The 56,969-nt window shown below is 58.4% G+C and carries 47 protein-coding genes, 1 other RNA gene and 1 pseudogene (1 of these 49 only partly in view); 16 read left to right on the forward strand and 33 right to left on the reverse strand.

Annotated features, from left to right (window positions below; genetic code table 11):
* Positions 1 to 34 precede the first annotated feature (34 nt).
* Positions 35 to 226: pseudogene (locus AC1MDT_RS01555) on the reverse strand (IS30 family transposase); the annotation flags it as partial.
* Positions 227 to 511: 285 nt separating this feature from the next.
* On the opposite strand from AC1MDT_RS01555, the gene AC1MDT_RS01560 reads away from it, so the two are divergent.
* From AC1MDT_RS01560 to fabF, 3 genes are all read left to right on the forward strand, one after another.
* Positions 512 to 847, forward strand: coding sequence for a ComEA family DNA-binding protein (locus AC1MDT_RS01560; protein ID WP_480420380.1), 336 nt, complete (start codon positions 512 to 514; stop codon positions 845 to 847).
* A 206-nt stretch (positions 848 to 1,053) separates the two neighbouring features.
* Positions 1,054 to 1,848 (forward strand): SDR family NAD(P)-dependent oxidoreductase, encoded by a 795-nt coding sequence (locus AC1MDT_RS01565; RefSeq protein WP_480420381.1) that lies wholly within the window; start codon positions 1,054 to 1,056, stop codon positions 1,846 to 1,848.
* A 32-nt stretch (positions 1,849 to 1,880) separates the two neighbouring features.
* Positions 1,881 to 3,155 (forward strand): beta-ketoacyl-ACP synthase II, encoded by a 1,275-nt coding sequence (gene fabF, locus AC1MDT_RS01570; protein ID WP_480420382.1) that lies wholly within the window; start codon positions 1,881 to 1,883, stop codon positions 3,153 to 3,155.
* On the opposite strand, the gene AC1MDT_RS01575 is transcribed toward fabF, so the two are convergent.
* The gene (locus AC1MDT_RS01575) at positions 3,152 to 3,709 is read right to left on the reverse strand and encodes a TetR/AcrR family transcriptional regulator (protein ID WP_480420383.1); all 558 of its coding nucleotides are present in this window, start codon (positions 3,707 to 3,709) and stop codon (positions 3,152 to 3,154) included. The genes fabF and AC1MDT_RS01575 overlap by 4 nt on opposite strands.
* A gap of 175 nt (positions 3,710 to 3,884) precedes the next feature.
* On the opposite strand from AC1MDT_RS01575, the gene AC1MDT_RS01580 reads away from it, so the two are divergent.
* From AC1MDT_RS01580 to ffs, 3 genes are all read left to right on the forward strand, one after another.
* The gene (locus AC1MDT_RS01580; protein ID WP_480420384.1) at positions 3,885 to 4,538 is read left to right on the forward strand and encodes a GntR family transcriptional regulator; all 654 of its coding nucleotides are present in this window, start codon (positions 3,885 to 3,887) and stop codon (positions 4,536 to 4,538) included.
* 15 nt (positions 4,539 to 4,553) lie between these two features.
* A complete protein-coding gene (locus AC1MDT_RS01585; protein ID WP_480420385.1) occupies positions 4,554 to 5,405 on the forward strand; it encodes an urea carboxylase-associated family protein in 852 nt (283 codons plus the stop codon).
* Positions 5,406 to 5,605: 200 nt separating this feature from the next.
* An RNA gene (gene ffs, locus AC1MDT_RS01590) (signal recognition particle sRNA small type) lies at positions 5,606 to 5,702 on the forward strand.
* Between the two features lie 302 nt (positions 5,703 to 6,004).
* Here ffs and AC1MDT_RS01595 read toward each other — a convergent pair.
* Positions 6,005 to 6,760 (reverse strand): substrate-binding periplasmic protein, encoded by a 756-nt coding sequence (locus AC1MDT_RS01595; RefSeq protein ID WP_480420386.1) that lies wholly within the window; start codon positions 6,758 to 6,760, stop codon positions 6,005 to 6,007.
* 145 nt (positions 6,761 to 6,905) lie between these two features.
* Between AC1MDT_RS01595 and dnaX the strand changes: the two genes are divergently transcribed.
* The 5 genes from dnaX to AC1MDT_RS01620 all read left to right on the forward strand — a co-directional run bounded on the left by dnaX (position 6,906) and on the right by AC1MDT_RS01620 (position 12,730).
* Positions 6,906 to 9,008, forward strand: a complete 2,103-nt coding sequence (gene dnaX, locus AC1MDT_RS01600; protein ID WP_480420387.1) for a DNA polymerase III subunit gamma/tau — start codon at positions 6,906 to 6,908, stop codon at positions 9,006 to 9,008.
* Between the two features lie 67 nt (positions 9,009 to 9,075).
* A complete protein-coding gene (locus AC1MDT_RS01605; protein WP_007905413.1) occupies positions 9,076 to 9,414 on the forward strand; it encodes a YbaB/EbfC family nucleoid-associated protein in 339 nt (112 codons plus the stop codon).
* A 274-nt stretch (positions 9,415 to 9,688) separates the two neighbouring features.
* Positions 9,689 to 10,723 (forward strand): NADP-dependent oxidoreductase, encoded by a 1,035-nt coding sequence (locus AC1MDT_RS01610; protein WP_480420388.1) that lies wholly within the window; start codon positions 9,689 to 9,691, stop codon positions 10,721 to 10,723.
* Between the two features lie 66 nt (positions 10,724 to 10,789).
* A complete protein-coding gene (gene recR, locus AC1MDT_RS01615; RefSeq protein WP_414908670.1) occupies positions 10,790 to 11,392 on the forward strand; it encodes a recombination mediator RecR in 603 nt (200 codons plus the stop codon).
* Positions 11,393 to 11,581: 189 nt separating this feature from the next.
* A complete protein-coding gene (locus tag AC1MDT_RS01620) occupies positions 11,582 to 12,730 on the forward strand; it encodes an acyl-CoA dehydrogenase family protein (RefSeq protein WP_480420389.1) in 1,149 nt (382 codons plus the stop codon).
* A gap of 120 nt (positions 12,731 to 12,850) precedes the next feature.
* Here the strand turns inward: AC1MDT_RS01620 and AC1MDT_RS01625 are convergent, their stop codons facing one another.
* From AC1MDT_RS01625 to ccoN (AC1MDT_RS01710), 18 genes are all read right to left on the reverse strand, one after another.
* On the reverse strand, positions 12,851 to 13,408 hold the full coding sequence (locus AC1MDT_RS01625; protein WP_480420390.1) for an adenine phosphoribosyltransferase: 558 nt from the start codon (positions 13,406 to 13,408) through the stop codon (positions 12,851 to 12,853).
* An 80-nt stretch (positions 13,409 to 13,488) separates the two neighbouring features.
* Positions 13,489 to 14,223: a fumarate/nitrate reduction transcriptional regulator Fnr gene (gene fnr, locus AC1MDT_RS01630; RefSeq protein WP_414908673.1), complete on the reverse strand. Its 735-nt coding sequence runs from the start codon at positions 14,221 to 14,223 to the stop codon at positions 13,489 to 13,491.
* A 92-nt stretch (positions 14,224 to 14,315) separates the two neighbouring features.
* The gene (gene hemN / locus AC1MDT_RS01635) at positions 14,316 to 15,698 is read right to left on the reverse strand and encodes an oxygen-independent coproporphyrinogen III oxidase (protein ID WP_480422679.1); all 1,383 of its coding nucleotides are present in this window, start codon (positions 15,696 to 15,698) and stop codon (positions 14,316 to 14,318) included.
* 267 nt (positions 15,699 to 15,965) lie between these two features.
* Positions 15,966 to 16,649 (reverse strand): sulfite exporter TauE/SafE family protein, encoded by a 684-nt coding sequence (locus AC1MDT_RS01640; protein ID WP_414906446.1) that lies wholly within the window; start codon positions 16,647 to 16,649, stop codon positions 15,966 to 15,968.
* A complete protein-coding gene (ccoS, locus tag AC1MDT_RS01645) occupies positions 16,642 to 16,860 on the reverse strand; it encodes a cbb3-type cytochrome oxidase assembly protein CcoS (RefSeq protein ID WP_201118352.1) in 219 nt (72 codons plus the stop codon). Before ccoS ends, AC1MDT_RS01640 begins: the two co-directional genes overlap by 8 nt.
* Before the next feature lie 22 nt (positions 16,861 to 16,882).
* The gene (locus AC1MDT_RS01650) at positions 16,883 to 19,333 is read right to left on the reverse strand and encodes a heavy metal translocating P-type ATPase (protein WP_480420391.1); all 2,451 of its coding nucleotides are present in this window, start codon (positions 19,331 to 19,333) and stop codon (positions 16,883 to 16,885) included.
* 140 nt (positions 19,334 to 19,473) lie between these two features.
* A complete protein-coding gene (locus AC1MDT_RS01655) occupies positions 19,474 to 20,013 on the reverse strand; it encodes a FixH family protein (protein ID WP_480420392.1) in 540 nt (179 codons plus the stop codon).
* A gap of 11 nt (positions 20,014 to 20,024) precedes the next feature.
* Complete coding sequence (gene ccoG / locus AC1MDT_RS01660) at positions 20,025 to 21,440, reverse strand: cytochrome c oxidase accessory protein CcoG (protein WP_480420393.1); 1,416 nt, start codon at positions 21,438 to 21,440, stop codon at positions 20,025 to 20,027.
* 207 nt (positions 21,441 to 21,647) lie between these two features.
* On the reverse strand, positions 21,648 to 22,058 hold the full coding sequence (locus AC1MDT_RS01665; protein ID WP_480420394.1) for a PIN domain-containing protein: 411 nt from the start codon (positions 22,056 to 22,058) through the stop codon (positions 21,648 to 21,650).
* The gene (locus AC1MDT_RS01670) at positions 22,058 to 22,312 is read right to left on the reverse strand and encodes a type II toxin-antitoxin system Phd/YefM family antitoxin (RefSeq protein ID WP_480422680.1); all 255 of its coding nucleotides are present in this window, start codon (positions 22,310 to 22,312) and stop codon (positions 22,058 to 22,060) included. Before AC1MDT_RS01670 ends, AC1MDT_RS01665 begins: the two co-directional genes overlap by 1 nt.
* 182 nt (positions 22,313 to 22,494) lie before the next feature.
* Entirely contained in the window at positions 22,495 to 23,478 is a 984-nt protein-coding gene (gene ccoP, locus AC1MDT_RS01675) for a cytochrome-c oxidase, cbb3-type subunit III (protein ID WP_480420395.1), read from the reverse strand.
* Positions 23,475 to 23,660, reverse strand: coding sequence for a CcoQ/FixQ family Cbb3-type cytochrome c oxidase assembly chaperone (locus AC1MDT_RS01680; RefSeq protein WP_003175465.1), 186 nt, complete (start codon positions 23,658 to 23,660; stop codon positions 23,475 to 23,477). Before AC1MDT_RS01680 ends, ccoP (AC1MDT_RS01675) begins: the two co-directional genes overlap by 4 nt.
* Positions 23,661 to 23,665: 5 nt before the next feature.
* Positions 23,666 to 24,274, reverse strand: a complete 609-nt coding sequence (ccoO, locus tag AC1MDT_RS01685) for a cytochrome-c oxidase, cbb3-type subunit II (protein ID WP_480420396.1) — start codon at positions 24,272 to 24,274, stop codon at positions 23,666 to 23,668.
* Positions 24,274 to 25,716: a cytochrome-c oxidase, cbb3-type subunit I gene (gene ccoN / locus AC1MDT_RS01690; protein WP_480420397.1), complete on the reverse strand. Its 1,443-nt coding sequence runs from the start codon at positions 25,714 to 25,716 to the stop codon at positions 24,274 to 24,276. Before ccoN (AC1MDT_RS01690) ends, ccoO (AC1MDT_RS01685) begins: the two co-directional genes overlap by 1 nt.
* Positions 25,717 to 26,200: 484 nt before the next feature.
* Positions 26,201 to 27,154, reverse strand: a complete 954-nt coding sequence (ccoP, locus tag AC1MDT_RS01695) for a cytochrome-c oxidase, cbb3-type subunit III (protein ID WP_480420398.1) — start codon at positions 27,152 to 27,154, stop codon at positions 26,201 to 26,203.
* On the reverse strand, positions 27,151 to 27,351 hold the full coding sequence (locus tag AC1MDT_RS01700; protein ID WP_480420399.1) for a cbb3-type cytochrome oxidase subunit 3: 201 nt from the start codon (positions 27,349 to 27,351) through the stop codon (positions 27,151 to 27,153). Before AC1MDT_RS01700 ends, ccoP (AC1MDT_RS01695) begins: the two co-directional genes overlap by 4 nt.
* Positions 27,352 to 27,354: 3 nt before the next feature.
* Positions 27,355 to 27,963, reverse strand: a complete 609-nt coding sequence (gene ccoO, locus AC1MDT_RS01705; RefSeq protein WP_480420400.1) for a cytochrome-c oxidase, cbb3-type subunit II — start codon at positions 27,961 to 27,963, stop codon at positions 27,355 to 27,357.
* A gap of 10 nt (positions 27,964 to 27,973) precedes the next feature.
* Positions 27,974 to 29,398 (reverse strand): cytochrome-c oxidase, cbb3-type subunit I, encoded by a 1,425-nt coding sequence (gene ccoN / locus AC1MDT_RS01710; protein WP_480420401.1) that lies wholly within the window; start codon positions 29,396 to 29,398, stop codon positions 27,974 to 27,976.
* 111 nt (positions 29,399 to 29,509) lie between these two features.
* Here ccoN (AC1MDT_RS01710) and AC1MDT_RS01715 point away from each other — a divergent pair, with 111 nt between their 5' ends.
* A complete protein-coding gene (locus AC1MDT_RS01715; RefSeq protein ID WP_480420402.1) occupies positions 29,510 to 30,187 on the forward strand; it encodes an alpha/beta family hydrolase in 678 nt (225 codons plus the stop codon).
* A 186-nt stretch (positions 30,188 to 30,373) separates the two neighbouring features.
* Here AC1MDT_RS01715 and AC1MDT_RS01720 read toward each other — a convergent pair whose 3' ends face one another.
* A complete protein-coding gene (locus AC1MDT_RS01720; RefSeq protein WP_480420403.1) occupies positions 30,374 to 31,939 on the reverse strand; it encodes a methyl-accepting chemotaxis protein in 1,566 nt (521 codons plus the stop codon).
* 329 nt (positions 31,940 to 32,268) lie between these two features.
* On the opposite strand from AC1MDT_RS01720, the gene AC1MDT_RS01725 reads away from it, so the two are divergent.
* Positions 32,269 to 39,846 (forward strand): SDR family NAD(P)-dependent oxidoreductase, encoded by a 7,578-nt coding sequence (locus tag AC1MDT_RS01725; protein WP_480420404.1) that lies wholly within the window; start codon positions 32,269 to 32,271, stop codon positions 39,844 to 39,846.
* An 8-nt stretch (positions 39,847 to 39,854) separates the two neighbouring features.
* Positions 39,855 to 41,204, forward strand: a complete 1,350-nt coding sequence (locus tag AC1MDT_RS01730) for an aminotransferase class I/II-fold pyridoxal phosphate-dependent enzyme (RefSeq protein ID WP_480420405.1) — start codon at positions 39,855 to 39,857, stop codon at positions 41,202 to 41,204.
* Here AC1MDT_RS01730 and AC1MDT_RS01735 read toward each other — a convergent pair.
* From AC1MDT_RS01735 to AC1MDT_RS01760, 6 genes are read right to left on the reverse strand one after another with little or no spacing between them, the layout of a single operon-like run.
* On the reverse strand, positions 41,199 to 42,698 hold the full coding sequence (locus AC1MDT_RS01735) for a capsular polysaccharide export protein, LipB/KpsS family (RefSeq protein ID WP_480420406.1): 1,500 nt from the start codon (positions 42,696 to 42,698) through the stop codon (positions 41,199 to 41,201). The genes AC1MDT_RS01730 and AC1MDT_RS01735 overlap by 6 nt on opposite strands.
* Positions 42,695 to 43,306, reverse strand: a complete 612-nt coding sequence (locus AC1MDT_RS01740; RefSeq protein WP_480420407.1) for a GNAT family N-acetyltransferase — start codon at positions 43,304 to 43,306, stop codon at positions 42,695 to 42,697. The genes AC1MDT_RS01735 and AC1MDT_RS01740 overlap by 4 nt, the downstream gene beginning before the upstream one ends.
* Entirely contained in the window at positions 43,299 to 44,849 is a 1,551-nt protein-coding gene (locus tag AC1MDT_RS01745) for an LTA synthase family protein (RefSeq protein WP_480420408.1), read from the reverse strand. The genes AC1MDT_RS01740 and AC1MDT_RS01745 overlap by 8 nt, the downstream gene beginning before the upstream one ends.
* A 4-nt stretch (positions 44,850 to 44,853) precedes the next feature.
* Positions 44,854 to 45,630: an SDR family NAD(P)-dependent oxidoreductase gene (locus AC1MDT_RS01750; protein ID WP_480420409.1), complete on the reverse strand. Its 777-nt coding sequence runs from the start codon at positions 45,628 to 45,630 to the stop codon at positions 44,854 to 44,856.
* On the reverse strand, positions 45,627 to 46,949 hold the full coding sequence (locus AC1MDT_RS01755; protein WP_480420410.1) for a capsule biosynthesis protein: 1,323 nt from the start codon (positions 46,947 to 46,949) through the stop codon (positions 45,627 to 45,629). Before AC1MDT_RS01755 ends, AC1MDT_RS01750 begins: the two co-directional genes overlap by 4 nt.
* The gene (locus AC1MDT_RS01760; protein ID WP_480420411.1) at positions 46,886 to 48,916 is read right to left on the reverse strand and encodes a capsular polysaccharide biosynthesis protein; all 2,031 of its coding nucleotides are present in this window, start codon (positions 48,914 to 48,916) and stop codon (positions 46,886 to 46,888) included. Before AC1MDT_RS01760 ends, AC1MDT_RS01755 begins: the two co-directional genes overlap by 64 nt.
* Positions 48,917 to 49,268: 352 nt before the next feature.
* On the opposite strand from AC1MDT_RS01760, the gene AC1MDT_RS01765 reads away from it, so the two are divergent.
* Complete coding sequence (locus AC1MDT_RS01765; RefSeq protein ID WP_480420412.1) at positions 49,269 to 50,204, forward strand: KpsF/GutQ family sugar-phosphate isomerase; 936 nt, start codon at positions 49,269 to 49,271, stop codon at positions 50,202 to 50,204.
* A 189-nt stretch (positions 50,205 to 50,393) separates the two neighbouring features.
* Positions 50,394 to 51,416, forward strand: coding sequence for a CgeB family protein (locus AC1MDT_RS01770; RefSeq protein ID WP_480420413.1), 1,023 nt, complete (start codon positions 50,394 to 50,396; stop codon positions 51,414 to 51,416).
* Between the two features lie 151 nt (positions 51,417 to 51,567).
* Here the strand turns inward: AC1MDT_RS01770 and AC1MDT_RS01775 are convergent, their stop codons facing one another.
* The 5 genes in view from AC1MDT_RS01775 to AC1MDT_RS01795 are tightly spaced (at most 57 nt apart) and all read right to left on the reverse strand, a layout consistent with a single transcriptional unit that may run on beyond the window.
* Complete coding sequence (locus AC1MDT_RS01775) at positions 51,568 to 52,227, reverse strand: 6-hydroxymethylpterin diphosphokinase MptE-like protein (protein ID WP_480420414.1); 660 nt, start codon at positions 52,225 to 52,227, stop codon at positions 51,568 to 51,570.
* A complete protein-coding gene (locus AC1MDT_RS01780; RefSeq protein ID WP_480420415.1) occupies positions 52,214 to 53,179 on the reverse strand; it encodes a hypothetical protein in 966 nt (321 codons plus the stop codon). Before AC1MDT_RS01780 ends, AC1MDT_RS01775 begins: the two co-directional genes overlap by 14 nt.
* Complete coding sequence (locus AC1MDT_RS01785; protein ID WP_480420416.1) at positions 53,163 to 55,304, reverse strand: glycosyltransferase; 2,142 nt, start codon at positions 55,302 to 55,304, stop codon at positions 53,163 to 53,165. Before AC1MDT_RS01785 ends, AC1MDT_RS01780 begins: the two co-directional genes overlap by 17 nt.
* A 57-nt stretch (positions 55,305 to 55,361) precedes the next feature.
* The gene (locus tag AC1MDT_RS01790) at positions 55,362 to 56,486 is read right to left on the reverse strand and encodes a polysaccharide biosynthesis/export family protein (protein ID WP_480420417.1); all 1,125 of its coding nucleotides are present in this window, start codon (positions 56,484 to 56,486) and stop codon (positions 55,362 to 55,364) included.
* Positions 56,479 to 56,969, reverse strand: the end of a protein-coding gene (locus AC1MDT_RS01795; RefSeq protein WP_480420418.1) for a KpsE/RkpR family capsule polysaccharide export protein. The gene runs 616 nt beyond the window's last position; 491 of the gene's 1,107 nt are visible here — the last part of the coding sequence; the start codon falls outside the window, past its right edge — the gene reads right to left on this strand; its stop codon occupies positions 56,479 to 56,481. The genes AC1MDT_RS01790 and AC1MDT_RS01795 overlap by 8 nt, the downstream gene beginning before the upstream one ends.

Here is a 56,969-nt window from a genome sequence, read left to right on the forward strand (position 1 = left end):
AACTGAGTGCAACACGGTCATTGAATGGATGTAGGGGGGCATTATGCTGCATGGCAATAACAACGTCTTGCATCACCTCACCCATGACGTTGAGCGGGCATTTGAAATCGAAGCGTTTTGGCGGGTGCCGGTTGATTGCAAAGCAATGGCGTTCAGTGTCTCCCGGCTGAGAACCGATAAGTCCGTTGCGTTTGGGCAGGTACCGGCGGATCAGACCGTTGATATTACCATCTGCTTTCTCAATACAACGATTGTTCAGGTTATTTCGTCATGGCAAGCCTGGTGGAAGTCTGCCCACTTTTGCGCCATATGATCTTTCAACCTTCAGTCGCCCATTACACAAGCGAATCCGGCGAAATCGTTGACTGAATCTATCAATAGAGCCGTCTAGAGCCCTGATTGTTTCATATTCTGTAACGAACACATTTTTGACAGGCTCCAGGCATCGCCTAAGTTTGGGAGGCAGCTTCGGAAAAGCTGCTTTCTCAATCGATGTCATGGAGCGTCACTTATGCGTACTGGCTATTTCTACTCCCTGGTTTTTGCACTGCTCACCAGCGTCTCAATTACCGCCACTGCTGCACCGGCGAGCAAGCCGGAGGCCGGCAATGCACCCGTGGTGATGGAGATTTCTCCTGCAGCACAGTCTGGCAAGGTCGATCTGAATACGGCTGATGCTGCGACGTTGCAGCGCGAATTGTCCGGTGTAGGGGAGGCCAAGGCCAAATCGATTGTTGCTTATCGTGAGAGCAATGGACCGTTTGCGTCAGTCGACGAATTGCTCGAAGTAAAAGGGATCGGCAAAGCCATTCTGGATAAGAATCGCGAGAAGCTCGAGGTGAACTAAGCTTGTAGGTGAGCGCCAGGGGCCGGTCATTGACCGGCCTTTTTGCATTCTGGCGATCACTGCAGTGTTGTGCCTTCCGTCGGTACGATAAAAATTACGGATATCATATTCGGCTCGGATTATGCCTATAATAAATCAGTTTCTAGCCGAAGCGATCTGATCCTCAGGCGCTTGCACTTCCTCAAGCCTCTCCCAGGAGTACAGTCATGACTTCCATCCAGTCACAAGGTACGGCCCTCGTCACCGGCGCTTCTTCCGGTATCGGTGCGATTTACGCTGAGCGGTTGGCGGCGCGTGGTTTCGATTTGTTGTTGGTCGCTCGCGATGAACAACGGTTGGAAGCGGCGGCGAGCAAGTTGCGCGCCGAGCATGGCGTTCAGGTCGAGGTGCTCAAGGCCGATCTCACGCAAAAGGATGATGTGCTGAAGCTGGAGCAGCGTCTTCGCAGCGATTCGAGCATCAGCTTGTTGCTGAACAACGCCGGGGTTGCAGCCGATGGTTTGTTGGCCAATGCCGATATGGATCAGCTGGAACGCTTGATTCAACTGAATGTCATGACGGTCACGCGATTGGCGTCGGCGGCGGCTGCCAGTTTCACCAGGGCCGGTCGTGGTTCGATCATCAATATCGCTTCGGTGGTGGCATTGTTTCCCGAGCGTTTCAACGCGACTTACAGCGCCAGCAAGGCCTATGTGTTAAGTCTGACGCAGTCGTTGAATGCTGAGCTGGAAGGCACTGGAGTCAGGGTCCAGGCAGTGTTGCCAGGGGTAACACGTACTGAAATCTGGGAGCGCTCCGGTATCGACGCTTCCCAGATTCCGGCGGACATGGTCATGGAAGCGGGGGAGATGGTCGATGCGGCGTTGGCGGGTCTGGATCAGGGCGAGTTGATCACCATTCCGTCGTTGCCGGAGGCAAGCGAGTGGGAGGCCTTCGTTGCGGCGCGTCATGTGATGGCGCCAAATTTGTCCAAAAGTTCTGCCGCCGCGCGTTATAAGTGAGATGTCATGAACCGGCCTGAGGGATTTGCGGTATGAGCGATCGTCGAGTGGTTGTAACAGGCATGGGCCTGGTGTCTCCGTTGGGTAGCGGTGTCGAAGCGGTCTGGAGGCGTCTGTTGGCCGGGCGTTCCGGATTGCGGGACTTGCCGGACGAGGTGGTGGCCGATCTGTCGACGAAGGTCGGTGGCACGGTGCCGACGCTGGCAGAAGATGCCGAGGCGGGTTTTGACCCGGACCGCGCGACGCCGCCCAAAGAGCAGAAGAAGATGGATCGCTTCATTCTGTTTGCAATGGAAGCGGCGCGTCAGGCCTTGGAACAAGCCGGTTGGCAGGCGCAGGACGCCAATGCTCAGGAGCGAACTGCGACCATTATAGGTTCCGGTGTCGGTGGTTTCGGCGCGATTGCCGATGCGGTGCGCACCACGGACAACCGTGGCCCGCGACGTTTGTCGCCGTTTACCATCCCTTCGTTTCTGGTCAACCTCGCCGCGGGCCATGTATCGATCCAGCATGGTTTCAAAGGCCCCTTGGGTGCTCCAGTAACGGCGTGCGCCGCCGGTGTTCAGGCGATTGGCGATGCGGCGCGGCTGATTCGTTGTGGTGAGGCGGATATTGCCGTGTGCGGCGGTGCGGAAGCGGCGATCGATCGCGTCAGTCTTGCCGGGTTTGCTGCGGCTCGTGCCTTGTCCAGTGGTTACAACGAAACCCCCGAGCGGGCTTCGCGCCCCTTCGACAGTGGCCGCGATGGCTTTGTTATGGGGGAGGGCGCGGGCCTTCTGGTGATCGAATCTCTGGAGCATGCGTTGGCACGCGGTGCTACACCGTTGGCTGAACTGGTCGGTTATGGCACCAGCGCCGATGCCTTTCATCTGACGGCGGGTCCTGAGGATGGCAGCGGTGCGCGGCGGGCGATGTCGCTGGCATTGGCCCAGGCAGGCATTTCTCCTGCACAGGTTCAGCATCTGAATGCGCATGCGACGTCGACCCCGATTGGGGATCTGGGCGAGCTGGCGGCCATCAAGGCGTTGTTCGGGGCGGATAACAAGATTGCGGTGACATCGACAAAGTCGGCGACCGGGCATTTGCTGGGCGCGGCAGGCGGAATCGAGGCGATCTTCACCCTGTTGGCGATTCGCGATCAGGTCGTGCCGGCCACCCTCAACTTTGATAACCCGGATCCCGCCGCCCAAGGCGTCGACATCGTTCACGGGCAAGCGCGGCCGATGGCTATCGAGTACGCACTGTCCAACGGCTTCGGGTTTGGTGGGGTGAATGCCAGCGTGTTGTTCAAACGCTGGAACGATTAGATCCGGGCTTGATTGAGGAAGGCGCGCGTGACGTCGAGAATCTGCCGGGCCAGCTCGGGATTTTCGACGCTGCGCGAAAGCAGCAGCGCCCCGACCAGTGCGGACATAAAGACGATGCTGCGGTCCTCTGTGTTCTCGCCTTCAAGCGTGTCCTGGATTTGTCGAAGACGTGCCTTGAGCACCACATCAGAGGTCGGACTCGGCTGACCGCGCATGCCGAGTTCCGACGACATGGTGGGCAGTGGGCAGCCTTTATGGGGCGAAGTCTGGTGCCACTCGGACAAATAGGCGTTGATGAAGGCCTCGAGCGGGCGCTCCTGGGCGAACAGTTGGGCGCAAACGACATCGACTTCATCGCCAGCGGCCTGCAAGGCCTTTTCCACCAACTCGTCCTTGGACTTGAAATGCGAGTAAAAGCCACCGTGAGTCAAGCCCAGCGCTTTCATCAGCGGTTGCAGGCCGGTCGCGCCGATGCCGTCACGGCGAAAGCGTACTGAAGCTTCCTTGATGATACGTTGGTGGGTCTGGGCTTTATGGTCCTGCGAGTAACGCATCTCGAATCTCCGCAACAATGCGCCATATTAACCAATGAAAATTGGATGGTGACTGTACTTTCACTTCTAAAAAGCATGCAGATGCGTCGAACTTGGTCGAAGTGCGTGTATTTGATGGCACGAATAGTGATTACCCATTAGCTGACGATTGTTGAACAATCATGAGGCGATGAGCATGAGCAGCGGACTGTCCCTGGCCGACCACATCACATTGGAATTGCGCGCCGACATTATTGGCGGTCGTTTGCTGCCTGGCATGGCGCTGGTGGAGAGCGATCTGGTGTCTGCCTACAACGCTTCTCGCAACACTATCCGCGAAGCGTTGCATCGGCTGGGACAGGAAGGCCTGACCCGCTATATACGCAACAAGGGCGTGATGGTGCGCAGGCTCGGCGTCGAGGACGTGCGGGATCTGTTCAACGTCCGCCGGACCCTGGAATTGCAAGCCATCAGCGCCAGCCAACCGCTACGCGAGTATCAGTCCGACCGGATGCTCGAAGCCCTGGAAGCTAGCGAGCTGGCCCGCCAGCGCGAGGACTGGCGCGCCGTTGGTACCCACAGCCTGGCGTTTCATCAACATATCGTCGGGTTGCTGCGCAGCCCATTGTTCGATGAGTTCTTCACTAATGTCGTCGCGCAATTGCGCCTGGTGTTCTGCAATGCTCCCGATGAATCACGTTTTCAGGCGCCCTGGCTGGCGCGTGACTGGCAGATTCATGAATGGCTGGCCGAGGGCAACAAGCGCGCGGCCGAGGATGCCATGAGCCTTTATCTCGACGATTCAGAACACCTTCTGGTGCAACTGCTTGCGCCTTCTTCCCATCACTGATCGAGGATTCGTGCCATGTACAAAGACTATCCGGCGGCCTATCAAGTCAGCAAAGGCTCGGCGTTGCAGGTGGACAAGCCCTTTTATGAGCGCATTCGCGACACGAAGGAGGGGCGCACACTGATCGAGTCGTTCGAGGTGCCGATCCGCACGGGGCGCGCCTGGAAGGTACCGGCCGGGCATGTGTTTCGCGTGACCACGCCGGTCGGGCCGCAGGTCGGGGACTTCAATGTCTGGAATGCCAACGATCCGCGCGAACGTTTATGGGCCGCGCGGACCCGGCAGTTGCAGGGCGCCCACGTCAGCACCCATGACCGGCTCTGGTCGAACCTGCCCTTTTTGCGGCCACTGGTGACCATCACCGACGATAGCCTGGCGGGTTACGGCATCGACGAACATGGCGGTCGTCTGCACGATTTGCTCGGCACTCGCTGCGATCCCTATGTGAACAAAATGCTCACCGGCGAAGATTTCCATCATCACTGCCACTCGAACCTGACCCGCGCGGTGTTGCCTCACGGCCTGACCGAGTTCGACGTGCACGATGTGCTGAACATTTTCCAGTGCACCGGCCTGAACCACGACGACATGTACTTCATGAAGGCTTGTCCGGCGCAGAAAGGCGACTACCTGGAGTTCTTTGCCGAAATCGATTTGCTGTGCGCGCTATCGACCTGCCCGGGAGGTGATTTGTCGCTGGCCATGTGGGGGCCGGATGCGCAAGATCCGCTGAGTGTGTGTCGCCCGCTGGGGGTGGAGATTTATCGTCTGGAAGATTCATTGCTTGAGGGCTGGAGTCAGCCTGAGCGCGCCGCCTACAAAGGGCTGCACGGGTTGCACATTGCCAAGGCCGCGTGGGAAAAGTAGGCGCAAAAAGATCGCGGCCTTCGACGGCTCCTGCACCGGTGGTGATTCTCGCCTGCCGTTGTAGGAGCCGGCGCTTTTCAAGGCTGCTGCATGTCCTTGACGCTGCTCATATTTTTTAATCCGCCTGAACGGTTGTAACTTCGTCTCAGATAGGTACAATGGCGCGGCTCGCCGTCAGGTGAGCGTCGTTATGGTGACCCCATCGGTCCCCCCGCAACGATCAGCCGTGAACCCGGTCAGGCCTGGAAGGGAGCAGCCGCAGCGGTGACATTGTGTGCCGGGGTGTGGCTGGTGGGGTTGCCTCCATAACGCACCGCGAGTTCTCTCTCGCGTTATCTGATTAATAAAATACTTGTTATTGCACTGCCAAGGACTCTGTCCAGGGCGGTTTTTTGTCGTCCCCGATTTTTAAGCCGGCCCCCTTTCAAACGGCAATACAACTTGTAGCAGCTGGCGAAGCCTGCGTTCGGCGGCGCAGCCGTCGTAAAACCAGCCGACGCGGTGCATCAGAATCACCTCGTGCACAGGTTTCACGACGGCTGCGCCGCCGAACGCAGGCTTCGCCAGCTGCTACAAGGTGTGAGTTAGTAACGAGCTGATCAATTACGCTCGCTGGAGGGGGCGTCACCGATATAAAGCCGGATAATGTCATCGATCTCCCCGGACATTTTCATGCTCAGTAACGTGCGCATAATGCGCTGCACGGGTAGCTTCGGGTCGTTGCGTATGTAGCACCCGACACTCTGTTTCTGCAGCACCGCAACGGCTTGTAGTTGTCGACCCGGCATGAGGCGTTGATTGAACCAGTCCAGCGTCCATTGGTTGCTCACGGCGTAGCGATAGCGGCCGGCCTGGAGTTTTTCCAGCACTTGTTCCTGATTACGGGCGTCGTCGCGGTGCAACCGGCCGGTGTCGAACATCGGTTGCAGGGTCGGGTAGCTGTAACTCAGTACGGTACCGATGGATTGTCGAGGCAAGTCTGCCGCCGTTACCGAGATCAGTGGGTCTTGCCGACTGATCAACAAGTCGGGCTGAGTCCAGAGCGGAATGCTCCAGATAAAGTCTGCGGCCTGATTCGGCAGCCAGGATTGTGCGGCATAGCAGCGCATATCGACCTCGCCGTGCTCCATGGCGTTTTGCACGCGCGCCCGAGATACCACGTGAAATTCGGCCGGCATGCCGACCTGCGTCGCGAGGCTCAGCATCACGTCATACAGGATGCCCTGTGTCGGGCGTCCACGTTCCAGTTGCACCATCGGCATCGCCCAACTGTCGGGCACAACGAAGCGCAACGGCGCGCCAGCGGCCTCGACGTCCAGGCTAATCAACAGCAGTGCCCCCAAGGCCAGCCGCATAAACGCTCCGGTACCGATAAACTCCCGAGCCGGTAACAGCCCCCCTAAATGCATCTTAGCCAGATTAGGCGAGCGCGCCGGATGCAATTTTGGGCTTGCTCCGCTAGCATTAGCCGCTTCTGTTCCTTCGTTGCGACGGTTTTCGATGAGTTATCAGGTTCTTGCACGTAAATGGCGTCCGCGCTCGTTCCGCGAAATGGTCGGCCAGACCCATGTGCTCAAGGCTCTGATCAACGCCTTGGACAGCCAGCGGCTGCACCACGCCTATCTGTTTACCGGTACCCGCGGGGTGGGCAAGACCACCATCGCGCGGATTATTGCCAAATGTCTGAACTGTGAAACAGGTATCACTTCGACGCCGTGCGGCGAGTGCTCGGTGTGCCGCGAGATCGATGAAGGCCGCTTCGTCGACCTGATCGAGATCGACGCCGCGAGCCGGACCAAGGTCGAGGACACCCGCGAGCTGCTCGACAACGTGCAGTACGCCCCGAGTCGCGGGCGCTTCAAGGTCTACCTGATCGACGAAGTGCACATGCTTTCCAGCCATTCCTTCAATGCGCTGTTGAAAACCCTCGAAGAGCCGCCGCCCTACGTCAAGTTCATCCTGGCCACCACCGACCCGCAGAAGCTTCCTGCAACGATTCTGTCGCGGTGCCTGCAGTTCTCACTGAAAAACATGACGCCTGAACGGGTGGTCGAGCATCTGACCCACGTGCTGGGGGTCGAGAACGTGCCGTTCGAAGACGACGCCCTGTGGTTGCTCGGTCGCGCGGCCGACGGTTCGATGCGTGACGCCATGAGCCTGACCGACCAGGCCATCGCCTTCGGTGAAGGTAAAGTCATGGCCGCCGATGTGCGGGCAATGCTCGGCACGCTCGATCATGGCCAGGTTTATGACGTTCTGCATGCGTTGATCGAAGGTGACGCCAAGGCGTTGTTGGAAGCTGTCCGTCATCTGGCCGAACAAGGCCCGGACTGGAACGGCGTGCTCTCGGAAATTCTCAACGTGCTGCACCGTGTCGCCATCGCACAGGCCTTGCCTGAAGGCGTCGACAACGGCCACGGCGACCGTGATCGGGTGCTGGCACTGGCCCAGGCACTGCCGGCCGAAGACGTGCAGTTCTACTATCAAATGGGCCTGATTGGCCGCCGCGATTTGCCGTTGGCGCCAGACCCGCGTGGTGGGTTCGAAATGGTCCTGCTGCGAATGCTCGCGTTCCGACCGGCAGACACCGCGGACGCCCCGAGGCAACCGCTAAAGCCAGTGGGGATCAGCCAGGCCACAGTTGATTCCGCCCAATCAGTGGCTGCCGCGCCCCGTGTTGCGCCGGTGGTCGTTGCGCCAGCTGCGCCGGCCGTAGCGCCCGTTACGCCTGCGCCGGTCGCGGCAGTGGTTGCACCAGTACCAGCACCCGAGCCTGAGCCTGAGCCGGTCGCACCGGTCGTCGCGCCTGAGTCAGTCGCTGAGCCCGTAGCAGTCGAAGCCGTTGTCGACCTGCCGTGGAATGATCCGGTTGAGCCCGAAGTCGTCCAGCAACCTGCCATCGAGCCGGTGCTGGAAACCGCCGGTGAACAACCCGATTTGCCGCCCATGCCGTTGCCGACGCCAGACAGCGTGGTGCCGGACGCACCGGAGTGGGCCGCAGCGCCCATCCCGGAACCGTCCGTGGCCGACGTCGATGCCGCCACGCCGGGCGTGGACATGGACGATGAGCCGCCGCTGGACGAGGACTACATCGAGCCGGACATGGACTCGGCCTACAGCTACCTCGACGAACTGGCCCACGAGCACACGGCAGAGCCTGTGCCGGAGCCCGAGCCGGAGCCCGCCGCGATGCCTGCCACGGGGCTGGCGCTGCAATGGCTGGAATTGTTCCCGAAATTGCCGATCTCCGGCATGACTGGCAGTATCGCCGCCAACTGCACGCTGATCGCGGTCGATGGCGACAGCTGGCTATTGCACCTGGACCCGGCTCACAGCGCCTTGTTCAACGCGACCCAGCAGCGTCGCCTCAACGATGCGTTGAACCAGTATCATGGGCGTACGCTGACCCTGAACATGGAACTGATCAAGCCTGAGCAGGAGACCCCGGCCCAGGCAGCGTCCCGCCGTCGCGTCGACCGTCAGCGCGAGGCCGAGGCTTCCATTCACGGTGATCCGTTCATCCAGCAAATGATGCAGCAGTTCGGTGCGGTGATCCGTAACGATACTATTGAACCTGTCGAAGCTCTGGTCAGTCAGGGCTAATAACTGAAGGCGTTCGGCCGAAAGGGCCGGGCGCTGTTTTTATCCAAGTACGTTTGAGGTGATTCCCATGATGAAAGGTGGCATGGCCGGCCTGATGAAGCAGGCGCAGCAGATGCAGGAAAAAATGGCCAAGATGCAGGAAGAGCTGGCCAACGCCGAAGTCACCGGTAAAGCCGGCGGCGATATGGTCACCGTGGTGATGACCGGTCGTCACGATGTCAAGCGTGTGACCATCGACCCAAGCCTGGTTGAAGGCCTGAGCGAAGACGACAAAGAGATGCTGGAGGCTGTATTCGCCGCCGCCGTCAACGATGCCGTGCGCAAGATCGAAGCCAACAGCCAGGACAAAATGTCTGGCGTGACCGCTGGCATGCAACTGCCACCGGGCATGAAACTGCCATTCTGATTCGCTAAAGCGCGTCGAATGAGCTACAAAAAAATGCCAGGCATCGCGCCTGGCATTTTTGTTTCCGGCTGTGGGATATGTGGTGGATGTGAGGCCGCCTTCGCGAGCAAGCTCGCTCCCACATAGGATTTATGTACACCACCGATCCCCTGTGGGAGCGAGCCTGCTCGCGAAGAAGTCGACCCGGTCCCACTGAAGAAACATCGAACGCGACACCCGCTCAACGGTCTGCTCCCCTATACCGCCGAATTCACCGATCAAAGGAGAAGCCAAAATGCCACAAGCATTGACCCTCAACCAACGTATCGTCCTGGCGTCGCGCCCGGTAGGCGCGCCGACACCGGAGAATTTTCGCCTGGAGCGCGAAGCACTGCCGGAGCTGGCTGACGGTCAGGTGCTGCTCAAGACCCTGTATCTGTCGCTGGACCCTTACATGCGCGGGCGCATGAGTGACGCGCCGTCCTACGCCGCACCGGTGCAAATCGGCGAGGTGATGACCGGTGGGGCTGTCAGTCGTGTCGAGCGTTCGCAGCATCCGAAGTTCCAGGAAGGTGATCTGGTGGTCGGCTCTACGGGGTGGCAAAGCCACAGCATCAGCGACGGGCGCAACATCATTCCGGTGCCGTCGGGGTTGTCGAGTCCGTCGATGGCGCTGGGTGTGCTCGGCATGCCAGGGATGACGGCCTACATGGGGTTGATGGACATCGGTCAGCCGAAGGCGGGCGAAACCCTGGTGGTCGCGGCGGCCTCCGGCGCGGTGGGTTCGGTGGTCGGGCAGGTGGCGAAGCTCAAAGGCCTGCGCGTCGTCGGCGTGGCCGGTGGTGCGGATAAATGCCGTTATGTGGTGGAAACGCTAGGCTTCGATGCCTGTATCGACCACAAGAGCCCGAACTTCGCCGATGAACTGGCGCAGGCGTGCGGCAAAGGCATCGATATCTATTTTGAGAACGTCGGCGGCAAGGTGTTCGACGCCGTACTGCCGCTGCTCAATCCCAAGGCGCGGATTCCTCTGTGCGGCCTCATTGCGAGCTATAACGCTCATGAAGCACCGACCGGCCCCGATCGCCTGCCGCAATTGCAGCGCACCTTGCTGACCAAGCGCGTGCGAATCCAGGGCTTTATCGTGTTCGACGACTACGGTGACCGTCAGCCGGAGTTCGTCAGTGCGATGGCGCCGTGGGTGCGTGACGGCAAGGTGAAGTTTCGCGAAGACGTGGTCGATGGCCTGGAACAGGCGCCCGAGGCGTTCATTGGGCTGCTGGAGGGCCGCAACTTCGGCAAACTGGTGGTGCGGGTCGCGCAAGACTGAGTATTTGACGCTAAAGAGAGGCGCGGGTATAAACCGCGTCTCGTTGATTTGTCGGAAGTTTCCCCCATGAGCTTCAGCCCTTTGATTCGCCAACTGATCGATGCCCTGCGTACGTTGCCGGGTGTGGGTCAGAAAACTGCCCAGCGCATGGCGTTGCAGTTGCTCGAACGTGATCGCAGCGGCGGCTCGCGCCTGGCCCTGGCGTTGAGCCAGGCCATGGAAGGGGTGGGCCATTGCCGGTTATGCCGCACGCTGACCGAAGATGACCTTTGCCCGCAATGCGCCGATACCCGTCGCGACGACACCTTGCTCTGTGTGGTGGAGGGGCCGATGGATGTCTACGCGGTAGAGCAGACCGGTTTTCGGGGGCGCTACTTTGTGCTCAAGGGGCACCTGTCACCGCTCGATGGGCTAGGCCCGGAAGCCATCGGTATTCCGCAATTGATGGCGCGGATCGAAGAGGCCGGTACCTTTACTGAAGTCATTCTGGCGACCAACCCGACAGTGGAAGGTGAAGCCACGGCGCACTACATCGCCCAACTGCTCAGCAATAAAGGCCTGATCGCCTCGCGTATCGCACACGGCGTACCGTTGGGCGGGGAGCTGGAGCTGGTGGATGGCGGGACGTTGGCGCATTCGTTTGCCGGGCGTAAACCGATCGTTTTGTAATTGTGGTGTTTGAACTGACGCCATCGCGAGCAAGCTCGCTCCCACATTGGATTTGCGGCGCATACAAATCCCCTGTGGGAGCGAGCTTGCTCGCGATGCAGGCGCCGCGGTTTACCTGACTCACACAATCCTGTTGAAAACCAAGCAAGCGCTCGGTTAACGTCACTGAACCTTCAGTGGAGTTCGCCGATGCCTGCCTTTCAGGAATACTTCGATCCCAGCCACCAATGGGTCCGCGACAGCGTCAGGCGTTTCGTCGAGCGTGAGATTCTCCCGGACATCGACCAGTGGGAAGAAGCGGAAGGCTTTCCCCGTGAGCTCTACCTCAAGGCCGGTGCGGCGGGGATTCTGGGGATTGGTTACCCCGAGGCGCTGGGTGGCAGTCATGAAGGTGATCTGTTCGCCAAAATAGCCGCCAGCGAAGAGCTGATGCGTTGCGGCTCCGGCGGTCTGGTGGCGGGCCTCGGTTCACTGGACATCGGCCTGCCGCCGATCCTCAAGTGGGCCAGGCCTGAAGTGCGCGACCGGGTAGTGCCTCAGGTGCTGGCCGGCGAAAAGATCAGCGCCCTGGCGATCACCGAGCCCAGCGGCGGTTCCGATGTGGCCAATCTGCAAACCCGTGCCGTGCGTGACGGTGATGTCTACCGCGTGAGTGGCAGCAAAACCTTTATCACCAGTGGCATCCGTGCGGATTTCTACACCGTTGCGGTGCGCACTGGCGAGCCTGGTTTTGGCGGCATCAGCCTGCTGTTGATCGAGAAGGGCACACCCGGTTTCACCGTCGGCCGTCCGTTGAAGAAAATGGGCTGGTGGGCGTCGGACACGGCCGAATTGTTCTTCGACGATTGTCGGGTGCCTGTAGGTCATTTGATCGGCGCCGAGAACATGGGCTTCGCCTGCATCATGGGCAACTTCCAGAGCGAACGCCTGGCGCTGGCGTTGATGGCCAACATGACCGCGCAACTGGCCTTGGAAGAAAGCCTGAAATGGGCGCATCAGCGTGAAGCGTTCGGCAAACCGATCGGCAAGTTTCAGGTGCTCAAACACCGCCTCGCCGAAATGGCCACGGCCTTGGAGGTGTCACGGGAATTCACCTACCGCCAGGCGGCGAAAATGGCGGCGGGGCAGAGTGTGGTCAAGGAGATCTCCATGGCGAAGAATTTTGCGACGGACACGGCTGATCGCATCACCACTGACGCAGTGCAGATGCTTGGCGGTTTGGGTTACATGCGTGAAAGTCTGGTGGAGCGGTTGTATCGGGATAACCGGATTCTGTCGATCGGCGGCGGCACGCGGGAAGTGATGAACGAAATCATCAGCAAGCAGATGGGGTTGTGAGTTTTGTGGAGTTGCGGCTGACGTCATCGCGAGCAAGCTCGCTCCTACAGGGGTTTTGTGAACGGCACAAATCCAATGTGGGAGCGAGCTTGCTCGCGATGGCGTCCTTACAAACGCCGCCTACTGATCGCTCAACGCAAACTGCGTCAGGCAGAAAGTCGCAATCCCCATGTCTTCCAGGCGCTGCGAACCCCCCAGCTCTGGCAAATCAATAATCGCCGCCGCTTCATGCACCCGCGCGCCCATCCGCCGAATCAGGTTCGCCGCCGCAATCAGCGTGCCGCCCGTTGCGATCAAGTCATCGAACATCACCACCGAATCGCCCTCGCACAGGCTGTCGGCGTGCACCTCGAGGAAGGCTTCGCCGTATTCGGTTGCATAGCCTTCGCAGAGTACGTCGGCCGGCAGTTTGCCTTGCTTGCGGAACAGCACCAGCGGTTTGTTCAGCTGATAGGCCAGTATCGAGCCGATCAGGAAGCCGCGGGCGTCCATCGCGCCGATATGAGTGAAATCAGCCTCGACGTAACGGTGGGCGAAGCTGTCCATCACCAGGCGCAGGGCCTTGGGCGACTGGAACAACGGGGTGATGTCGCGAAAGATCACGCCCGGCTTGGGGAAATCGATCACTGGGCGGATCAGGGATTTGATGTCGAAGGAGTCGAAGGAGTCGAAGGCCATAGTCGAAGAGTCCTGGCAGGCTGCAAACGTCGCAGTATAACGGCGGCTGAACCGTTTCGCTCAGCCGCACTCGTCGGGAATCAGCCTTCGATAGAACCGCCGGCAAGGGCGCAAAGCTGAATCGGGTCGAGGATATGGATTTCCTTGCCTTCGGCGGCGATCAGTTCGTTCTGCTGGAAACGGGTGAACACCCGGGACACGGTTTCCACCGCCAGGCCCAGGTAATTGCCGATTTCGTTGCGCGACATGCTCAGGCGGAACTGGTTGGCCGAGAAGCCCCGAGCACGGAAACGGGCTGACAGGTTGACCAGGAACGTGGCGATGCGCTCGTCGGCGGTTTTCTTCGACAGCAGCAACATCATTTGTTGATCGTCACGAATTTCCCGGCTCATCACGCGCATCAGCTGACGGCGCAGTTGTGGCAGCTGCAGGGCGAGTTCGTCGAGGCGTTCGAAAGGAATCTCACACACCGAGGTGGTTTCCAGGGCTTGCGCCGACACCGGGTGTTTTTCAGTGTCCATGCCCGACAAGCCAACCAGTTCACTCGGCAGGTGGAAACCGGTGAGCTGTTCTTCGCCGCCATCGCTCAGGCCGAAAGTCTTGAGGGCGCCGGAGCGAACGGCGTAGACGGAGTCAAAGGTGTCGCCCTGGCGGAACAGGAATTCGCCTTTTTTCAATGGGCGGCCACGTTTGACGATATCGTCCAGCGCATCCATGTCTTCCAGATTCAGAGAAAGTGGCAAGCAGAGGGGTGCCAGGCTGCAATCCTTGCAATGGGCCTGGTTATGAGCGCGGAGCTTTACTGGCTCGGACATTTCTTCAATCCTTGTGGGAAAACACACATAAGACGTAAGGGTAACCCACGGGAGGACATTCAGGCCAGTGCGCGCCGAATTAGCCATTGGTCCTAGATCACACGTGAAAACCGCTGGCGATTTTGCTGTTCCAGGTAGGCATCGAACACCATGCATACCGAGCGCACCAACAATCGTCCGGCGGGCAATACATTGATTTTTTCACTATCGAGTTCAATCAACCCGTCCTCGGCCATGCCCTGCAATTGTGGCCAGAGCTTGCCGAAGTAGCCCTGAAAATCGATATTGAAGGCGTGTTCGATCTGAGCGAAATCCAGGCTGAAAGTGCAAATCAGTTGCGCAATGACGGCGCGCCGCAGACGGTCATCGGCGTTGCACAGCAGGCCACGGCTGGTGGCGAGTTGGGCCGAGGCCAGGCTGTTCTGATACTGATTCAAATCGCTGTAGTTCTGGCAGTACAGGTCGCCTATCTGGCTGATGGCTGAGACGCCCAGACCGATCAAGTCGCAATGACCGTGGGTGGTGTAGCCCTGGAAATTGCGTTGCAGGGTCGACTCTTCCTGAGCAATCGCCAGCTCATCGTCGGGCAGGGCGAAGTGGTCCATGCCGATGTAGCGGTAGCCGGCGGCGGTCAGTTGTTCGATGGTGCGCTGGAGCATTTCCAGTTTCTGCGCCGGCGTCGGCAGCTCGTTGCTGTTGATTCGCCGCTGCGGCATGAAGCGCTCCGGCAAGTGCGCGTAGTTGAACACCGAGAGACGGTCGGGTTGCAGGTTGATGACTTCATCGACGGTGCGGGCGAAGTTTTCGGGTGTCTGTCTTGGCAAACCGTAGATCAGGTCAATGTTGATCGAGCGGAATTGCAGGGTCCTGGCCGCGTCGATCACCGCGCGGGTTTCTTCCAGGCTTTGCAGGCGATTGACCGCCCGCTGTACCGCCGGGTCGAGGTCTTGCAGACCGATACTGACCCGATTGAAGCCCAACTCACGGAGCAGGCCCATGGTCGACCAATCGGCTTCGCGAGGGTCGATCTCGATGCTGTAGTCGCCGGAGTCGTCGTCCAGCAAATTGAAGTGTTTACGTAACTGGGCCATTAACTGGCGCAGCTCGTCGTGGCTGAGAAAGGTCGGCGTGCCGCCACCGAAATGCAGTTGCTCGACTTTTTGCGCCGGGTCGAGGTGGCAGGCGATCAACTGGATTTCCTGTTCAAGGCGCTGCAAGTAGGGCAATGCCCGGCCGCGGTCCTTGGTGATGACTTTGTTGCAGGCGCAGTAGTAGCAAATGTTCGCGCAGAACGGCACATGCACATACAGCGATAACGGGCGCACCGCCTTGCGGCTTTCGCGTAGCGCATGGAACAGGTCGAAAGTGCCGACATGACCGTCGAACTGCACGGCAGTCGGATACGAGGTGTAGCGCGGTCCCGCCAGGTCATAGCGGCGGATCAGATCGGTGTCCCAACGAATGGCGTCGAGCAACATGCGGGCATTCCCCCGGATAGGCTGGCAGTGTCAGCGAGTCTAGGGGGTGTGGCGTTGGGGCATCTTGATGTGCGTCAACGATGTCATTGCCAAACATCGCCTGTAGCAGCTGCCGAGCCTGCGAGGCTGCGTTCGGCGGCGAAGCCGTCGTGAAGTTAGGCAGTGCGGTGTTTCAGGGGGATCTGGTACTCAGGGTTTACGACGGCTTCGCCGCCGAACGCAGCCTCGCAGGCTCGGCAGCTGCTACAAGACCGCGCCGCCGATTTAATGCCCCATCAACCAATGCTGATGCGGCCCCGGCAAGGTCCAGAGGCCAAACAGCATCACCAGCAAGCCACCGGTCATGCGCACGCTGCGTTTGCGCAACAGGGCCGTGACCCGTTCGGCCGCCAGTCCCGTGGCGAGCAACACCGGCCAGGTACCCAGCCCGAACGCGAGCATCAACAATGCACTGTCCAGCGCATTGCCCTGGCTCGCCGACCACAGCAGCGTGCTGTACACCAATCCGCAGGGCAGCCAGCCCCAGAGCGCGCCCAGCAGTAACGCGCGAGGCAGGCTCGACACGGGCAGCAGTGTGTTGGCCAGCGGCTGGATATGCCGCCACAGGCCGCGACCGAGGCTTTCAATGCGGGTCAGGCCGCTCCACCAGCCGGCCAGGTACAGGCCCATGGTAATCAACAGCAACCCGGCAATGACCCGCATGAACATCGCCGCCGGGCTGTTCGCCACGGCCCAACCGGCCAGCCCGATCAGCAGGCCCGCCGTTGCATAGCTGAGAATTCGCCCGAGGTTGTAGGCCAGCAGCAGTCGAAAGCGTCGGCTGCGTTGCTCCTTGGGAATCGCCAAAGTCAGCGCGCCCATCAATCCGCCGCACATGCCCAGGCAATGACCGCCACCGAGCAGGCCAAGGATCACCGCAGACACCAGCAGTGGCGCCAACTCAAGCATGGGGTGGGGCCTTGTCGTCCGGTTTGACCGGATGGCCGCTGGCTTCGTCGACGGCGGCGGTGTGGTTCGGGTCCTGGTCGTCGAACAGGATGCTGTGGGCCGGGCCGTCGAGGTCGTCGTACTGGCCGCTGTCGACTGCCCAGAAGAAGATGTAGACGGCGATGGCCACGATCAGCAGCGCAGCGGGGATCATCACGTAGAGAGCTGGCATCTGGACTCCATGCCCGCGCGGCTCAAGCCGGCAGCGGACGGGTTACGGGCGTGGTGCGGGCGGCAGGCGTGCTCGGCAGACGAGTCAGGCGCAAGGCGTTGAGCACCACGGTCAACGAACTGATGGACATGCCGACCGCGGCCCATACCGGGGTGATCCAGCCGAGGGCGGCGAACGGCAGCATGAGGCCATTGTACAGCCCGGCCCACAGCAGGTTCTCGATGATTACCCGACGGGTGCGCCGCGCCAGGCTGAAGGCTTGCACCAGCGCGTCGAGACGGTTCGACAGCAGCACCGCATCGGCACTGGTTTTCGCCAGATCGGTGGCCGAGCCCATGGCGACGCTGATGTCGGCGGCGGCCAGTACCGGCACGTCGTTGACCCCGTCACCCAGCATCAACACTTTGCGGCCTTCCTTGTGCAGCTGTTGCAGGACCTGCAATTTATCATCCGGACGCAAGCCGCCCCGGGCCTCGTCGATGCCCAGCTCCGCGGCGACACTGGCGACCATCGGCGAGCTGTCGCCCGACAGCAGCAACGTGCGCCAGCCGCGAGCCTTGCAGGCCTCCAACAGCGCGGAGGCGTCAGCGCGCAAGCGGTCGTCAAGGACAAACCACGCTAATGGCCCCTGGCTGTCGCCGAGCAGCAGCCATTGGCCGGCTTCGTCCGGCACGGATGGCATCGCCGCGCCACTGAGTTCGCAGACAAACCCCGGTTGGCCGATGCGCAGGCGTTGCTCGCCGACCAACCCTTCGAGGCCCAGGCCCGGCGTGCTGTGGACTTCTTCAGCGGCCAGCGGCGCACGACCAAAGGCACGGGCGATCGGGTGTTCGGAACGGTTTTCAAGCGCGGCGGCGAGACTCAGGCATTGATCGCTATCGAAGGCGCCGAGCGGACGAATCGAACGCAGCGCCAGGCGACCTTCGGTCAGGGTGCCGGTCTTGTCGAAAATCACCGTGTCGATCTGGTTCAAGCCCTCCAGCACATGACCGCGCGTCAACAACAGCCCCAGTTTGTGCAGCGTGCCGGTGGCGGCGGTGAGGGCGGTTGGCGTGGCGAGGGACAAGGCACAGGGGCAGGTCGCAACCAACATCGCCAGGACAACCCAAAAGGCGCGCGATGAATCCAGTTCCCACCAGACTAGGCCAATGATCGCCGCGGCGATCAGCGACAGCAGCAGAAACCACTGCGCGGCACGGTCGGCGATTTCTGCCAGTCGCGGCTTCTCGGCCTGGGCACGCTCCAGCAGGCGGACGATGGCGGACAGTCGGGTGTCCTGGCCCAGCGCCAGGACTTCCACAGTCAATGCGCCTTCGACGTTGAGTGTGCCGGCCGTCACCGCGTCGCCCCGGGTCCGTGGTTGCGGCAAGTATTCGCCCGTCAGCAGGGACTCGTCGACACTCGACTGACCGTCGAGGATCTTGCCGTCAGCCGGGAGGATCGCACCGGGATGCACCAGCACTTGATCGCCCACGCGCAGTTCGCTCAGCAGGATCCGCTCGCTCTGGCCCTCATTGCTCAGGCGCAGGCATGAGGCGGGCAATAAATTTACAAGCTGGGCAGTGGCCGCCGCGGTGCGCTCCCGGGCGCGGCGTTCCAGATAACGCCCGGCCAGCAGGAACAGCGCGAACATGCCGACAGCATCGAAATACAGTTCGCCTGCGCCGGTGATCGACGTCCAGATCCCGCCGAGGTAGGCACTGCCGATGGCCAGCGACACCGAAACGTCCATGGTCAGGTGTCGGGTGCGCAGGTCGCGCATGGCGCCCTTGAAGAATGGCGCGCAGCTGTAGAACACGATCGGCGTGGTCAGGAACATCGCGACCCAGCGCAGGATGGTATGCAGCTCGGGGCTGAGGTCAATGTTGAATTCCGGCCAGGTGGCCATGGTTGCCATCATCGCCTGGAACCACAGCAGCCCGGCCACGCCGAGTTGGCGCAGGGCCAGGCGGTTTTCGCTGGCCAGTTGTTCACTGGCACGATCAGCCTGGTAGGGGTGGGCGGCATAACCAATGTGGCGCAATTCGCTGAGGACGTGGCTCAATGGCAATTGCGCGTCAGCCCAGCGCACGTGCAGGCGATGGTTCGACAGGTTCAGTCGCGCTTCGGCCACGGCGGGCAGGCTGCGAAGGTGCTTTTCAATCAGCCAGCCGCAGGCGGCGCAACTGATGCCTTCCATGAGCAGGGTGGTTTCGGCGAGATCGCCGTCGTGACGCACAAACGGGGCTTGCACATCGGCGCGATCGTAGAGCGCCAGTTCATCCACCAACTGCACGGGCAAGGCTTGGGGGTTGGCGGATGACTCGCTGCGATGCTGGTAATAGCTCTCCAGTCCACCGACGACGATTGCCTCAGCCACTGCCTGGCAACCCGGGCAGCAGAACTCGCGGTTTTCCCCAAGGACAACCGCGGTGAAACGGCTGCCGGCCGGGACGGGCAGGGCGCAGTGGTAGCAGGGGGTTGGCGTGGTCATGAGGTGGAGTCTATATCGTCCGGGAGGGCCTCATCGCGAGCAGGCTCGCTCCCACATTTGATCTGTGTCATGCACAAGATGTGTGTGCACCAAAAATCCACTGTGGGAGCGAGCTTGCTCGCGATGCGCGAAGCGCGGTTTTAATTCTTCAGGTCTTCCGCGCCTTGCAGCGGCTCATCACCCAGCCGCAGATCCTTGTCATGGCCGACTTGTTCTTCTTCAAACAGGCGCCAGGTTTTATCATCCTGCACACCCAACAGCTCCACAAAACGACGGCCTTCGACCTTGTCGTTCAACTGGCCGATGTAGCGGCCTGCTTCAGTTTCGCTGCGAGCCAGGATGATCTTGCGATCCTTTTCCGGTTGGGTCGGCGAGATCAGGTTCAGTTCCACGGATTTCGGTTGGCTGTTGCCGGTCAGGCGCAGGTCAACCTCGCCGGTCACATCATCCAGGTGAACGCTGGCGTGCACGAGCAGCGCCTGTGCCAGCAATTCACGATCGAGCGAGCGGTTGATGCCCTTGCCGGCCTCGTAGTAGTTGTCGTTGACCAGGTTGTCCGGGTTTTTCACCGCAATGGTCACCATGGACAGGGTCAGGGTCACCGAGCAGGTCAGAATCCCAATGATGATCCACGGCCAAAGGTGCTTATACCAAGGGCTTGCGGCGTTTGCTGCGGTCATGATCACTTCTCTCAACGAACTTGTGGGCCGATGAATCGGCTTTTGGCTTCAACGTGGACGCTCGCGTCATCGGCATCCCTGAGGATGAATTTCACCTCGTTGGTGCTCGATGGCAATTTTTCCGGAGCGATGGACAACTCGACCGGCTGGCTGAAAATTTCCCCGGCGGCAACTTTGATTTCGCGCTGCCCTTGCAGCTTGAGGTCCGGCAGGCCGGCGGCTTCCAGCACGTAGGTATGATCGCGCTGGTCTTTGTTCATGATCTTCAGGCTGTAGACGTTTTCAATCCGGCCTTCGGCGTTCTCACGGTACAGCACGCGGTCTTTGCTGACATCGAAACCGACCAGCGCGCGCATGAAGAAGGCGGTTGCCAGCAGCGCCATCATCGCCAGCAGCACCACGGCATAACCGATCAGGCGCGGACGCAGTTTATGAGTTTTTTGCCCGGACAGGTTGTGCTCGGTGGTATAGCTGATCAGGCCGCGCGGGTAGTCCATCTTGTCCATGATGCTGTCGCAGGCATCGATACACGCGGCGCAACCGATGCACTCGATTTGCAGACCATCGCGGATGTCGATGCCGGTCGGGCAGACCTGGACGCACATGGTGCAATCGATGCAATCGCCCAGGCCCTGGGCCTTGTAGTCGATACCTTTCTTGCGCGGGCCACGGCTTTCACCACGACGCGGGTCATAGGAGACAATCAGCGTGTCCTTGTCGAACATCACGCTCTGGAAGCGCGCATACGGACACATGTAAATGCACACTTGCTCGCGCAACCAACCTGCGTTGCCGTAGGTGGCGAGGGTGAAGAAGCCCACCCAGAAATACGACCAGCCATCGGCTTCACCCGTGAAGAAGTCGATGGTCAGCTCGCGGATCGGTGAGAAGTAACCGACAAAGGTCATGCCGGTGATGAAGCCGATTAACAGCCACATCGAGTGTTTGCTGAGTTTTCTCAGTAATTTGTTGGCGCTCATCGGCGCCTTGTCGAGCTTGATGCGCTGATTACGGTCACCTTCGGTGACCTTCTCACACCACATGAAAATCCACGTCCAGACGCTCTGCGGGCAGGTGTAGCCGCACCAGACGCGACCGGCATAAACGGTGATGAAGAACAGGCCGAAGGCGCTGACGATCAAAATCCCCGAGAGCAGGATGAAATCCTGAGGCCAGAAGGTCGCGCCAAAAATGAAAAATTTACGCTCGGGCAGGTTCCACCAGACGGCTTGATGGCCACCCCAATTCAGCCACACCGTGCCGAAATACAACAGAAACAAAAAGGCGCCGCCCATCATCCGCAGGTTGCGGAACAGGCCGGTGAAGGCGCGGGTGTAAATTTTTTCCCGAGAGGCGTAGAGATCGACGCTGTTGTTCGTGTTTTTGGCAGGCGGGGTAACGTCGTGTACCGGAATCTGGTTGCTCATCTGGTGCATCCCACGGCAGTGGAAAAATGCCTCGGTCAGTGCATGCCGACCGCGGTCAAAAAGAGGTAGTGCAGTGGCGCAATGATACGCCTGTCGCTCTGGCTCAAGGGTGCGACCTTTGGTCACGTTGGAGGAAATCAACTGACGGTGTAATGACTTGTATCAATTGACTGGTGAAATTATGGACGGTTTTACGTGTGTCTGCGATCAATCGGCCCATGGATTAATCAGTGCAACGCCGCTGGATTGAAAATCGCTAATGTTACGCGTGACCACCGTAAGGCCATGAACCAGCGCGGTCGCTGCGATCAGGGAGTCGGCTTCGTTGACTCGGTCCGGAACATGCAAACCGGCACAGCGCAGCGCCACGCCGGCATCGATCGGAAGAATTCTGCCATCGAAAGCCGGCATGACGTGGCGCTTCAGCCAGGTACGCAAGACCTTTCCCTGCGCTGGGTCGCGACGCTCTATGCGCAGGACACCTGTTTCCAGTTCCTTCAGGGTAATGGCCGAAATAAACAGGCGTGTAGCGATGATACTTTTGGCCCAGGCGACGACGTTTGCATCAGCCTGGGGTTTGCGCAGTTCAGAAATCACGTTGGTGTCGAGTAGAAACATCAGGACAGGTCCACGGGTCGATGGGAGATCACGGCGCGCTCGGTTTCGAACTCGATATCTGCCGCTTCCGGCATCACCAGCAGCTCGACGATGCTGGCATTTACACCGGTCAGTTTTTCGTAGTCCTCAATGCTTAGCAGCACATGGGCCGGTTTGCCACGATCGGTGATGATAACCGGCCCCTGGCGCGTGGCTTTTTTGGCACTACTTGTGTCCTGATTGAATTCACGGCTGGAAATGGTGGTGATGGCCATCATGTCTACCCATCCTGAAAGTACTTTGTAGCAACGTTACTACTCGACGGGTTGTATCGCAACTTCAAAGCGGCGCGTGTCGTTACCACTGATCGCTCCCTGTGGTCATGAGTGGTTTAAACCAAAACGGCCCCGCCAATTCTCATTGGCGGGGCCGTTTAGTGTTGCGTCAGGCGTTTGCCTTACTGGGCGTCTGCCGCTGGAGCATTGTCACCGTGAGACAGGCTGTAGACGTAAGCGGCCAGCAGGTGAACCTTGTCGTTGCCTTGCAGCTGTTCTTGCGCAGGCATCTGGCCCTGACGGCCGTAACGGATGGTCTGCTGCAATTGAGCGAAGCTCGAACCGTAGATGAACGCTGCCGGGTGAGTCAGGTTAGGTGCGCCCATGGCTGGGGTGCCTTTGCCTTCCGGACCGTGGCAGGCCACGCAGTTGGCAGCGAACAGTTTCCCGCCGGCAACCGGGTCAGCCTTGGTGTCTTCCGGCAACTTGCGGCCATCGAGCCTGGTCAGCACGAACGCGGCAACGTTCGCAACGCCTTGCTCGCCGATCACTTCAGCCCAGGCCGGCATCACTGCGTGGCGACCGCCCATGATGGTGGTCTTGATGGTTTCCGGTTCGCCGCCCCAGCGCCAGTCGGCGTCGGTCAGGTTAGGGAAGCCATACGCGCCTTTGGCGTCGGAACCGTGGCAGACCGAGCAGTTGGAGGCGAACAGGCGGCCACCCATCTTCAGGGCTTGCGGGTCCTTGGCGACGTCTTCGATCGGCATGGAAGCGAACTTGGCGAAGATCGGGCCGAACCTGGCGTCCGACTTGGCCATTTCCTTTTCCCACTCGTGAACGCCGGTCCAACCAGTCTGGCCGTTGGCGAACGCAGTCTGCTTGTCGTTATCGAGGTAGTTGTAACCTGGCAGCAGGCCTTTCCAGTTGCCCAGGCCCGGGTACAGGACCAGGTAGCCCAGCGCGAAGATGATGGTGCCCACGAACAGCATGAACCACCATTTCGGCAGCGGGTTGTCGTACTCCTCGATCCCGTCAAAGGAGTGGCCAACCGTTTCTTCGGTGGCTTCGCTGCGCTGGCCCTTGCGGGTGGACAGCAGCAGCCAGGTCAGGGCGAAGATGGTGCCGAGACTGAGGACTGTGACGTACAGACTCCAGAACGTAGTCATTCTTTGTTACTCCTAGAAGCTTGCTCGACGTGCTTGATGGCTTCGGGATCATCCGCGAAAGGCAGCAAGGTTGCGTCTTCAAACTCCGACTTGCGCTTGGGGCTGAACACCCACAGTGCCAGTCCGATGAAGGCCACCATTACAACAACGGTGCCCAGGCCACGAATCATCCCGATATCCATCTAAATCACCGTTTGCTTTTGATGATGGTGCCCAGGCCTTGCAGATAGGCCACCAGCGCGTCCATTTCGGTTTTGCCCTTCACAGCATCCTTGGCGCCGGCGATGTCTTCGTCGGTGTAAGGGACGCCGAGCGTGCGCAAGACTTCCATTTTCTTGGCGGTGTCTTTGCCGTCGAGCTTGTTTTCCACGAGGAACGGGTAGGCCGGCATTTTCGACTCAGGCACAACGTTGCGCGGGTTGTACAAATGCGCACGATGCCAGTCATCGGAGTAACGACCGCCGACACGGGCCAGGTCCGGACCGGTACGCTTGGAACCCCACAGGAACGGGTGGTCCCAGACGCTTTCACCGGCGACCGAATAGTGGCCGTAACGTTCGGTTTCAGCACGGAACGGGCGGATCATCTGCGAGTGGCAGCCGACACAACCGTTAGCGATAAAGATGTCGCGACCTTCCAGTTCAAGGGCAGGGCGAGGCTTCATGCCTTCGACCGGCTTGTTGGTGACGTCCTGGAAAAACAGCGGAACGATCTGGGTCAGGCCGCCGATGCTGACGGCGATAACCATGAAGAAGGCCAGCAGGCCAATATTCTTCTCGACTGTTTCATGCTTCATCAGTGAGCTCCAACTACAGCAATCTGAGCGGCGGCTTCGGCTTCAGCCGGGTTCGAGGCGCGAACGGTACGGAACACGTTGTAGGCCATGAACAGCATGCCGCTGGCAAAGAACGCACCGCCCAGGGCGCGAACAATGTAACCAGGGTGGCTGGCTTGCAGCGCTTCGACGAACGAGTAGGTGAGGGTGCCGTCATCGTTGATTGCACGCCACATCAGACCCTGGGTAATGCCGTTGACCCACATCGAGGCGATGTACAGAACGGTACCGATGGTTGCGAGCCAGAAGTGCGCGTTGATCAGGCCGGTGCTGTGCATGGCCGGGCGACCGAAGATTTTCGGGATCATGTGGTAGATGGCGCCGATCGAGATCATCGCAACCCAGCCCAAAGCACCGGCGTGTACGTGGCCGATGGTCCAGTCAGTGTAGTGAGACAGCGAGTTGACGGTCTTGATGGCCATCATCGGGCCTTCGAAGGTCGACATGCCGTAGAAGGCCAGCGATACAACGAGGAAGCGCAGGATCGGGTCGGTGCGCAATTTATGCCAGGCGCCCGACAGGGTCATCATGCCGTTGATCATGCCGCCCCAGCTTGGTGCCAGCAGGATGATCGACATCGCCATGCCCAGGGACTGAGCCCAGTCCGGCAGTGCGGTGTAGTGCAGGTGGTGCGGACCGGCCCAGATGTACAGGGTGATCAGCGCCCAGAAGTGCACGATGGACAGGCGATAGGAGTAGATCGGACGCTCGGCCTGCTTCGGCACGAAGTAGTACATCATCCCCAGGAAGCCGGTGGTCAGGAAGAAACCGACCGCGTTGTGGCCGTACCACCACTGGATCATTGCGTCAGTCGCACCCGCGTAGGCCGAGTAGGACTTGAACAGGCTGACCGGCAGCGACATGTGGTTGACGATGTGGAGCATCGCAGTCACGAGGATGAAAGCACCGTAGAACCAGTTACCGACATAGATGTGCTTGGTCTTGCGCTTCATGATGGTGCCGAAGAACACCAGTGCATAAACGACCCAGACAATGCCCAGTAGAATAGCGAGTGGCCATTCCAGCTCCGCATATTCCTTGCTGGTGGTGTAACCCAGTGGCAACGTTATGCCGGCACCGACGATCACCGCTTGCCATCCCCAGAAGTGGAAGGCGGCCATGCTGTCGGAAATCAGTCGCGTTTGGCAGGTTCGCTGCACGACGTAATAAGAAGTGGCAAACAGAGCACAACCACCGAAGGCGAAAATCACCAGGTTGGTGTGCAACGGGCGTAAGCGTCCAAAAGTCGTCCACGGCAGACCGAAATTCAATTCCGGCCATACGAGCTGTGAGGCGATGAAGACACCGAGCCCCATGCCAAGGATCCCCCAGACCACCGTCATGATGGCGAACTGGCGGACTACCTTATAGTTATAAGCAGTCGGACTGATTGCTGTGCTCATTCTAAGGTTCCACGGTTTGGGTGTTTTATTAGGAGTAAAAATCGGTCGCAAGTATGGAGAAAGCAGGGGGTCATTGCAACGCGCCATGACCTCTATCAATGCTTTCTAAAGCTGATTCTGCGGCCTTTCCATGCGCCGCGTAAGGACAAATTTGCCCGCGGGCAAAATGTCTCCGCGGACAAAAAAGGTGAGGGGTTCAGGTCGGTTGTAACAGGGTGTGTTCAAACGCAACGATCGAGTGACAGACGGCAATTGGCGCGACAGCCGGTATCTACCAGCCTTTGCGGTCCGTGACTGAACAGATTCGTCGAACACATCGGGTCAGGTCGACCTGGAACCGGCTCATTGCCAGTCCGCATCGGGGGAAGCTTAGACCCGAATCTGGTGAACCGAAAGGAGGACCAACGGAGGGTGCGACAATGGGTCGCAAAAGGGGCAGGGAACTGCCGCAATCCGCAGAATGCGGCAGCAGAGCGGTCAAGAATTATTCGCTTTTGTCTCCAGCCTGCAAACGTTCGGTATTCAATCCGTGAGACAGGCTGTAAACGTAGGCGGCCAGCAGTTGGACCTTGTCGTTGCCGAGCAGTTCGTTCTGCGCCGGCATATGGCCCTGGCGGCCATGACGGATGGTTTGTTGCAGCTGCGCCAGACTCGTACCGTAAATAAAACCGGCCGGGTGCGTCAGATTCGGCGCACCCATGGCTTCAGTGCCGTGGCCGTTTGCCCCATGACAGGCTATGCAGGTGGTGCTGAACACTTGCTGTCCAGCGACCAGGTCGGCGCTGCTGTCCGCAGGCAACGGTAGGCCGGCCAGGTCATGACGCACATAGGCCGCGACATTCTTCACGCCAGCGTCACCGAGGATTTCACCCCAGGCCGGCATCGCCGCCATGCGACCGCCCATGATGGTGGTTTTGATCATCTGGGCGTCACCGCCCCAACGCCAATCGCTGTCCGTCAGGTTCGGGAAGCCGAAAGCGCCTTTGGCATCCGAGCCGTGGCAGGCCGAGCAGTTGGAGGCAAACAGGCGACCGCCCATTTTCAGCGCCTGCGGATCTTTGGCCACTTCTTCCAGTGGCATCGCGGCAAATTTAGCGAAGATCGGCCCGAACTTCGCGTCCGCCTTGTTCATCTCCTTTTCCCATTCATGGACGCCGGTCCAGCCGTCCTCATAGCCCGGCAGGATGCCTTTCCAGTTGCCCAGGCCCGGATAAAGAATCAGATAACCCACGGCAAACACCAACGTACCGGCGAACAGCATGAACCACCACTGCGGCAACGGATTGTCGTACTCCTCGATGCCGTCGAAGCTGTGGCCCATGGTCTGGTCGACGCTGCCCTTGGTTTCGCCCTTGCGAGTGCCGATCAGCAACCAGGTCAGGCCGATCAGGCTGCCAAGGGTCAGTACGCAGATCCACGTACTCCAGAATGTGGTCATGGCCGGGTACTCCGTGTGGTTGCAGGTTCTTGAGTGCTGTCGGGTTGTGGCTCATCGGCGAACGGCAGCAGGCGCGCTTCGGCGAATTCCGAACTACGCTTGCCGCTAAACACCCACAGCGCGAGGCCGACGAAGGCCACGAACACCACGACCGTGCCCAGGCCGCGGATCATTCCACTGCTCATTTCAGCGACCATGGCTCACCTCTTGCTCTTGATGGCAGTGCCGAGCACTTGCAGGTAGGCGACCAGTGCATCCATTTCGGTCTTGCCCTTGAGCGATTCCGTTGCACCGGCGATATCGTCGTCGGTGTACGGCACGCCGAGGGTTCGCATGACGCGGATCTTGGTTTCGATGTGGCTGCTGTCGAGTTGATTGGCCACCAACCAGGGGTAAGCGGGCATCTTCGATTCCGGCACCACGTTGCGTGGGTTGTACAAGTGCGCGCGGTGCCAGTCTTCGGAGTAACGACCGCCGACCCGGGCCAGGTCCGGACCCGTACGTTTCGAGCCCCACAGGAACGGGTGATCCCAAACGCTTTCACCGGCCACCGAGTAGTGCCCGTAACGTTCGGTCTCGGCGCGGAAAGGCCGGATCATCTGCGAATGACAGCCGACGCAGCCTTCGCGGATGTAAATGTCGCGGCCTTCCAGTTGCAGTGCGGTGTAGGGCTTCATGCCTTCCACCGGTTTATTGGTCACGTCCTGGAAGAACAGCGGGACGATCTGGGTCAGGCCGCCGATGCTCACGGCAAAGACCATCAGCAACAGCAGCAGGCCGACGTTTTTCTCGATTGTTTCGTGTTTCATGGCGGACTCCTCAGGCCATCTGCGCGGCAGCGGTGGCTTCGGCAGGCTGCGAGGCCCGCACGGTACACCAGGTGTTGTAGGCCATCAGCAACATGCCGCTGAGGAAGATCGCACCGCCCACCAGTCGCACGACGTAGCCCGGGTGGCTGGCCACCAGGGTTTCGACGAAGGAGTAGGTCAGCGTGCCGTCTTCGTTCACCGCGCGCCACATGAGGCCCTGGGCGATGCCGTTGACCCACATCGAAGCGATGTAGAGCACGGTGCCGATGGTGGCGAGCCAGAAGTGCGCGTTGATCAGGCCGATGCTGTGCATCTGTGGGCGGCCGAAGATTTTCGGAATCATGTGGTACAGCGCACCGATGGAGATCATCGCCACCCAGCCGAGGGCGCCGGCGTGTACGTGGCCGATGGTCCAGTCGGTGTAGTGGGAAAGGGCGTTGACGGTTTTAATCGCCATCATCGGCCCCTCGAAGGTCGACATGCCGTAGAACGCCAGGGACACCACGAGGAAGCGCAGGATCGGGTCGCTGCGCAACTTATGCCAGGCGCCCGAGAGCGTCATCATCCCGTTGATCATCCCGCCCCAGCTCGGCGCCAGCAGGATCAGCGACATCACCATGCCCAGCGACTGTGCCCAGTCCGGCAGTGCGGTGTAGTGCAAGTGGTGCGGACCGGCCCAGATGTACAAGGTAATCAGGGCCCAGAAGTGCACGATCGACAGGCGATACGAGTACACCGGGCGTTCGGCCTGTTTCGGCACGAAGTAGTACATCATCCCGAGGAAGCCTGCGGTCAGGAAGAAGCCCACCGCGTTGTGGCCGTACCACCACTGAACCATGGCGTCAGTCGCGCCGCCGTACAGCGAGTAGGACTTGGTCAGGCTGACCGGAATTTCCAGGTTGTTGACGATGTGCAGAATCGCCACGGTGATGATGAACGCACCGAAAAACCAGTTGCCGACGTAGATGTGCTTGGTCTTGCGCTTGGCCAGTGTGCCGAAGAACACGATGGCGTAGGCGACCCAGACGATGGTGATCAAGATGTCGATCGGCCATTCAAGCTCGGCGTATTCCTTGGAGCTGGTGTAGCCCAGTGGCAGGCTGATGGCCGCCAGCACGATCACCAACTGCCATCCCCAGAAACAGAACTGGGCGATTTTCGGCGCGAATAGTTGAGTCTGGCAGGTGCGTTGCACCGAATAGAACGAACTGGCGAACAGGGCGCAACCGCCGAAGGCGAAAATCACCGCGTTGGTGTGCAGCGGGCGCAGACGCCCGAAACTGGTCCACGGCAAATTGAAGTTGAGTTCGGGCCAGACCAACTGGGCCGCGAGAAAAACCCCGAGCCCCATGCCGACGATGCCCCACACCACCGTCATAATGGCGAATTGGCGGACCACCTTGTAGTTGTAGGCGGTACTGATAGAAGTGTTCATGGTTCCCCATCCACGGTTCAGCCGAAGTGAAAGCCCGTCTTTGCGAGTAAGCCGCGCAAGGCAGAGGCTCCCTTCGCCTGGAGTTATAGGCAGACTAAAAGCGAGGCAAGCATGGACAAACAGCACAAGGCCAGTATTGACGGGGATCAATGGGCGCAGTGCCTGCAAGATCATGGATGGTTGTGGAATGCCGCTGTGGTGCCCGCATCGACGACGTTGATCCTCGCTCATGGTGCAGGTGCGCCCATGGACAGCGGCTGGATGAACGACATGGCTGCACGCCTTGCCGATCAAGGCGTCAACGTACTGCGCTTCGAGTTTCCCTACATGGCGCAACGACGTGTCGATGGCGGTAAACGGCCACCGAATCCGGCACCGAAACTGTTGGAATGCTGGCGTGAGGTCTATGTCGTGGTGCGACGCCATGTCACTGGGCGTCTGGCCATCGGCGGCAAGTCCATGGGCGGGCGGATGGCCAGTTTGCTGGCGGATGAATTGGGCGCGGATGCGCTGGTCTGTCTGGGGTATCCGTTCTATGCCGTTGGCAAACCGGAGAAACCGCGGGTGGCGCATTTGGCTGCGCTTAAGACGCCGGCACTGATTGTTCAGGGTGAGCGGGATGCGTTGGGTAATCGTGAGGCGGTCGAGGGGTATGCGTTATCGCCGAGTATCGAGGTGTTTTGGCTGGCAGCGGGGGATCATGATTTGAAGCCGTTGAAGGCGTCCGGATTTACCCATGAGCAGCATCTGGCGGCTGCGGCGGGCAAGGTGGCCAACTTTCTCCAGTGAGGTTTGCGGCGTCACTCATGGCCTCTTCGCGAGCAGGCTCGCTCCCACATGGGAATGTGCATCACCACAAATCCACTGTGGGAGCGAGCCTGCTCGCGAAGAGGCCTGACTGGCAGCGCGACTTTCAGGTTGGCAATAAAAAACCCGAAAGTTTTACCCTCCGGGCTTTTGCCTTCCCAGTAACTGTCAGCGGTTAAACCGCTCCACCAACGAATACTGGGTATTCGCGGTTTTGGTCAGTTCTTCACTCAACAGCGCCGAGTGTTGTGCCTGCTCCGAGGTCTGGTCCGCCAGTTGCGAGATGTTGCTGATGTTGCGGCTGATTTCTTCGGCCACGGCGCTTTGCTCTTCGGTCGCTGCAGCGATCTGGGTGGTCATGTCGGTAATGTTGGCCACCGCTTCACTGATCCCCACCAGCGCCTGATCCGCTTCCAATACCCGCGCCACTCCTTCTTCAGCCTGGCGATGCCCGGCTTCCATGGTTTGCACCGCCGTGCTGGCGGTTTGCTGGAGTTTGGCGATCAGGGCGTGAATCTGCCCGGTGGATTCACTGGTGCGTTGCGCCAGTTGACGGACTTCGTCGGCGACCACCGCAAAACCACGACCCATCTCGCCGGCACGCGCGGCTTCGATGGCCGCGTTCAACGCCAGCAGGTTGGTCTGGTCGGCGATGCCTTTGATCACATCGACCACACCGCCGATTTCGTCGCTGTCCTTGGCCAGTTGCGTCACGGTCAGACCGGTTTCACCGACCACCACCGACAGGCGCTGGATCGCTTCACGGGTTTCACCGGCGATGTCGCGGCCGCGACCGGTCAGGCGATTGGCTTCCTGAGTCGCGTCGGCGGTGCGCTGCACATGGCTGGCGACTTCCTGTGTGGTGGCAGCCATCTGATTGACGGCGGTGGCCACTTGCTCGGTTTCGACGCGCTGGCGTTCCAGTCCGGTGGAGCTGTTGTGCGCCAGGGAGTCGGACTGTTTCGCTTGGGCGGTCAGGTGCTCGGCGGTGTCCTGCAGACGGGTCAGGCACGTTCTCAGGCGTGCTTCCTGGCTGAGGATCGACATTTCCAGGCGTGCCTGAGCACCGCGGCTGTCGGTGTACATCTGCGCGATCAAAGGGTCGGACGTGGTCTGCTCGGCCAGGAGCAGCAAACGCTTGAGGCCACGCTGCTGCCAGCTCAGACCCATCAAGCCCAGCGGCACCGAAAGACCGGCGGCCAGGGCGAAGCCCCATTGGGAGTTGAGGGTTGCGCCGATCATGAAGCTCAACTGGCTGACCAGAATGAACGGCAGCCAGTCCTGAAGCACCGGCAGCCATTTATCGGTTGCGGGAACCGCTGACTTGCCCTGGTTGATGCGTTGGTAGAGCGCTTCGGCACGCTGGATCTGTTCGGAGGTGGGTTTGATCCGCACCGACTCATAACCAACGACCTGTTTGCCATCGAACACCGGCGTCACATAGGCATTCACCCAATAGTGGTCACCGCTCTTGCAGCGATTCTTCACAATGCCCATCCATGGCAAGCCTTGCTTAAGCGTGCCCCACATGTGCGCGAACACCGCGGATGGAACGTCAGGGTGACGGACCAGGTTATGCGGCGCACGGATCAATTCTTCACGAGAATACCCGCTGATCTCGACGAAAGCGTCGTTGCAGTAGGTGATCACGCCCTTGGCATCGGTGGTGGAAATCAACCGTTGCTGAGCCGGGAAAGTCCGTTCGCGTTGTGTAATAGGCAGGTTGTTGCGCATGGCATTTTCAATCCGTGAGGCTTTCAGAAGTTGTCGGCTGCACCGCGAATTTATTGAATTCTTTTTTATTAATCAGACGTGGGTCTCAAATTTTCTGCGTCGCGTTGATAGGGTCGGCCCTCCCAATGGATGAGCTATTCAGGTTTCCCTCAGGGGGCTGGGCGCGTATGATCCGCCGCTGTCTTTTGTAGGACGCTGGCTGGGTGCGAGCAGGATTTTAGCGACACGACCTTTATAAGGTGTCGCCGGTTGCCCGGCATTTAAATTAATGGACGTTGATTGTTACCCAACCTTTGGAAAAAGGTTGGGTATAAAAAGGGCTCGTAGCAATGCGTAAAAAAGTTGCAATCATAGGGACGTCGTTCCGTTTTCCAGGCTCTACTTCTGCAACTTTTTGGCCGCACCTGTTAGATCGGCAGAGCTTCATCACCGAAGCAGATTTTTCGCGCTGGTCCAAAGACGAGTTCCTGCACCCGGACAAGGCCAACCCGGGGACGTCCTATACCTTCGCGTCTGGCTCGCTTGGCGATATCTCCACCTTCGACGCAGGCTTTTTCAATATTTCCCCGCGAGAAGCCGCGATCATGGATCCTCAGCAACGCCTGTTGCTGGAGCTCGGCTGGGAAGTGTTCGAGAACGCCGGAGTCAAGCCTTCGAGCCTGCGCGGCAGCGATTGCGGCGTTTACCTGGGCATTGCCAGCGTTGATTACAGCTATCGGTTGGGGCATGACTTGTCGGCGATCGAAGCGTCCACCGCCACGGGCAACACGTTCAGCATTGCGGCCAACCGGCTCTCTTATTTCTACGACCTGCAAGGTCCGAGCATGGCCATCGACACGGCGTGCTCGTCTTCTCTGATTGCGTTTCACCAGGCGTGCCAGGCGATTCAGAACGGTGATATCGAACAGGCGCTGGCCGGCGGTATCAGCCTGCACCTTCACCCGTTCGGCTTCCTGATTTTTTCCAAGGCGTCGATGCTCTCGCGCACAGGCCAATGCCATGTTTTCGATGAGTCCGCCGACGGTTATGTCCGGTCCGAAGGGGCGGGCCTGTTCTATCTGAAGGATTACGACAAGGCCGTCGCGGACGGTAACCAGATCCTGGCCGTTGTTGCCGGCACTGCAGCGAACACCGATGGCCGCAAGTCGAGTTTGACGGTGCCGAGTGCCGAAGCGCAAAGCGCGCTGATGACGCAGGCTTACGCCACGGCTGGCATCGACGCCACGCAGATCGATTACCTTGAGGCGCACGGCACCGGCACACCGGTTGGCGATCCGATTGAAAGCCGCGCCATTGGCGAAGCGCTCGGCAAGCACCGTCCGGCCGACCAGCCGCTGCTGATCGGCTCGATCAAAAGCAACATCGGCCACCTTGAAGCCGCCTCCGGCGTTGCTGGTTTGATGAAGGCGCTTTTCTGCGTGATTGAACGCCAGGTGCCGGCCACCATCGGCATCACCAGGCTCAACCCGAACATCCCGTTCGCCGACCTCAACTTGCAGGTTGTCACTGAAACCCAGGCACTCAAGCCCACCGGCAAACTGGTGGTGGGGGTCAATTCGTTCGGTTTCGGCGGTGCGAACGCGCACGTTATTTTGGAAAGCCCACCGCAGGCCGATGAAGCGCCAGCCTCGACCGATCACGCGGTGCCGCTGATTGTGTCGGCCAAGGACCACGCAGGCCTGGCCGCTCAGTCGGAGCAGTTCGCCCGGTTTTTGTCCGAGTCCACCGAGGCAAGTCTTTACGACGTTGCCTATCAGTCACTGGTGCGTCGCGACATTCACCCCCAGCGTGTCGTGGTGTTTGGCGCCGATGCTCGACATAGTGCTCAGGCACTGCTCGATTTTGCGACCGATCCCGGAGTGCCATGTCAGTCGGCGGTGCTCGAAAGCGGTCTGGCGCTGGAGCAACCGAAAGGCCCGGTGTTCGTTTATTCCGGCAATGGCTCGCAGTGGCAAGGCATGGGCAAGGCGTTGCTCGCCGACCCGGTGTTCTACAGCGCCGTGGCTGAGGTGGACGCCATTTTCGAACCGCTGGCGGGTTACTCGCTGCGGGCGGAACTGGCCGGCGACAATGGCGAAGACCGCTATCAACTGACCGAGATTGCTCAACCGGCACTGTTTGCGTTGCAGGTCGGCATCACGCGCATGCTGGCTGCAAAAGGTGTTCTGCCATTGGCCGTCACTGGGCACAGTGTGGGTGAAGTGGCCGCCGCCTGGGCTTGCAGTGCCCTGACCCTCAAGGACGCTACGCGGGTTATTTACCACCGCAGTCGTTTGCAAGGATTGACCAAAGGCAGCGGGCAAATGTCGGCGGTCGGTCTTTGCGGCGAAGACACCGCCAGCCTGCTGCAAACGCTCAACCTGCACCACGACCTGGTGATCGCCGGTGAAAACAGCTTCAAGGGCGCTACAGTCGCCGGTCCGCAAGCCGCACTGGACGTTCTGGAACAGGCGCTGACCGAGCGACAGGTCTTCGTTCGGCGTCTAGGCCTGGACTACGCGTTCCATTCGCCGGCCATGGACGTGATCCGTGATGCGCTGATCGACGTGTTGAGCGATGTGGTGCCAGGGCCATCGTGCATTCCGATGTATTCAACCGTGACGGGCGACGAACTGGTCGGTGAACGACTGGACGCCGAGTACTGGTGGCAAAACATCCGCTTGCCAGTGCTGTTCCAGTCTGCCACTGAAAAACTCGCCGAGCAGGGCTATAACGTTTTCGTGGAGGTGGGGCCGCATCCGATTCTGCGTTCGTACGTGGCCGACGCGCACAACCGTCAGGAACGGCAAGCCGTCGTGATCGCGACGGATCTGCGTGGCAAAGAAAGCCCGCAACTGATCGATCGCACCGTGGCGAAAGTCTTGATCGCCGGCGTGGACATTCAGCACGAGTGCCTGTTTGCGCGCACCGGTCGATTCGTGCAGTTGCCTAATTACGCCTGGCAACGCGAGCGTCATTGGCTCCCGCAAACACCCGAGTCATCCGGTCGCCTTCAGCGCGAACGGGTTCATCCGTTGTTGGGCTACGCGCTGCCCGGGCATGAACTGACCTGGGACAATCGCCTGGACATCCAGCTGTTCCCGTCGCTGGGTGACCACATGGTCGGTGATGCTGTGTTGTTCCCAGGCGCCGGTTTCACCGAAGTTGCGCTGGCCGCTGCATTGAAGTATCAGCCGGGCGAGTACGTGGAAATCGAAGAGCTGGAAATCCACAGCCCGTTGTTGTTGCACGCCGATTCCTCCAAGCAGGTCCGAGTGGTGGTCGACAGTACCGACGGTGCGCTGTCCATCGTTTCGCGTAGCACGGCCCAGACCGAACCGTGGGTTCAGCATGTGAGCGCCAGATTTCCCGGCGAAGCCCGCGTTGGTTTACTCGCCGGCACCGCGCCGGCCTTGCCGAGCCGCGCACCGGACTTCGCCTCGGCGGATCATCTGGCACTGACCCGTATGGTCGGTCTCAATTACGGCCCGGCCTATCAGGCGGTAGCAGACGGCTGGATTGACGACAATCAAGTGTTGGCGCGGCTCACCGTTCCACACCTGATCGAGGCGGAACTCAAGAGCCTGCATGTGCACCCGGCATTGCTCGACAGTGCTTTCCAGTTGATCACCCAACTGCTTGGCCGCGACCCCAAGAGCCGTAAGGGCCTGGCGTTCGTACCGGTCAAACTCGGACGCATTTCGTTCGCAACGGGCAGCCGGCCACCGTGCCTGGCACAGGTCCGGCTGGTGCGTCGTTCGGAACATTCGCTGTTGGCGGACTTCACGCTGTACGACGCCGAAGGCCGTGCGGTCATTTGCATCAAGGACGCACGTTTGCGGGGTGTGCGCCTGCACAAGGATCGCAGCGGCGACCTGAAACTGGTGGACTTCGTCGGGATTGCCAAACCCTATCCCGTCGCGGGTCCTCGTTCTCCTCTGACGGGCTCGCCGCTGGGCGCGACCTTGCAGCAACAGATTGCCGCGATTGCGGACGATCCGGAGCTGGCCCGTTATGCCAATGAAATCGATCCGCTGCTCGACAACCTGTGCGGCAGTTTCCTCTGGGAAGCCATCGAGCAACTGGGCGGTGAACTCTCGCGGCAGCAGCGTTCGAGCTGGGGCCCGCAAGCGCATGCGCTGTCGGGTTACCTCGATCATTTGCTGGCGCTGGCGGTGGAAGAGGGCAGCCTGCTCCCGACCGCTGAAGGCAACTGGCAAGTCGCCGATCAAGGCGAGCGCGCAAGCGCGCAAGACATTTGGCAGGAACTGTTCCGCAGTTATCCCGAACACTTCCAGATCATCCATTCGGTCGGCCGAATCGGCGTGCATCTTCTGGCGTTGTTAAGCGGGCAAGTGAGCATCGCGCAACTGCTGCCACGGGAAACCTCTGCGGCGCAATTGACCCGCCAGGTGCTCGGTGCCGCCGGTTATCACGCCTTGCTCGACAGCGTGCGCGCGCACATCGCCAAATGCCTGAGCGTGCTGCCTGACGGCCAGCGTTTGCATATTGTCGAGCTGGGTTTTGACGGTGTGCCATTGGCCGCTGACCTCGCTGCGACGCTGGACTTCGACCGCATTGACTATCAGTACTGCGCCGAAAGCATTGATCAGGTTTCGATGCTACAGGCCGACTTTGCCCAGTTGCAAATCATGACCCTGGCCGATTTCGCGCAATTGCCCAAGGTGCCGGGCAACGACGTCGATCTGGTGCTGGTCACCACTGACCTGGCGCCACTGGACGCGGTCAGCCAAGGCCTGCAACACGTAGCCATACGCCTTTGCGCCCACGGTGAACTGCTGTTGTTGGCGCAACACCCCGCGCGTTGGGCGGACTTTATCTTCGGCGCGCAAGCGTCCTGGTGGCTGGCCGGACACGGACAGCAACGGCTGTCGGTGCAACAGCGCCCAGGTTTCTGGCAGCAGGAATTGCAGCGTCATGGCCTCAACGTGTCAGAGCCGTTGGAGCTGATCCCTCACACGGCTTGCGGCAGCTACCTGTTGGTGGCGGCTGCGCCCACACCGAAGACCTTTGAAGTTGACGCTGAACCGGCGCGCCAGAACTGGTTGCTGGTGGCCAGCGAACAGGGCGCGGACGCGCCATTTGCCCACGCCTTGGCGGCGACCCTGCGCGAGCATGGTCAGGACGTTGCGCTGCTGGCGCCGGATTCTGCCACCGGGTTGGCGGATCAATTGCGTCTCGCCGCTGCCACACCGCACCACGTGGTGATGCTGGCGGGCCTATTCGCCACGCAAGGCCTGGATGCTCAGGCAGACCGTTGCATGCTGGCCGCCGCGATCACTCAGGCGTGTGAGGCGGTGGGTATTACGCCGGATTGCTGGCTGCTGACCTCTGGCGCCGCCGTTCATTTTCTGCCCTTTGGCGCTCGAACCGAAAGCACCGTGCAAGGGCTGGCTGATGCTGCCCTGTGGGGCTTCGGTCGAACCCTGGCCAACGAGGCGCTCGGGTGCCGCGTGCGCTTGCTCGACCTGGCCACCGAGTGCAGTGTCGAAGCACTGTTGTCAGCGCTGTTGCAGGCCGATGACGAAACCGAACTGGCGATCAGCGCTGCGGGTGATCGCTACGTTGCCCGATTGCGCATCCAGCCTGATGACGTGCCGGATGACACGCTCCAGCCTGCACCCGCCCAGATCAAACTGGGCTTCGATTTCCCGGGTCAGCTGCGCAATTTGCGTTGGGAAAGCCGAGCCCCGCTGATACCGGCCGCAGATGAATTGGACATCGAAGTCCAGGCCACCGGTTTGAACTTTCGGGACGTCATGTATGCCCTGGGTCTGCTCTCCGATGACGCCATTGAAAACGGCTTTTCCGGGCCGACCCTGGGCTTTGAGTTCGCCGGTGTCGTGCGCGGAAAAGGCGAGAGGGTCGAGGGGGATTTCCAGCCGGGCGACCGTGTTGTCGGGTTCGGGCCGTCGAGCTTCGCCAACCGTCTGGTGACCAATGCCAACGCAGTCGCACGCATTCCTCAGGGCATGTCGTTCGAAGCGGCGGCAACTATTCCGAGCACGTTCTTCACCGTTTATTACGCGGTGCATTACCTGGCGCGGCTTGAGCCTGGCGAGAAAATCCTGATCCACGGCGCGGCCGGTGGTGTCGGCATCGCCGCCATCCAGATCGCCAAATGGTGTGGGGCCGAAATTTACGCCACTGCCGGCAGTGACGAGAAGCGCGACTTCCTGCGCCTGCTCGGCGTCCAGCACGTGTTTGACTCCCGTTCGTTGGCGTATGCCGACGACATTCTGGCGATTACTGATGGCCGGGGTGTGGACGTGGTGCTCAACTCACTGGCGGGCGAGGCGATCAACCGCAACCTGCGAGTGCTCAAGCCGTTCGGGCGTTTCCTTGAGCTCGGCAAGCGCGATTTCTATCAGAACACCAAGATTGGCCTGCGACCGTTCCGCAACAACATCAGCTACTTCGGCATCGATGCCGATCAGCTGATGAGCGAGCGTCCACTACTGACCCGCCGGTTGTTCAGCGAAATGATGGGGCTGTTCCAGGACGGCGTCCTGACGCCGCTGCCGTACCGGGTCTTCGATGCCAATGAAGTCGTCGAAGCTTTCCGCTACATGCAGCAGGCGCGGCAGATCGGTAAAATCGTCGTCACCTATCGCACGCCGATTCAACAGGTCTTCAGTGCACCGGTGGCTCAGGCGCCCGCGTTGCAACTGTCGGCTGATGGCACCTATCTGGTCACCGGCGGTCTCAGCGGATTTGGTCTGCGCACCGCGCAATGGCTGGTGGAAAAAGGCGCACGTCATCTGGTGTTGCTGGGTCGCCGTGGCGCCGCCACCGAAGAAGCACAGCCAATGCTGGCGCTCTGGCGCGAGCTGGGTGTCGAGGTTCAAGCGCTGGCGTGCGATATCACCGACGCCGCGCAATTGAAGTCGGTCATGGCGCGTATCGAAGCCAGTGCCCAGCCGTTGCGCGGTGTCGTGCACGCGGCCACCGTGTTCGACGACGGACTGATTCGCAACCTGAGCCCACAACACGTGCAACGGGTACTTGAGCCCAAAGCCAAGGGCGCGCAATACCTGCACGAAATGACCGCGCACCTGGCGCTGGACTTCTTCGTGCTGTTTTCCTCGGCAACGACGTTGTTCGGCAACCCGGGTCAAGCCAACTATGTAGCGGCTAACCATTGGCTCGAAGCCCTGGCCCGCCATCGCCTGGCGCTCGGTCTGCCTGCGACCAGCGTGTTGTGGGGCGCCATTGACGATGCAGGTTTCCTCGCGCGTAACGAGGACATTAAAAACGCCCTGCAAAGTCGAATGGGCGGCTCGGCGTTACTCTCGCAAGTGGCGCTGGACACCCTCGAACGACTGCTCCTGCAACAGCGTTCCGGTCTCGGTGTGCTGGAGCTCGACTGGAAAGCGCTGTCGCGTTTCCTGCCGGCGGCGAACACGCCGAAGTTCAGCGAACTGGCCCGTCTCAATGGCGGCGAACAAAGCGAGGAAAGCGACGTCGACGACATCCAGCGTTTGCTGGTCGAGCTGAATGAACAGGAGTTGACGGAGCTGTTCGGTGAAATGCTCAAACAGGAAATCAGCGAAATCCTGCGCTTGCCGGCCAACAAACTCGACATCAACCGTCCGCTGCAGGAATTGGGGCTGGACTCGTTGATGAGTGTCGAGTTGGTGGTCGCGGTCGAGGAGCGTTTCGGGATTCGCTTGCCGGTGATGGAACTGAGCGAAACCTCCAGCATCGCCAAATTGACCGGGCGGATTCTCGAACTGTTGCGTGGCCGCCAAGAGCACGCCGAGTTGCAGGGCAGCGTCGACACGTTGCAATCGCGGACGGCCGATGCGCTATCGCGTCACGGCGCGGAACTGTCCCGGGAGGACATTGCACAATTGAGCGATGGCCTCAATGGCCAGGATTCCAACCTCACTCGTTTGATTAACTGATTCGGACCATGACCAATAAATCCTCCCCCGGGCTTGCCGCTTCGATGAAAGACAAGCTGATCCAGCAAGCCCTGGAACGGCGCCTGCGCCAGACGACTAATGCCGTGCCAGGACCTTCGCTGGAGGGCGTGAGCGCTGCGGCACACAGCGTGCCGGAACAGTTTTATCGTTTTGATCAGCACCCCGGCTATCAGCAGCTGCGGATCATGCTCGACGGCGCGGCGCGTTTTGGGCTGACCAATCCGTTCTTCAAATTGCATGAAGGGTTGGCGGGTGCGGAAACCGTGATCCAGGGCGCCCGTTATGTGAATTACGCCAGCTACAACTACCTGGGTTACTCCGGGCACCCGGCGGTGACGGCAGCGGCGAAAGCAGCCATTGATCACTACGGAACGTCGGTCTCCGCCAGCCGCCCGGTTTCGGGCGACCGGCCGATCCATCGTGAGCTGGAGCGCGAACTGGCTGACCTGTACGAAGTGGAAGACGCCATTACGTTTGTCAGCGGTCATGCGACAAACGTGACGACCATCGGTTACCTGTTCGGCCCGCGGGATTTAATCCTGCATGACGAGCTGATCCACAACAGCGTGCTACAAGGTGTGCAATTGTCCGGCGCGCGACGCCTGAGTTTTGCACACAACGACTGGGAAGCCCTCGACCGTGTGCTGGGCGATCAGCGTCAGCATTTCGAACGCGTGCTGGTGGTGCTTGAAGGCATCTACAGCATGGACGGGGATTACCCGGACCTGCCGCGTTTTGTCGAACTGAAGAAAAAACACAAAGTGTTTTTGATGGTCGATGAAGCGCACTCGCTGGGCGTGATGGGGCAGACGGGCAAGGGCATCCGCGAACACTTCGGCCTGGCCGGCGGTGACGTGGATATCTGGATGGGCACCTTGAGTAAAAGTCTGGCCAGTTGTGGCGGCTATATTGCCGGCGAAGCGGCGCTGGTCGAGCACCTGAAGTTTCTTGCGCCGGGTTTTTTGTACAGCGTCGGCATGCCCGCAGCGGTAGCCGCCGCGGCGCTGGCCGCGTTGCGTTGCCTGCGTGACGACCGCGAGCGGGTGGCGACGCTTCAGGCCCGAGGCCAACAGTTTTTGCAGTTGGCCAAAGAGGCGGGCCTGGACACCGGCACCAGCACCGGGTTGGCGGTGATTCCGGTGATTACCGGTAGCTCACTCAAAGCCACGCAATTGTCCTGGGCCTTGTCGCGTCGAGGCATCAACGCCCAGCCGATCCTTCACCCGGCCGTGCCGGAGAAAGCGGCCCGTGTCCGGTTTTTCGTGTCGTGCCTGCACACGCCGGAGCAAATCGCCGACACCGTGAGCGCCGTGGCGCAGGAACTGCAAAAGTTATAGACCGAGCATGCCTTTGATATAGCGCCGGACCTGTCGATAGCGCGCACAGCTGTCGAGCCAACCCGTCTCGGGACCCGCAACGTGTTCCGGGCTGCAGGGCATGCCGCGAACCTGTACCAGTCGCTGCACATCTGCGTCTGGCACCATTTTCCGCCGCCCGGCCATTGAATGGTGCGGTCTGCGATCTATCACCAGCGAGGCCGGTGCGCGGCGTCCCGGTGACGGCATCGTGTCCGGACTGATGCGCCAAAGCGGTACGCCGTGCGCCTCGGCGCGCTGGTGCAAATCCGCCGCTTCACTGCCAACCCAAACCAGCAGTTTGCCGTCCTCGCGAATCACTTTCGTCATCAGCTGGGTGTTGTCACTGGTGAACTGCACGCGTCCCCAGCGGCTATTGAGCAAGCTGCGGATGGCCGGTTGTTGGTGGCGAGGCACACCGAGCACCGTCAGTGAGCCGGAAAATTGTGCGTCCTGTTGTTTTTGCCGGGCCAGTTGCCGGGCCACGGTCATGACGTCGCAACGCTGATCGGTCAATGGATCAACGTAGCGGCAATAGCGCACGTAGGCTGCCGCGACCAGCTGTTCGAGGGTCGGTCGTGCTTGCCGGCGCGGGATAGCCAGACGGTCATCGGTCAAACCCCAGCCGGCATAAAAGGGCAGCCCGAAGCACGTCACCGGCACGCCCTGAATCAGGGCTTCGAGCCCGGCCTGGCTGGTGGCGATGTACACGCGCGCGGCCCGCCGTGCCAGCGAAGCCCAAGACACCGGGCGACTTTCCAGCGTTACGCCGCGCGCCTTCGCCGCGTCGAGCAAGCAGCTTTTCTTGTGCCCGCTCATGCAGTCCGGATGAATCCGTACGCGAACGTCGGCACCGGGGTTTTCTGCCAGCGCGGCATCGAGCATGCGAATGAAATCCGCCTCGCACAAACCGCCGCCCGGAATCGAAAAGTCGCCGTAGGTTTGATCCACTACCAGCACCAGCGGCGCGTCCCGACCTAATGGGTCATCGTCGCTCAGGTCCGGGGCGTTGTTGTATTTGCCGATGCAACTGCTACGAATCAGCGCCATCAGCTCGGTGGCGGTGGCCAGTTCCTTGGCTGTCAGCTGCTGCGGTTGCTGGAGGATGTTTTCCAGCAACGAAGGACGATCCGCCAGGTAGTGAATACCGATCGGATCGACCACCATCGACATCGGCGTATCACCCTCCACCCCGAGGGAGGAGGAGCGCAGAAAACCGTCCTCCAGTGCGATGTAGGGAATGCCCCAGCGCTTGCATAGCACCCGGGCGTAGTCCGACGAGCGCTTGTAGCCAATCCCGGAAATCGCCTTGAGACCCTTGGGCTTTTTCGCGCCTCGGCGCCACAGCCATGACGGCTTGCCCTCCGGATCGAGAAATTCGCTCAGGTGAAAAACCCGCCACATGACCCACAGGGACATGATGCCGATCCAGCCCGGCCCTTCGACCAGCGATTGATTCAGGTTGTCGCGCTTCATGGCTGTGGCTTCAGTGAGCGGCGCATGTTCACCACCGCAGGGAAGGGCAGCAACCGGCCGAGCCAATTCACGGGTGTAGTGTGCACCCGGACGAAACCTTGCCGGGTATAGAGCTGTTGGGCGCCCTGATTTTTCACCTGAACCTCAAGCTCAACTCTGTCGTAGCCCGCTTGACGGGCTTGCCCGAATGTCTCTGTCAGCAGCGCGGTGGCAACGCCCTGATGACGTGCCGGCTTGATCACACGCAGGCCATACAGGTAAAACCCGTAATACCACTCACGGCATTCGGTAATGATAAACAGCAGGTAGCGCGCACCACCGCGAAGACGGCCGAACTCATCCCGGAAAGGGCCGAATCCCGGCGAGAACGGCCCACGTCGGTGGTGTTTGAACGCGGCATAACCGAGCACGGTGGAGCCGCGATAGGCAATCAGAATCCGGTCCCAATTGATCGCCTGAGCCAGCAGCCGATAACGGCAGGCTTCATCGCCAAGGATAAAGGCCAGCGAGCTACGACCCGAGGCGATCAGCCGCGCAATCGCCTCGTCGCGCTCCGGCAAACCGGAGCCGAGGACGATCCGTAGCGGCTCGTGTGCAATCTCAGTCATGGAGGGCGGTCTGGGCGTGGTTCAGCGGTTTACTAACAGCCTTGGCGCAACTTAGTTGGTCGACGAACGTCCTGGCCAGGTGTTCGACTGCCAGCGACGTGGCCGCGCGGCTGCCGGGCACTTTATTGGACCAGATGAAGTAGTCGGTATCACCATCCGGCGCACCGAGCGCGGCATACACCTCGGGCAGAATCGGCACGTGGTCGCCAAAAAAGCACAGCCCGGTCGGGGTCGGCTGCGACATCAGGTACTCGCGCAATTGGCCGAGCATCCGGTCGGCGTTGCTGACGTGCCGCAGGTACGGTGCCAGATCGCGCAGGTCATCCAGCAGCGGGCGGTCGAACCAGGTCGGCAACTCAGCGGCATCGACGGTTTCCAGTTGCAGCGGGCCGTGGTTTTCCATGGTCACGGCGTGGATGTACAACGGCTGAGTGCGGGTGTTGTCGTTGAGCAATTCAGTGATCTTGTCGGCCACTGCACAATCGCCAATGAACGGCCCGGCTTTTTGCGAATCGTTGAAGCTGCGCTGGTCGATGAACTCATCAAAACCCAACGCCGGCAGCACCTGGTCGCGACCGTAAAAACTACCGTCATACGGGTGAATGCATACGGTGCGGTAGCCCTTGCTCTTCATTTCGGCGGCAATGCTTGGCAACCCTTGGCGCGCCAGATGGCGATACGGGTTGAAGCGGTGCACGCCGAGTTTGTCTCCCGCAATCCCGGTCAGAAAGGCGAACTCGGTGCGCACGGTATTGGCGCCCCAGGCGGCGACTTGCAGGCGACCGTGTGCCAGTGCTTCGCCGCGTAACACGTCGTAGTGGCTCAACACCTGCTCGCGAATACCCGGCCACAACCGGCGAATATCGAAAAACGACTCGCTCTGCACGGAGACCAGATCCGGCAGCGCGGTGCCTATCGGGGCGGGCGCCTGACGTGGATCGAGGGCGAACGGCGAGTGCAATGGGTCAATGGCGACCTTGCGTCGTGCCGCGCAAAAATAGGTCCACAGACTGGCGGCCAGACCCCAGCGGGTCAAATCCAGGCCGGCATCGTATGTCGGCTGCAGTGGCTTGATGCCGCCGAGGATCAGCAACAGCACGGCGCTCGCCAGAGTCACGAGGCCAACGTGTAACGCCTGCGGGGCAGCAGGCTCGAAATACAATCCGCACGCAAGATAGGCGATAAACGCCAGGGCCAGCGCGATGGTCTTGCCGATGCCGAAGAAGGGCAGGTACAGGCGCGGAAAACGCACCGCGTCGCTGAAGTATTCAAAGTCTGCGCACACGAACGGTTCACGCAGCGAGTGGTACTTGGCGTTGCTCACCATCACGATCAGCAGCCACAGGGCGACGGCATTCACCGCGCTGAAATAAGGGCGCCCGGTGATCGTGTACAGCGCGGCCAGTGCAAACAGCCACACCCCGGCATGCAGCAGCCAGCTGCGCAGCGGACGACGCAACATTGGACGGGGAATCAGCAACGCTTCGAGCAGACAGGTCAGGACAAAACCGCCAGCGATGACCCAGGTAAAAGGACTGTTCAAGAAATCAGGCACCGTAGTCCAGCCATCGCAAAATTACCGAAGACATCCGTGGGGGAATCACGCCCAGGGCCCAGCATCCGAGGTTCAAGGGGAAGGGGAAACTGATTCGCGCCTGGTTGGCGGCCAGGCCGCGGCGAATCCGCTGCGCCGCTTTGTCCGGATTCCACAGCAGCGGTTTCGGACCCGGCATTTCAAAGCACATTTTCGATTCGACATAACCCGGCATGATCACATTGATCCGCACGCCGTCAGCGGCAACCAGGTCGCGCATGGCTTCCCCGTAAGCCTTCATCGCCGCTTTGCTGGCGCTGTAGCTGGGTGTGGCGGGCAGCCCGCGCCAACCGGCGAGGGAACTGAACAGTGCGATTTGGCCGTGCTTTCGAGCGCGCATGGCCGGCAACGCCGCCTGTACGGTGGCGATGGCTGCCATGACGTTCACTTCTATCACGGCCTGGGACAGATCCCAGACTTCATCTTCCGAGTTCGGACCCGCGGCGGTATTGAGCCCGGCACCGACGATGATCAGGTCAGGTTGCTCGGTTTCGCTGATCCGGGTGATCCATTCGCGCACCGCTTCCAGGTCCTGCACGTCGAGCGCGTGGAGGATGACCCGTGCACCGGCGGCGCGGCACTGCTCGGCCATTTCTTCCAGGCGCTCGGTACGTCGGCCCTGCAGGATCAGGGTCACGCCCGGCGCCGCATAAGCGGGCGCCAGCGCACCGCCGATGCCACCGGTCGCACCGGTGATCAGGATGCAGCGGGTTTTTTTGTGCAGCGTCATAAGTAGCGCTCAATCCTGGAGGTTTTGGCCATCAGCACTTCCAGCGAGTTGTTCACGGCCATGTCGATACCGCAGCGCGTATAGAAGCCGCCGTTGACCTGGGTGGTGTGAATCACGGTGCTGCGAAAGCGCTGGAACAGCGTGGTGTCGGGCCGTTCCGGCGTGTGCCAGAAATCGTCGAGGCTGCCTTGATGCGTGAGCCCCTTGAGGTTGTAGATCGGGTCGCTGAGGGCGATGGTCGGCACGTTGTGCATCAGCGACGAACCGCCGACGGTGCTGTTGACCGTGATCACGCCCGCGACGTGGGACAGCAACGTCGGCATGTGGCCGCTTTCGAGGAAGTCCACGCGGTCGGCGATGCCGAGTTTGTGGGCAATGCGCCGGGTGATTCGGTGATAGTTGATGATGCCCGGGGTCAGGGGATGATTCTTGACCACCAGGCGCGTGTCAGTGCCGGCATGCTGGGCGAACGAGCCCAGTACATGCTTCAAAACTTCCTTCATGTGCTTGAACGGCGAGTGATCGCGGATCTGCGCATCGCTGTCCAGCTGCAGTGGCAACAGGAAGGTGCGATGGCGATTGCGCGCCACTTCACTGATGACCTCGGAGTCGCGGCCCTTGGCATTGACCAGGCGAATGCCCTGGCGAATGTAGCCGGCATACTCCACCGCCGCGTTGAACGGTGCATGGGTTTTGTAGTGGGGGAATACCACTTTGTTCAATGCGCCACCGACGTGGTACATCACATCGTGGAAGGCCCGGGAGGCAAAGGACAGGCGAAACGAATCACCGTTGTGATAACGGGGGATGTACTTGCCGACTTCCCGATACCAGTCCGGATCACGGGGCAGCAGCGAGTGATTGTTCACGCCATTGCGCTCAAGGGTGATCCAGTAGGGGCGGAAGTAACCCTCTTCGAACACGTGCACGCGAATGCCCAGCGACCTGGCCAGTTCCACCGCCGGCTGATGCACCGGACGGCAGTCGCCGAAGAGCACCACGTCGGTAATATGATCCGCCCTGAAACATTGGCTGTAGAAGTCCATCAGCTGCTCGGGGCGCGCTGAATAAAATACCCGCGCGCCGCTGCCGTACAGGGTGTCGCCCATGTTGAAGTTGACTGACTTCACCCGCTGTCCCTCTGCTCGCAGTGCCTGCACCAGGCGTGCGAAAAACGGCGAACTGACACCCTGCAGAAACAGGAATGAGTTGCGCGGCTTCACCGGTATCGGACGTTGGGAGCGTTCGACCGGGACTAAGAGTTTCTCAGGCGTGGTTTCAAAGCGCTGAGGACCCAGCGTTGAATCATCTCTCGCCATGTTGGAGGCCTTCCTTGCGTAGGTACTTCATCCCAATTTTGAATCTCGATTAGCGTGCGTTCGGGGGTGGTGAATTTTCGAGTGATGCGGCTGACATAGGTCGGGTAGCGGATGAGGGTCGCGGCCACCAATTCGTCCAGGCTCAGGCGCCGGGTACGGCGTGCCTGGACATCAGGGCTCATTCCCAGATCCCGGGTCAGGCCCCAGCCGGCATAAAACGGCTGGCCGTAGGTGCTCACCGGCACGCCGCGCAACAAGGCTTCGAAGCCCGATTGCGAGGTCAGTACGTGCACCTCATCGACCTCGGATAACAGTTGGTGGAAGGGCACATCGCCCACCACCTGATTGCACCAGTCACTGGTGCGTTCTTCGCCTTCGCCGGCTTCGCGAGTGCCAGCCAATACTTCAGGGTGCGGCTTGTACAGCAGCCACGCCAACGGGTGGCGCTGGCGCACCGCCTTGAGCAAATCAAGGTTGCGCCGGATCCGGTGCGCGCCGTAGCGAATCGAGGCGTCGGACTCGACCTGACCCGGTACGAGAATCACCTTCTCGACACCGGCGGGGCGTTTCCACATGGTGCCGGGCAAGTTGTATTTGGTGACGCCAGCGGCGCAGATCGCTTCACGCAGTGCCGCGGCCCGTTGCAGCAAACCTGAACTGCACGGTTCGTTTTGCAAGAGGTGTTCCAGGCGCGAAGGACGAGTGGCGTCGTAGTAAATGCCCAGGTCGTCGAACACCCACGACAGTGGACGGGTTTTCTTCGCGCCCAGGCCGACGGAGCGGAGGAAGCCGTCTTCGACGCGGCCGAGGTGTTTGCCTGCTTTCGTCGTCAACGGCGTGTCGTGTTGACAACCCCATGTAATGACCGGTGTGGCAACACGACGTCGGGAGAAACGCCCAAGGAATCGAATGGATGACCCGTTGAAAAAATCCAGCACCAGCGGCTGCTTCCACTTGCTGAAGCCAACGACTTGCAGGCTCTCGGGCAGCCGACTGCGCATTCTTCGTTGAAGGCCCAGCCATGCCAGTACGGTTTCGGGTTTGCACGGCGCGCCGGTCTCCGGGTCGACGTAACGTGGGTACTCCACCAGCGCGGCGTGCAGCAATTGTTCAAGGCTGACGGGGTGGCGCCGCGCAGGGACGGGCAGGGCATCGATGGTCAAACCCCAGCCGGCATAGAACGGCATGCCAAAGGTGTACACCGGCACACCCCACAACAAGGCATCGAAGCCCAGTTGTGAAGTCATCACGTACGCGGCCTGGACGGCAGGCAACAATTCGGCCGGGTGAATGTTGTCACTGATCAGGTGAACCCGCGGGTACTTGCGCAATGCCTCCAGGTCGAAGTGACCTTGCTTGCGCCCGGCCACCACGTCCGGGTGAACCTTGACCACCACCGTGCTGTGCGGGTGTTGCGCCAACGCGGCCTCGAGCATGCGCTCAAAATCAGCGGTGGTTGCACCTTGCAGCGACGCATCGCCGCGAGTCTGATCGGCCACCAGCACGCACGGCTGCGGCAACACGAAGGCTTCGATCCGGGCGCCGTTGTATTTGGACACGCGCTCCTCGCACCAGCTGGCCTGCAAGGCACGGGCACGCAGGATCTGCGCTTGCATCAGCGGGACGGGAATCAGTTGTTCCAGGCGAGAAGGGGCAGTGGCGTCGTAATAGATGCCCAGCGGATCGACAATCAGCGACAACGGCGGGTCTTCGGTACCCAGGCCCACAGAGCGCAGAAAACCGTCTTCGACAGTGAGCAGCGGTAAACCGGCAGCTTTAGCCGCGGCCATTGCGCGCAATGCGCTGGGTTTACGCCCCCACGCGAGGACATCATCGGCCTGGGCAATGTCGCGCACCGTCCCATGCAGCAGCCGATACTCGGGCAGCAAAGTGGGGAGGGTAGAGATCTGTTGCGCGCCTTTGGACAGAATCAGCAAAGAGCGACGCGGTGGAGCGGCATTGTCCATAAAAAACAGCGGATATCCATAACGAGCGCAATCTTGTATCAGCCACGAATCAGTACGTGTCTGAAAAAAAGCTCAATCAAAATTCGGTGCAAATCATAATACAAATGGCATGTCGACACTCGTTAAACAGAAGATTTCTTAAATTTTTTTTCATCTGTTTGATGGGTTTTTAACAGGGTAGGTCAGCGGTTGAATGAGTCCGATGAGCGTTTCTATCGCACTAATTCCAGCACTTGCCATTCGAGGCTGGGTCCGGCTGGCAATTTCCTACCGCCAGGAGATGAACGTTCCCTCGCTGGCATCGAGCCGTTACCATACGCGCCTTAAAAATCAAGGAGCGATAGAGTCCCCCATGAATCACCTTCCAATTGCCAAAGAAGCACTCTGCGCCCAGGCGCAAGCCATCGGTCAACTCGCAGAGCGCCTGGATGGCGAATTTCAGCGCGCCGTAGAACTGATCCTCGGCTGCCAAGGTCGTGCGGCGGTATGCGGCATGGGCAAATCCGGTTTGATCGGCCAGAAAATGGTCGCCACCTTCGCCTCTACCGGCACCCCAAGTCTGTTCCTGCATCCGGCCGAAGCCTTCCACGGCGACCTCGGCATGCTCAAGCCGATTGATGTGCTGATCCTGATTTCCTACAGCGGCGAAACCGAAGAAGTCATCAAGCTGATCCCGAGCCTGAAGTCCTTCGGTAACAAGATCATCGCCATGACCGGCAACGGCCAATCCACATTGGCCAAACACGCCGACATCTGGCTCGACATCTCGGTCGAGCGCGAGGTGTGCCCGAACAACCTGGCGCCCACCACCTCGACCCTGGCCACCATGGCCATGGGCGATGCACTCGCCGTTGCCCTGATCAGCGCCCTCGACTTCAGACCGATGGACTTCGCCCGCTACCACCCCGGTGGCAGCCTCGGCCGCAAACTGCTGACCCGCGTCAGCGACGTGATGCACACCAACCTCCCCAAAGTCACCCGCGAAACCTCATTCCACGATTGCCTGCTGATCATGACCTCCAGCCGCCTGGGCCTGGCGCTGGTGATGGACAACGACAAATTGATCGGCATCGTCACCGACGGCGACCTGCGCCGCGCACTGCTGGGCAATCCGGGTGTGGTGAATGAAACCGTGGCGACGTTCCTGACGCCGAATCCGCACACAGTAAGGGCTTCGGCCCAGTTGTCCGAGGCGGAGGCTTATATGCTGGATCATAAGATTCGGGCGTTGCCGGTGACTGCGGATGGGAGTGATGAGGTTGTGGGGGTTGTGGAGATTTTTGATTAAGGTGTCCGCGATGCAAGTTTAGTCGATTGAAGATTACTTAAATCTTTTTAGATAGCTAAGTGTAGGTATTACATCGGTGATGGTCGGATTTCTGCGCATCGTTAATGTGGTCGTAAGAAAGTATTCTGAAACATCGCCATCATAGCGCCAAGGAGAGGCGGTAATAAAAATGCATTTTTCGGGGTTTTAATGAAGATTCTATTGATTGGTAGGGCGATAAAAGATCGCGGCTTGATTACCAACTATTCAGATATGCAATCATATTACATGTCAAGGGCTCTGAATAGTATTGGGGTGGAAACTGACTATTTTAATGCTCCATTCACTAATGCTGATGAATATTGTACAGCGCTGATTGGTAAGTTCCAAGAAGCTCAAGCGGATCATATTGTAGCGCTTGGGGTAAGGTTCTTTAGTCGCCTACCTAAAGAATTGGGTACCAAAATATCTCTGGCGATAGATGGGCTGCTTTGCCAGATTCATGATGGTTCGTTGTTCGATGATTTTCCCTGTGACTTGAACTTCACAATTCGTGAAGATGAGTGGCGCTATATCGGTAATGAAAACAATAGACTAACACGTCATCACAAAAGAAATTGGCATATCGGTTGGGCTGCAGATCCTACTGTTTTTTATCCTCAACAATCTAATGGTACGTTGCGCGTATTTGTTGATCACCCAACATTTGTTGCGAACTCACTTGACGCTACACTAAATATCCTTATGTCTCTTAAAGAGTTGAGGGATAATTATTTTGTAAAGAAAGGTGGGTATTTAGGATTTAAACACCTGGAAGTGAAAGCTCTTCATGATGATGGTGTGGTGTCTGTTGATTTAGATAATATATGCATTCGTCCGTATTTTAGAACTCCAATACCGATGGATTTGTTGGCTTCAGAGTTTCGTCAGGCTCACCTGTTTTTTGTTACTCACGCTGAGTCTGTAGGGATGTGCGCAATTGAAAGTGCAATGGCGGGGGCTTTTGTCTATGCGCCGCTGAATGCAATTAATCCAGATCGTCTAAAAACCATTCGACATGCTGAATTTAAGAATGCGGTCGATTGGAACGGACTGACACTCAGGGACGTAAATCCTGAGAGTAACTCGCTGTACGCGCGATCAAATAACTGGGAGAGTGTAGCTTGCAAATTAGTGATGGGCTTGATAGAGAAGGCACCAAGCCTTATCGATAAAAAACACTTCTCAAAGTGAGTAAGTGCTTTCTGCAAAAAAATTGTATGCCTCTAATTGATTATTGTGGTGTCCCGCTTTGTTTTTATTATCGAAACCTAAATGTTTCAATTTTTAAAGCGGGACGTCTGCTTCAACAATAGGGGTGGTTTGGATCGAGTTTCGGCCCAGATCAAAAAAGCTCACTGAAGGGTTTGTATTCAACGTGCGGGCGTAGAAAAGAGCGCTCGCTACAGTTGAATAATTTTTTCCCTTTTGAACGAAATAGCTCACTGGCATTGGAAATGTTCCAAATTTGTACGCTGGTGAAGCTATCCTCGAGTTGAGGGGAATTCTCTTTGTAAAAGCGAGGCGATTCGGCGGTATAGCGTAAATCGCACCCGAGTAAATAAACTTCGGTAACTCCTAAGTGATAAGCTAACTGGATAGCGAGCATTGTAGTTGTGCAGCCAAAGAAAAAACCAGCCGCTAGATTCTCCGAAAAGCCATCTCGTTGAAGAGCTTTTAGATAGTACGTTCTGTCTTGTAGCGAAGTTTCATCAAATTCTTTTAGTTCTTCTCTAAGTACTCGTACCGTGTTCGGCGCTAGTAAATCCGTGGCAAATTTCTTTTTTTCTGGGTGGGTGATGAATCTGGTATCTGACACGACATAATAGTCGGCCGAGAAGTCATGCTCCTCTTCCAGGAGGGTAGAGGCATTCATCCCAATGACTAGTTCACCTTTTAGTAGTGAAAGATCTTCTTTTTTTATGGATGGGCCATTGGCAAGAATAAAAGCTCTTCGCCCATGTTCTTTGTTTTTTAATGAGCGAATGGATTTAGAGAGTCTCATAGGCTTTATCAAATATGCTCGACATTTTAATGGGGGTAAGATGCTTTTTGAAATAGTTGTAGCTGTCTAGTTGCTGCTCAGCAGTTCTTTCCCAGTCATTTGCAAGGTCTTCCAGTGTTGAAGCAATGCTCTCGCCGTCGGCGTAAACAAATGGTGGCTTCTCGCCGTCTGAAAATGTCGAAAAGACTGTCTTTGAAAAATAATCGGCTTTATTGATTGTCACATTTCCTGCAGCAAGTCCTTCAATTGATACTTGATGGAATCCACCCGTTGCGATCTCATCAATTGAAACGTGGCAAGACCTCCGAACAGCCATAAGTGCTTTCGGTGAGACTGGTTTGTCCGGAATTATCGCTTCAATCTTACCTAGTTTTACCAGTGATTGCAGCGCAGTATCCAGTTGCTCTACATGTTTATTATTCCACCGTCCGGGCCGCAAGTGGGTGGGGCTAAAAATCACTTTAAGTTTCTCACCTTTGCGGCGAGGTCTTACGCTAGGGGTGTCATGAATGATATTTGGGACAAATACGTGGTCTTGGTGGATTCTTGGCTGGAATTGACCGACAACCAACTTTAAGCTAAATGGCAGGCCTAAGGATGAGTCTCTAGGCAAATACAACGGCCCCTCTCGAAGGGGGGAGTGTACTTGATAAACATATTTCGCGGTTTGATTGGCGTGCAACAATCTTGTAACCCATTCCTGGGGTAAATCATTATGTATATGAATGATATCTGCTTTTGCAATGGCTTCGTCAATAATGCCTTTGGTAAAGCCGTCTTCGATTAAGAAGTCTTCTGTGAATTTTCCTGCGAGAGGCCCATTGATCGGATAGTCTTTAATCGCGATTGCAACTGTTTCGTGACCTGAGATTCTCTGCGCAAGAGCAACTTTGGCTGGCGCAGCAACCAGAGGAGTTTGGGATATGTGTACTATTTTATACTTCTTGGACATCAAAAAGAATTCCGTCGGCTAAGCATGAGTTAATTAGGTTTTCTGGGGATGCGCCGTTTTCGACAGCCTCGCAGAGAGAGCGATAACGCATGTAAACCGATTCGATAATCGCGATTGCAATGACCGATTCGGAAAAACCTTTATAAATGTCAGTCATGGTTTTTGAGTTTGTTGGGGAAAAAGGTTTTGTTTTTATTATTCCTTGATAGCTGTTTGTGTTTAACTGGTTAAATTCTTCTTTGGTAAATCCGCAGTCTGAATTCATGAATAGGGAGAGAAGCATGTCTGGTTTTTTTGGGAAGCCTTCCTGGATTATTCGCCGTACTGCTGTAGGGATGTGATCTTCTGACTCAAGTTTTATATGTCTTCTTGTCGTCGCAAGAACGTCGACGCTTTGGCTGTCGGTGGTGCTTATTAGAGCATCGATCGATTGATTGTCTATCACCAGTTCCTCAGTGGACTTGATGAGGATAATCCGATGATTTGCACCAATCGCTCGCAGCGCTTGACATAAATTTACAGGGGCGTTAACTAGAACAACTGTGTCTATTTCTGAAAACGTCGTTTTGTTTTTTACATCTATTCTATTGATTATAGAAAGAGCAGTCTCTTCAGTGGCGATATCGAAAGTGCCAATGTTGAGCTTTGTTTTATTCAGGTACTTGAAGTCATCAAAGTTATCAAGTGCGTCCAGGATGCTGCTAACAAACTGACTTTCTTCTCTGATTGAGTAAAAAAGCGCAGTCGAACAGCCTGCGGGCATGGACGGCAATGCTTTAAATGTAACTCGGCCTTCTTTTTGTATCTCTGCATATAGCGATAGGGTCAGTACGTCGATGTTCAGAGTTTCAGGCTCTGATTGTTCGATTTTGGTCACGTATCTGATTTCGATATCGCTGGGTGTGCCTTGAGGGAAAAGCTCTGTTTGAAGTTTTAGGTACTTAAGTTGTTTTCTTTCATGGATTTTACGACGTACATACTTGGCTTCTTTTGAGTCTCTGAAAAAAGCGACAGGATTCAGTATAAGCTTGCGTGTTTTCGCTGAGAAAGAGGATTTTTTTTTCGCTTTCATGAAAAATGTCTGCTCTCTGATGAGGTTTCTTAGGTAGCGCTCAGTTGCTTCATCTGGACGGTTAAGTAACACTGTTTTCAGATTTGCTGGGCTAAATACCTGGCTAATGCCGCGGTCAAAGTTTTTATTTATAACTTCGGTTACGAATGAAGTGGCTGGTTTTTGGGAAGGGGTGCTTGTTTTTATTGAGTGCGAAAAGTCATCTAAAATATTAGAGTTGACTTTTATTAAGCGGCTGTCGTTGATGTACTCTGATACACCTAAATGCTTCCAGGTGATTACTTGGCAGCCATGAGCTAATGCCTCAATGGCTACCATCGAGGAAGTCTCGAATATGCTTGGAACAATAACTATGTTTGCGAGATTATAAATTTCATGTTTGCTGAGGCTGGTTCCGTCTACGACCGTTACATTCTTTTTGTTTGAGAATTTCCAGTTGCTATTTGGTGGGCAGGCAACCACAAATCTGAGATTTGGTAAGTGTTCAATTAGATGCTCTAAGTAGTGCAATCCCTTCAGAAATTGAAGTCGTCCTACAAATAGCAAGTCATATTTTGGTTGTTTTATATTTCGGTATTGAAATTCGGGGGATGGATTTGGGTAAAATAATGGTGTGTTTGGGAGCTTGAATAAACACAAACTTGTAAAATATGCTGCCCAAGATGGTGCGGATAAATATTTGGCCCTGAAAAGCTCGGATTGTTCAATTGCAATATCGTTTTCGGAATATGGTAGTCCTTGTATTGCGGCGCCCAGGCTTCTCGAGCAGTGAAGTCTAATATGCAAAGGAAGTGAGGCTGGGAGATTTGCAGTGGATGCCAAAGACTCGGGAGCTTCAATGCAAAGGATTGTTTCTTTTATATTGCTTATGTCAGCAGCGACGCGTTTTCTAAAGTTTGCAATGGTTTCGTTTTTATTAAGTTTTATTGTTTTTGTACTAATACCTAGTCGCTGCATTCGCGCGACAGCCAGAGAAGTATAGCTTGAAACCCCGCTATCAGCCCGATCGAAAGGATCTAAAAAAATATAAATTCCTTTTATATTAGAGATCATTTCTTCGGGCTCTGCGTCGACGCGATTTATAGGTTAGGGGCGCTTAGTTTTAGACTATCAGTTTTGAAGTGCGTCAATTGTTCTACCAAGTACAAGTGTTTGTACGATAGGTGCAATAATTTTTTGCCATTCGTACACCGCTGCGTTGGTTACGTAGATTGTATCGTCTGGCTTAAGCATTACTTGCTTCGCATAGAAGACTGCCGCAGGATCACGCATATCTATATGCATAACGATTGGTTTTGGTGCGGAGGCGGAGTTGCTTTCACCCATTCGGAATACAAATACCCCTTTGGGGTTTGCATTCGCTTCCTTCAATCCGCCTACGGAACCTAGAGCGTCCAACAGACTCGAGTTTTGAGAGGGTAGATCATGTAGACCTGGTTGGGTAACCGCGCCCATAGCAACGAAGCGTTGCCTGGAACGGTCCAGCACCACTTCTGAGTTCGGTTGCAAAACGATGTTTTTTCCAGCCAGAACTTCTTCATAGTTGAGGGTGACCGCTTGATTGCCATTGCGGACCGTGACATTGACCAAGTGTGGCTCCATGACAGGTCCACCGGCTTGGTTGATGGCATCTAGCAGTGTCAGAGGGCCTTGTAGAGTCGAAAAGCGTCCAGGGGTTTTTACTGCGCCAGCCACCAAGACGGATCCGGAGAGGTCGCCAACTAGATCGACATGTGTTTGAACATCTGAAGTTACACCGCGCAAGCGCTGGCGGATCATTTCCTCAACCTGAACTAGAGTCATCCCTGCTACAAACTGATGTCCTACATATGGCAACGAAATCATACCCTGTGAATCAATGCGCACCTTCAATTGAGTGCCGCCTGTTGACAGTGGTGCGAATAGCCCTGTTCCTTCTGGTGCATTATCTGTGATCAGTACATTGATCACGTCCCCACCCATCAAGCGGACAACAGGAGGTATCGGGCGAGTGATGGTAGTAGCGGCTGGCTTCGGCGATGCCCGCATAAATTGCGCGATGGAGTTCGCGTTTATATCGACCAAATCATAGGTTGTGTTTTTGCTTTCGATGTCACCCTTGTATGGGCCGGCGCCAGACATTGTGCCAGAGCAGCCGGATAGGCCCAGAGTGAGCAAAAGTAAGCCTACAGTAGCTTTAGATCGCATGTGCGAGTTCGAGGCTGGAAACATTAGTCCAGAAATGGAATTAATCACGATGGTCCTCGATCGATGCGATTAGAAAGCGGGCGATACCGTAAAGCAGAAGCAGGGCAAGGAATATGGTGGCTAAGTTGTACAGTCGCTCCGGATACAGAGCGATTTGTGGAGTGTTTGGGCTCACCACTGTCACCAGCGTTCGTATTTTCTTACTGGCTTCTATACGGGCGTTGTCTAGTACCGCGACGGCTGTTTTGTATGTTTCTTGAGCGATGCCTGCATCCAGAGTCAACTGCTGGAACCGGGAGGCCACCACGTTTAGCTGTGCACCGTCTGGGGCCGAGACCAGCATTCGTTTTTCTGCGCCAAGCTGTTCGCGGATTGCATTTACCCGCTGTTGCTGTTGTATGACTTGAGGGGCATCTGGTCGTAGCTTGTAGCGCATTTCGGTAAGTACTGCGCGCTCTTTTGAATATTCTGCTTCGAGTGCGTCGATAATACTTGCACGGCCTTGGGCAGAACTTTTACCGTCTAGCACCT

Source organism: Pseudomonas sp. ASL7 (assembly GCF_056680375.1).

What these genes read in the sequence shown, in the direction of transcription:
- AC1MDT_RS01560 (WP_480420380.1), top strand. Translation starts at nt 512, where the DNA reads ATGCGTACTGGCTATTTCTACTCCCTGGTTTTTGCACTGCTCACCAGC.
- AC1MDT_RS01565 (WP_480420381.1), top strand. Translation starts at nt 1,054, where the DNA reads ATGACTTCCATCCAGTCACAAGGTACGGCCCTCGTCACCGGCGCTTCT.
- fabF (WP_480420382.1), top strand. Translation starts at nt 1,881, where the DNA reads ATGAGCGATCGTCGAGTGGTTGTAACAGGCATGGGCCTGGTGTCTCCG.
- AC1MDT_RS01575 (WP_480420383.1), bottom strand. Translation starts at nt 3,709, where the DNA reads ATGCGTTACTCGCAGGACCATAAAGCCCAGACCCACCAACGTATCATC.
- AC1MDT_RS01580 (WP_480420384.1), top strand. Translation starts at nt 3,885, where the DNA reads ATGAGCAGCGGACTGTCCCTGGCCGACCACATCACATTGGAATTGCGC.
- AC1MDT_RS01585 (WP_480420385.1), top strand. Translation starts at nt 4,554, where the DNA reads ATGTACAAAGACTATCCGGCGGCCTATCAAGTCAGCAAAGGCTCGGCG.
- AC1MDT_RS01595 (WP_480420386.1), bottom strand. Translation starts at nt 6,760, where the DNA reads ATGCGGCTGGCCTTGGGGGCACTGCTGTTGATTAGCCTGGACGTCGAG.
- dnaX (WP_480420387.1), top strand. Translation starts at nt 6,906, where the DNA reads ATGAGTTATCAGGTTCTTGCACGTAAATGGCGTCCGCGCTCGTTCCGC.
- AC1MDT_RS01605 (WP_007905413.1), top strand. Translation starts at nt 9,076, where the DNA reads ATGATGAAAGGTGGCATGGCCGGCCTGATGAAGCAGGCGCAGCAGATG.
- AC1MDT_RS01610 (WP_480420388.1), top strand. Translation starts at nt 9,689, where the DNA reads ATGCCACAAGCATTGACCCTCAACCAACGTATCGTCCTGGCGTCGCGC.
- recR (WP_414908670.1), top strand. Translation starts at nt 10,790, where the DNA reads ATGAGCTTCAGCCCTTTGATTCGCCAACTGATCGATGCCCTGCGTACG.
- AC1MDT_RS01620 (WP_480420389.1), top strand. Translation starts at nt 11,582, where the DNA reads ATGCCTGCCTTTCAGGAATACTTCGATCCCAGCCACCAATGGGTCCGC.
- AC1MDT_RS01625 (WP_480420390.1), bottom strand. Translation starts at nt 13,408, where the DNA reads ATGGCCTTCGACTCCTTCGACTCCTTCGACATCAAATCCCTGATCCGC.
- fnr (WP_414908673.1), bottom strand. Translation starts at nt 14,223, where the DNA reads ATGTCCGAGCCAGTAAAGCTCCGCGCTCATAACCAGGCCCATTGCAAG.
- AC1MDT_RS01640 (WP_414906446.1), bottom strand. Translation starts at nt 16,649, where the DNA reads ATGCTTGAGTTGGCGCCACTGCTGGTGTCTGCGGTGATCCTTGGCCTG.
- ccoS (WP_201118352.1), bottom strand. Translation starts at nt 16,860, where the DNA reads ATGCCAGCTCTCTACGTGATGATCCCCGCTGCGCTGCTGATCGTGGCC.
- AC1MDT_RS01650 (WP_480420391.1), bottom strand. Translation starts at nt 19,333, where the DNA reads ATGACCACGCCAACCCCCTGCTACCACTGCGCCCTGCCCGTCCCGGCC.
- AC1MDT_RS01655 (WP_480420392.1), bottom strand. Translation starts at nt 20,013, where the DNA reads ATGACCGCAGCAAACGCCGCAAGCCCTTGGTATAAGCACCTTTGGCCG.
- ccoG (WP_480420393.1), bottom strand. Translation starts at nt 21,440, where the DNA reads ATGAGCAACCAGATTCCGGTACACGACGTTACCCCGCCTGCCAAAAAC.
- AC1MDT_RS01665 (WP_480420394.1), bottom strand. Translation starts at nt 22,058, where the DNA reads ATGTTTCTACTCGACACCAACGTGATTTCTGAACTGCGCAAACCCCAG.
- AC1MDT_RS01670 (WP_480422680.1), bottom strand. Translation starts at nt 22,312, where the DNA reads ATGGCCATCACCACCATTTCCAGCCGTGAATTCAATCAGGACACAAGT.
- ccoP (WP_480420395.1), bottom strand. Translation starts at nt 23,478, where the DNA reads ATGACTACGTTCTGGAGTCTGTACGTCACAGTCCTCAGTCTCGGCACC.
- AC1MDT_RS01680 (WP_003175465.1), bottom strand. Translation starts at nt 23,660, where the DNA reads ATGGATATCGGGATGATTCGTGGCCTGGGCACCGTTGTTGTAATGGTG.
- ccoO (WP_480420396.1), bottom strand. Translation starts at nt 24,274, where the DNA reads ATGAAGCATGAAACAGTCGAGAAGAATATTGGCCTGCTGGCCTTCTTC.
- ccoN (WP_480420397.1), bottom strand. Translation starts at nt 25,716, where the DNA reads ATGAGCACAGCAATCAGTCCGACTGCTTATAACTATAAGGTAGTCCGC.
- ccoP (WP_480420398.1), bottom strand. Translation starts at nt 27,154, where the DNA reads ATGACCACATTCTGGAGTACGTGGATCTGCGTACTGACCCTTGGCAGC.
- AC1MDT_RS01700 (WP_480420399.1), bottom strand. Translation starts at nt 27,351, where the DNA reads ATGGTCGCTGAAATGAGCAGTGGAATGATCCGCGGCCTGGGCACGGTC.
- ccoO (WP_480420400.1), bottom strand. Translation starts at nt 27,963, where the DNA reads ATGAAACACGAAACAATCGAGAAAAACGTCGGCCTGCTGCTGTTGCTG.
- ccoN (WP_480420401.1), bottom strand. Translation starts at nt 29,398, where the DNA reads ATGAACACTTCTATCAGTACCGCCTACAACTACAAGGTGGTCCGCCAA.
- AC1MDT_RS01715 (WP_480420402.1), top strand. Translation starts at nt 29,510, where the DNA reads ATGGACAAACAGCACAAGGCCAGTATTGACGGGGATCAATGGGCGCAG.
- AC1MDT_RS01720 (WP_480420403.1), bottom strand. Translation starts at nt 31,939, where the DNA reads ATGCGCAACAACCTGCCTATTACACAACGCGAACGGACTTTCCCGGCT.
- AC1MDT_RS01725 (WP_480420404.1), top strand. Translation starts at nt 32,269, where the DNA reads ATGCGTAAAAAAGTTGCAATCATAGGGACGTCGTTCCGTTTTCCAGGC.
- AC1MDT_RS01730 (WP_480420405.1), top strand. Translation starts at nt 39,855, where the DNA reads ATGACCAATAAATCCTCCCCCGGGCTTGCCGCTTCGATGAAAGACAAG.
- AC1MDT_RS01735 (WP_480420406.1), bottom strand. Translation starts at nt 42,698, where the DNA reads ATGAAGCGCGACAACCTGAATCAATCGCTGGTCGAAGGGCCGGGCTGG.
- AC1MDT_RS01740 (WP_480420407.1), bottom strand. Translation starts at nt 43,306, where the DNA reads ATGACTGAGATTGCACACGAGCCGCTACGGATCGTCCTCGGCTCCGGT.
- AC1MDT_RS01750 (WP_480420409.1), bottom strand. Translation starts at nt 45,630, where the DNA reads ATGACGCTGCACAAAAAAACCCGCTGCATCCTGATCACCGGTGCGACC.
- AC1MDT_RS01755 (WP_480420410.1), bottom strand. Translation starts at nt 46,949, where the DNA reads ATGGCGAGAGATGATTCAACGCTGGGTCCTCAGCGCTTTGAAACCACG.
- AC1MDT_RS01760 (WP_480420411.1), bottom strand. Translation starts at nt 48,916, where the DNA reads ATGGACAATGCCGCTCCACCGCGTCGCTCTTTGCTGATTCTGTCCAAA.
- AC1MDT_RS01765 (WP_480420412.1), top strand. Translation starts at nt 49,269, where the DNA reads ATGAATCACCTTCCAATTGCCAAAGAAGCACTCTGCGCCCAGGCGCAA.
- AC1MDT_RS01770 (WP_480420413.1), top strand. Translation starts at nt 50,394, where the DNA reads ATGAAGATTCTATTGATTGGTAGGGCGATAAAAGATCGCGGCTTGATT.
- AC1MDT_RS01775 (WP_480420414.1), bottom strand. Translation starts at nt 52,227, where the DNA reads ATGAGACTCTCTAAATCCATTCGCTCATTAAAAAACAAAGAACATGGG.
- AC1MDT_RS01780 (WP_480420415.1), bottom strand. Translation starts at nt 53,179, where the DNA reads ATGTCCAAGAAGTATAAAATAGTACACATATCCCAAACTCCTCTGGTT.
- AC1MDT_RS01785 (WP_480420416.1), bottom strand. Translation starts at nt 55,304, where the DNA reads ATGATCTCTAATATAAAAGGAATTTATATTTTTTTAGATCCTTTCGAT.